This is a genomic window from Microlunatus sp. GCM10028923 (assembly GCF_042666975.1).
In the GTDB taxonomy this organism is placed as follows: domain Bacteria; phylum Actinomycetota; class Actinomycetes; order Propionibacteriales; family Propionibacteriaceae; genus Microlunatus.
Genome location: NZ_JBHTFF010000009.1, coordinates 170808 through 227805 on the forward strand (window position 1 = coordinate 170808; position 56998 = coordinate 227805).

55 protein-coding genes (2 of these 55 only partly in view) are annotated in these 56998 nt (G+C 69.2%); 29 read left to right on the plus strand and 26 right to left on the minus strand.

The features are described from left to right. The 5 genes from ACFQU4_RS22410 to ACFQU4_RS22430 form a co-directional block, all read right to left on the minus strand. Positions 1–1478 carry the 5' portion of a hypothetical protein gene (locus ACFQU4_RS22410; protein WP_377496111.1) on the minus strand. Its footprint begins 1015 nt before the window's first position, so 1478 of the gene's 2493 nt are visible here — the first part of the coding sequence; it begins with the start codon at positions 1476–1478; its stop codon lies off the left edge, out of view. After that, on the minus strand, positions 1475–3148 hold the full coding sequence (locus ACFQU4_RS22415) for an extracellular solute-binding protein (protein WP_377496114.1): 1674 nt from the start codon (positions 3146–3148) through the stop codon (positions 1475–1477). Before ACFQU4_RS22415 ends, ACFQU4_RS22410 begins: the two co-directional genes overlap by 4 nt. A gap of 20 nt (positions 3149–3168) precedes the next feature. Next, on the minus strand, positions 3169–4053 hold the full coding sequence (locus ACFQU4_RS22420; protein WP_377496116.1) for a carbohydrate ABC transporter permease: 885 nt from the start codon (positions 4051–4053) through the stop codon (positions 3169–3171). Between the two features lie 4 nt (positions 4054–4057). Continuing rightward, the gene (locus tag ACFQU4_RS22425) at positions 4058–4945 is read right to left on the minus strand and encodes an ABC transporter permease (RefSeq protein WP_377496118.1); all 888 of its coding nucleotides are present in this window, start codon (positions 4943–4945) and stop codon (positions 4058–4060) included. A gap of 195 nt (positions 4946–5140) precedes the next feature. After that, positions 5141–6175, minus strand: coding sequence for a LacI family DNA-binding transcriptional regulator (locus ACFQU4_RS22430; protein WP_377496120.1), 1035 nt, complete (start codon positions 6173–6175; stop codon positions 5141–5143). 89 nt (positions 6176–6264) lie between these two features. Here ACFQU4_RS22430 and ACFQU4_RS22435 point away from each other — a divergent pair, with 89 nt between their 5' ends. Further along, entirely contained in the window at positions 6265–7164 is a 900-nt protein-coding gene (locus ACFQU4_RS22435) for an aldo/keto reductase (RefSeq protein WP_377496123.1), read from the plus strand. 23 nt (positions 7165–7187) lie between these two features. Then, positions 7188–8222, plus strand: a complete 1035-nt coding sequence (locus ACFQU4_RS22440; RefSeq protein WP_377496125.1) for a glycerophosphodiester phosphodiesterase — start codon at positions 7188–7190, stop codon at positions 8220–8222. Here the strand turns inward: ACFQU4_RS22440 and ACFQU4_RS22445 are convergent, their stop codons facing one another. From ACFQU4_RS22445 to ACFQU4_RS22460, 4 genes are read right to left on the minus strand one after another with little or no spacing between them, the layout of a single operon-like run. Beyond that, positions 8223–9461 (minus strand): MFS transporter, encoded by a 1239-nt coding sequence (locus ACFQU4_RS22445; RefSeq protein ID WP_377496127.1) that lies wholly within the window; start codon positions 9459–9461, stop codon positions 8223–8225. Next, complete coding sequence (locus ACFQU4_RS22450) at positions 9458–10435, minus strand: ABC transporter substrate-binding protein (protein WP_377496129.1); 978 nt, start codon at positions 10433–10435, stop codon at positions 9458–9460. Before ACFQU4_RS22450 ends, ACFQU4_RS22445 begins: the two co-directional genes overlap by 4 nt. A gap of 2 nt (positions 10436–10437) precedes the next feature. Beyond that, the gene (locus tag ACFQU4_RS22455; RefSeq protein ID WP_377496131.1) at positions 10438–11244 is read right to left on the minus strand and encodes an ABC transporter ATP-binding protein; all 807 of its coding nucleotides are present in this window, start codon (positions 11242–11244) and stop codon (positions 10438–10440) included. 1 nt (position 11245) lies between these two features. Further along, complete coding sequence (locus ACFQU4_RS22460; RefSeq protein WP_377496133.1) at positions 11246–12328, minus strand: FecCD family ABC transporter permease; 1083 nt, start codon at positions 12326–12328, stop codon at positions 11246–11248. Positions 12329–12391: 63 nt separating this feature from the next. Between ACFQU4_RS22460 and ACFQU4_RS22465 the strand changes: the two genes are divergently transcribed. Further along, on the plus strand, positions 12392–12916 hold the full coding sequence (locus tag ACFQU4_RS22465) for an alpha/beta hydrolase (protein ID WP_377496135.1): 525 nt from the start codon (positions 12392–12394) through the stop codon (positions 12914–12916). Between the two features lie 17 nt (positions 12917–12933). On the opposite strand, the gene ACFQU4_RS22470 is transcribed toward ACFQU4_RS22465, so the two are convergent. Continuing rightward, a complete protein-coding gene (locus ACFQU4_RS22470; protein ID WP_377496137.1) occupies positions 12934–13575 on the minus strand; it encodes an HAD family hydrolase in 642 nt (213 codons plus the stop codon). A 65-nt stretch (positions 13576–13640) separates the two neighbouring features. Continuing rightward, positions 13641–13988 carry a nitroreductase/quinone reductase family protein gene (locus ACFQU4_RS22475; RefSeq protein WP_377496139.1) on the minus strand — a complete coding sequence of 116 codons (348 nt, stop codon included), beginning with the start codon at positions 13986–13988 and terminating at the stop codon, positions 13641–13643. 90 nt (positions 13989–14078) lie between these two features. Here ACFQU4_RS22475 and ACFQU4_RS22480 point away from each other — a divergent pair, with 90 nt between their 5' ends. Next, complete coding sequence (locus tag ACFQU4_RS22480; RefSeq protein ID WP_377496141.1) at positions 14079–14759, plus strand: TetR/AcrR family transcriptional regulator; 681 nt, start codon at positions 14079–14081, stop codon at positions 14757–14759. Between the two features lie 26 nt (positions 14760–14785). Here ACFQU4_RS22480 and galE read toward each other — a convergent pair whose 3' ends face one another. The 3 genes from galE to ACFQU4_RS22495 form a co-directional block, all read right to left on the minus strand. Then, on the minus strand, positions 14786–15796 hold the full coding sequence (gene galE / locus ACFQU4_RS22485; RefSeq protein WP_377496143.1) for a UDP-glucose 4-epimerase GalE: 1011 nt from the start codon (positions 15794–15796) through the stop codon (positions 14786–14788). Positions 15797–15842: 46 nt separating this feature from the next. Then, entirely contained in the window at positions 15843–16565 is a 723-nt protein-coding gene (locus ACFQU4_RS22490; RefSeq protein WP_377496145.1) for a hypothetical protein, read from the minus strand. Between the two features lie 83 nt (positions 16566–16648). After that, positions 16649–17302 (minus strand): DUF1707 domain-containing protein, encoded by a 654-nt coding sequence (locus ACFQU4_RS22495; RefSeq protein WP_377496147.1) that lies wholly within the window; start codon positions 17300–17302, stop codon positions 16649–16651. Positions 17303–17379: 77 nt separating this feature from the next. Here ACFQU4_RS22495 and ACFQU4_RS22500 point away from each other — a divergent pair, with 77 nt between their 5' ends. From ACFQU4_RS22500 to ACFQU4_RS22515, 4 genes are read left to right on the plus strand one after another with little or no spacing between them, the layout of a single operon-like run. Further along, positions 17380–18183: an ABC transporter ATP-binding protein gene (locus ACFQU4_RS22500; protein WP_377496149.1), complete on the plus strand. Its 804-nt coding sequence runs from the start codon at positions 17380–17382 to the stop codon at positions 18181–18183. Positions 18184–18185: 2 nt separating this feature from the next. After that, positions 18186–18650, plus strand: coding sequence for an NfeD family protein (locus tag ACFQU4_RS22505; RefSeq protein ID WP_377496354.1), 465 nt, complete (start codon positions 18186–18188; stop codon positions 18648–18650). A 33-nt stretch (positions 18651–18683) separates the two neighbouring features. Then, positions 18684–19910: an SPFH domain-containing protein gene (locus tag ACFQU4_RS22510; RefSeq protein WP_377496151.1), complete on the plus strand. Its 1227-nt coding sequence runs from the start codon at positions 18684–18686 to the stop codon at positions 19908–19910. A 29-nt stretch (positions 19911–19939) separates the two neighbouring features. Then, positions 19940–22948, plus strand: a complete 3009-nt coding sequence (locus tag ACFQU4_RS22515) for an alpha-mannosidase (protein ID WP_377496153.1) — start codon at positions 19940–19942, stop codon at positions 22946–22948. Between the two features lie 222 nt (positions 22949–23170). On the opposite strand, the gene ACFQU4_RS22520 is transcribed toward ACFQU4_RS22515, so the two are convergent. Next, positions 23171–24061 (minus strand): NAD(P)H-binding protein, encoded by an 891-nt coding sequence (locus tag ACFQU4_RS22520; RefSeq protein ID WP_377496155.1) that lies wholly within the window; start codon positions 24059–24061, stop codon positions 23171–23173. 69 nt (positions 24062–24130) lie between these two features. Here ACFQU4_RS22520 and ACFQU4_RS22525 point away from each other — a divergent pair, with 69 nt between their 5' ends. After that, complete coding sequence (locus ACFQU4_RS22525; protein ID WP_377496157.1) at positions 24131–25060, plus strand: LysR family transcriptional regulator; 930 nt, start codon at positions 24131–24133, stop codon at positions 25058–25060. Here ACFQU4_RS22525 and ACFQU4_RS22530 read toward each other — a convergent pair. Together ACFQU4_RS22530 and ACFQU4_RS22535 are read right to left on the minus strand one after the other, a co-directional pair. Beyond that, the gene (locus tag ACFQU4_RS22530; protein ID WP_377496159.1) at positions 25038–25589 is read right to left on the minus strand and encodes a YbaK/EbsC family protein; all 552 of its coding nucleotides are present in this window, start codon (positions 25587–25589) and stop codon (positions 25038–25040) included. The genes ACFQU4_RS22525 and ACFQU4_RS22530 overlap by 23 nt on opposite strands. A 6-nt stretch (positions 25590–25595) precedes the next feature. Continuing rightward, the gene (locus ACFQU4_RS22535; RefSeq protein WP_377496161.1) at positions 25596–26396 is read right to left on the minus strand and encodes an AraC family transcriptional regulator; all 801 of its coding nucleotides are present in this window, start codon (positions 26394–26396) and stop codon (positions 25596–25598) included. 49 nt (positions 26397–26445) lie between these two features. On the opposite strand from ACFQU4_RS22535, the gene ACFQU4_RS22540 reads away from it, so the two are divergent. After that, positions 26446–26856, plus strand: coding sequence for a DUF2000 family protein (locus ACFQU4_RS22540; RefSeq protein ID WP_377496163.1), 411 nt, complete (start codon positions 26446–26448; stop codon positions 26854–26856). Positions 26857–27386: 530 nt separating this feature from the next. On the opposite strand, the gene ACFQU4_RS22545 is transcribed toward ACFQU4_RS22540, so the two are convergent. After that, on the minus strand, positions 27387–28046 hold the full coding sequence (locus ACFQU4_RS22545; protein WP_377496165.1) for a winged helix-turn-helix transcriptional regulator: 660 nt from the start codon (positions 28044–28046) through the stop codon (positions 27387–27389). A 96-nt stretch (positions 28047–28142) separates the two neighbouring features. On the opposite strand from ACFQU4_RS22545, the gene ACFQU4_RS22550 reads away from it, so the two are divergent. Then, positions 28143–28571: a PPOX class F420-dependent oxidoreductase gene (locus ACFQU4_RS22550; RefSeq protein ID WP_377496167.1), complete on the plus strand. Its 429-nt coding sequence runs from the start codon at positions 28143–28145 to the stop codon at positions 28569–28571. Further along, on the plus strand, positions 28568–29356 hold the full coding sequence (locus ACFQU4_RS22555; RefSeq protein WP_377496169.1) for an alpha/beta fold hydrolase: 789 nt from the start codon (positions 28568–28570) through the stop codon (positions 29354–29356). The genes ACFQU4_RS22550 and ACFQU4_RS22555 overlap by 4 nt, the downstream gene beginning before the upstream one ends. 25 nt (positions 29357–29381) lie before the next feature. Here ACFQU4_RS22555 and ACFQU4_RS22560 read toward each other — a convergent pair whose 3' ends face one another. After that, on the minus strand, positions 29382–30956 hold the full coding sequence (locus tag ACFQU4_RS22560) for a response regulator transcription factor (protein ID WP_377496171.1): 1575 nt from the start codon (positions 30954–30956) through the stop codon (positions 29382–29384). A gap of 438 nt (positions 30957–31394) precedes the next feature. On the opposite strand from ACFQU4_RS22560, the gene ACFQU4_RS22565 reads away from it, so the two are divergent. Then, positions 31395–35228, plus strand: coding sequence for a DUF6923 family protein (locus tag ACFQU4_RS22565; RefSeq protein WP_377496173.1), 3834 nt, complete (start codon positions 31395–31397; stop codon positions 35226–35228). Between the two features lie 73 nt (positions 35229–35301). Here ACFQU4_RS22565 and ACFQU4_RS22570 read toward each other — a convergent pair whose 3' ends face one another. Continuing rightward, positions 35302–36243, minus strand: coding sequence for a helix-turn-helix transcriptional regulator (locus ACFQU4_RS22570; RefSeq protein ID WP_377496175.1), 942 nt, complete (start codon positions 36241–36243; stop codon positions 35302–35304). 64 nt (positions 36244–36307) lie between these two features. On the opposite strand from ACFQU4_RS22570, the gene ACFQU4_RS22575 reads away from it, so the two are divergent. The 8 genes from ACFQU4_RS22575 (at position 36308) to ACFQU4_RS22610 (ending at position 41360) form a co-directional block, all read left to right on the plus strand. Then, complete coding sequence (locus tag ACFQU4_RS22575) at positions 36308–37150, plus strand: DinB family protein (RefSeq protein ID WP_377496178.1); 843 nt, start codon at positions 36308–36310, stop codon at positions 37148–37150. Positions 37151–37326: 176 nt separating this feature from the next. Further along, complete coding sequence (locus tag ACFQU4_RS22580) at positions 37327–37659, plus strand: cyclic nucleotide-binding domain-containing protein (protein ID WP_377496180.1); 333 nt, start codon at positions 37327–37329, stop codon at positions 37657–37659. Continuing rightward, a complete protein-coding gene (locus ACFQU4_RS22585; protein ID WP_377496182.1) occupies positions 37596–37871 on the plus strand; it encodes a helix-turn-helix domain-containing protein in 276 nt (91 codons plus the stop codon). Before ACFQU4_RS22580 ends, ACFQU4_RS22585 begins: the two co-directional genes overlap by 64 nt. Positions 37872–37977: 106 nt before the next feature. Beyond that, entirely contained in the window at positions 37978–38241 is a 264-nt protein-coding gene (locus ACFQU4_RS22590) for a hypothetical protein (RefSeq protein WP_377496184.1), read from the plus strand. Between the two features lie 290 nt (positions 38242–38531). After that, positions 38532–39161: a hypothetical protein gene (locus tag ACFQU4_RS22595; RefSeq protein WP_377496186.1), complete on the plus strand. Its 630-nt coding sequence runs from the start codon at positions 38532–38534 to the stop codon at positions 39159–39161. Positions 39162–39193: 32 nt separating this feature from the next. Then, entirely contained in the window at positions 39194–39436 is a 243-nt protein-coding gene (locus ACFQU4_RS22600) for a hypothetical protein (protein WP_377496188.1), read from the plus strand. A 143-nt stretch (positions 39437–39579) separates the two neighbouring features. Then, positions 39580–40554, plus strand: a complete 975-nt coding sequence (locus ACFQU4_RS22605) for a DNA glycosylase AlkZ-like family protein (RefSeq protein ID WP_377496190.1) — start codon at positions 39580–39582, stop codon at positions 40552–40554. Beyond that, the gene (locus ACFQU4_RS22610) at positions 40551–41360 is read left to right on the plus strand and encodes a TrmH family RNA methyltransferase (protein ID WP_377496192.1); all 810 of its coding nucleotides are present in this window, start codon (positions 40551–40553) and stop codon (positions 41358–41360) included. The genes ACFQU4_RS22605 and ACFQU4_RS22610 overlap by 4 nt, the downstream gene beginning before the upstream one ends. Here the strand turns inward: ACFQU4_RS22610 and ACFQU4_RS22615 are convergent. Further along, a complete protein-coding gene (locus ACFQU4_RS22615; protein WP_377496194.1) occupies positions 41335–41949 on the minus strand; it encodes a TetR/AcrR family transcriptional regulator in 615 nt (204 codons plus the stop codon). The genes ACFQU4_RS22610 and ACFQU4_RS22615 overlap by 26 nt on opposite strands. 77 nt (positions 41950–42026) lie before the next feature. On the opposite strand from ACFQU4_RS22615, the gene ACFQU4_RS22620 reads away from it, so the two are divergent. From ACFQU4_RS22620 to ACFQU4_RS22630, 3 genes are all read left to right on the plus strand, one after another. Beyond that, the gene (locus ACFQU4_RS22620; protein WP_377496196.1) at positions 42027–43196 is read left to right on the plus strand and encodes a DUF418 domain-containing protein; all 1170 of its coding nucleotides are present in this window, start codon (positions 42027–42029) and stop codon (positions 43194–43196) included. 103 nt (positions 43197–43299) lie between these two features. Next, a complete protein-coding gene (locus tag ACFQU4_RS22625) occupies positions 43300–45576 on the plus strand; it encodes a carbon starvation CstA family protein (RefSeq protein ID WP_377496199.1) in 2277 nt (758 codons plus the stop codon). After that, entirely contained in the window at positions 45576–45779 is a 204-nt protein-coding gene (locus tag ACFQU4_RS22630; protein WP_377496201.1) for a YbdD/YjiX family protein, read from the plus strand. The genes ACFQU4_RS22625 and ACFQU4_RS22630 overlap by 1 nt, the downstream gene beginning before the upstream one ends. Positions 45780–45791: 12 nt before the next feature. Here the strand turns inward: ACFQU4_RS22630 and ACFQU4_RS22635 are convergent, their stop codons facing one another. From ACFQU4_RS22635 to ACFQU4_RS22655, 5 genes are all read right to left on the minus strand, one after another. Beyond that, on the minus strand, positions 45792–47057 hold the full coding sequence (locus ACFQU4_RS22635) for an ATP-binding protein (protein WP_377496203.1): 1266 nt from the start codon (positions 47055–47057) through the stop codon (positions 45792–45794). Positions 47058–47323: 266 nt separating this feature from the next. Next, a complete protein-coding gene (locus ACFQU4_RS22640) occupies positions 47324–48514 on the minus strand; it encodes a hypothetical protein (protein ID WP_377496205.1) in 1191 nt (396 codons plus the stop codon). Between the two features lie 37 nt (positions 48515–48551). Beyond that, complete coding sequence (gene def / locus ACFQU4_RS22645) at positions 48552–49136, minus strand: peptide deformylase (protein WP_377496207.1); 585 nt, start codon at positions 49134–49136, stop codon at positions 48552–48554. Positions 49137–49151: 15 nt separating this feature from the next. Further along, positions 49152–50399 (minus strand): amidohydrolase, encoded by a 1248-nt coding sequence (locus tag ACFQU4_RS22650; protein WP_377496209.1) that lies wholly within the window; start codon positions 50397–50399, stop codon positions 49152–49154. Continuing rightward, positions 50399–51421, minus strand: coding sequence for a lactonase family protein (locus ACFQU4_RS22655; protein WP_377496211.1), 1023 nt, complete (start codon positions 51419–51421; stop codon positions 50399–50401). Before ACFQU4_RS22655 ends, ACFQU4_RS22650 begins: the two co-directional genes overlap by 1 nt. Positions 51422–51490: 69 nt before the next feature. Between ACFQU4_RS22655 and ACFQU4_RS22660 the strand changes: the two genes are divergently transcribed. The 5 genes from ACFQU4_RS22660 to ACFQU4_RS22680 all read left to right on the plus strand — a co-directional run. Beyond that, the gene (locus ACFQU4_RS22660) at positions 51491–52438 is read left to right on the plus strand and encodes a tyrosine recombinase XerC (protein WP_377496213.1); all 948 of its coding nucleotides are present in this window, start codon (positions 51491–51493) and stop codon (positions 52436–52438) included. A 107-nt stretch (positions 52439–52545) separates the two neighbouring features. Next, the gene (locus ACFQU4_RS22665) at positions 52546–54135 is read left to right on the plus strand and encodes an ABC transporter substrate-binding protein (RefSeq protein WP_377496215.1); all 1590 of its coding nucleotides are present in this window, start codon (positions 52546–52548) and stop codon (positions 54133–54135) included. Between the two features lie 19 nt (positions 54136–54154). Next, on the plus strand, positions 54155–55081 hold the full coding sequence (locus ACFQU4_RS22670; RefSeq protein ID WP_377496217.1) for an ABC transporter permease: 927 nt from the start codon (positions 54155–54157) through the stop codon (positions 55079–55081). Next, positions 55074–55967 (plus strand): ABC transporter permease, encoded by an 894-nt coding sequence (locus ACFQU4_RS22675; protein WP_377496219.1) that lies wholly within the window; start codon positions 55074–55076, stop codon positions 55965–55967. The genes ACFQU4_RS22670 and ACFQU4_RS22675 overlap by 8 nt, the downstream gene beginning before the upstream one ends. A gap of 47 nt (positions 55968–56014) precedes the next feature. Next, positions 56015–56998: the 5' portion of a serine hydrolase domain-containing protein gene (locus ACFQU4_RS22680; RefSeq protein WP_377496222.1), read on the plus strand. It continues 441 nt past the right edge of the window; only the first 984 of its 1425 coding nucleotides appear in the window; the start codon lies at positions 56015–56017; its stop codon lies beyond the right edge, outside the window.

Genomic DNA, 56998 nt, shown 5'->3' on the forward strand with positions numbered 1-56998 from the left:
TTGATCAACTCGGGATCGCGGTGCCAGCGGTAGTCGTCGTGCAGCATCGCGACCCACTGCACCGACCAGTCGTAGCGCGCCGACGGGATCGGGTAGTTGCTGGGATAGAAGGGATGCAGGTCGCCGTGCTCGTTCTGGCCCTCGGCCAGCGTCCTGATCATCAGCCGGCGCAGCGCCGTGTCGCCGAACCAGCGCTCGGCGAGCAGCGCCCGCGGCCGGGCGTCCTCGATCCACTGGCCGTCCTCCCGGCCCGGCGTGTCGACGTAGGTGTCGCTCATCGTGACCTCGGCGTGGATCAGGCACAGCTCGACGAGCTGTTCCAGCTGCCGGTCGCCGCAACGGAACGAACCGACCGGTTCCAGCGGGTGCTGCGAGGAGACCAGGCCGAGCTCGTGCACCGTGACCGTCCCGGTGCCGGTGAGGTGGGCGGTCAACCAGCGCGCGGTGCGTTCGTCCGGCACCTCGTACCGGCGCCGGCCGGGGGTGATCGTGATCAGGTCCGCGTAGCCGGTCGCCACCACGCCGTCCACGTCGACCCAGCCGTCCGGGCGCAGGTGGGTGCTGCCGTCGTACTCGGAAGTGACCAGTTCTCCGTAGCCGAGCCGCAGCTCGGCCGTTCCGTGATCAAGCTCCAGGTCGAGGTACGGGTAGCCGTGCACCGGCCGGTGGAAGTCGACGGTGACGTACCGGGTGCCGCCGCCGGTGATCATGAGCGGCGGCCGGCCGGCTCCGGGGACCAGTGAACCTGCCGCCCGGGTCAGGTCGGGATCCGGCGACAGCTCGGCGCTGGCCAGCAGGGACGGCCGGTCGGTCGGGTCGCCGGACCAGCTGCCGTGCCGGGCCGTCCCGGCCGCGACCACACCGCCCGGTCGGGTCGGGTACTCGCGCTGCGGCGGCGTCTCGACCGGCGGCGGGCGGTCCGGCCACGGCGGGTCGGCGACCACGACCGCGGCGGCCCAGTCATGATCATCGAAGTCCGGCTCGTGCAGGGCCGGCTCGGGCGACCGGCCGGCATCCAGGTGCACCGGGTAGCGGATCCGGGGCGTGTGATCATGAACGCCGAGGAACTGCGGGGTGTCGGCGAACTCGTCGGCCGTACGCCAGCGCCAGTCCGGCCCGGTGCTCAGCCACGGCGCCGCCGCATCGCCGCCCTCGAGCCAGAGTCCGGCGGTCCCGGCCGCGGTGCGCTGGAACGTGATGATCGGGCCCCAGCTGTGGTGCAGCACGGCGACGACGTTGCGGCCGGGCCGCAGGAACCGGCCGACGTCGATCACCTCGGCCCGGATCTCCGGCTGGTGGAACCGGGTCACCTTGCGCAGTACGACCACGCCGTTGATCATCACCCGGGCCGTGCTGTCGGCCGCGACCATGATCGTCGGCCGGTCCGGGATCCGGGCCAGGTCGACCACGGTCCGGAACCAGGTGAACCGCCCGGCCGGCGCCGGTTCGGCGGGATCGGACCAGATCCAGGAACTCACGCCGGCTGCACTCCCAACTGCTCGGCCGCCGCGTCCAGCAGCTCCTGGCCGCCGGACTTGCGCCAGGTCTCGACGTAGGCGTCCCACTCGTCGAACGAGCGCTGACCGAGCGCGAACTGGATCTCCGACTTCCGGCCCAGGGTGAGCAGGTCCTGCACCGGTTTGGGATCAAGATTCAACCGGACGTCGAAGTTCTCCCACCGCTTCAGCAGCGCGCTCTCCTGATTCCACTCGTAGCCGTACTTGGCCACCTTCTCCTCGTACGTCTGCCAGCGCAGCGTGTAGCCGAAGAACTGCCAGTCGGCGAGGCTGGCCAGCGACTGATCCTTGTGGTACGGGGCGTCCGGCGGGATGGTGAACACGTTCAGCCCCGTCTTCTCGTCGAACCTCACCTCGATCACGTCTTCGCCCCAGATGCTGGGGCCACCGCCTTGGGACACGTCCCAGTAGTTGACGTTCGGGTAGACGAAGGTGTCGATCATGTGGGCGATCCGGCGTAGCTTGGCCTCGTCGTCGGCGAGCTTGGCGTTGAACACGAACAGCGCGCCGGGCCCGCTCGGGGTCGGCAGCAGGCCCTCAGGATTGCCGGGCGAGCTGATCTGTCCCAGCGGCGCCCACGCCTCGACCTTGGAGAAGTCGTTGTCCCGAGCGACGTAGGTCTCGGTGGCCAGGTTGCCGCCCGGATACTGGACCAGGCCGAGTTGATCATTGAAGGTCCGCGACTTGAGTTGCTCCCAGGCCGTCGTGTACCAGTCCGGCGGCAGCAGATCGCTCGCCCGGAGTTCGTTGACGAACTGCAGGAACGCCTTCGTCGTACCGTCGATCATCGGATGGTTGATCTTGCCGTCCTTGACGTTCCAGCCGGGATGGCCGAAGGCCGCGAGCACCTGGGACATCATGCCCCAGCCGGCACCGTCGCCGCCGGTCGCCATGAACCAGGGGCCGTCCTTGCCGGGCACCGGGTCGTTGTCCTTGAGCGCCTTGGCGTAGGCCATCAGCTCGTCGACGTTGGTCGGCTTGTCCATGCCGATCTTGGCCAGGAAGTCCTGGCGGATGTACAGGTTGAAGACATCCGGGAAGGTCGAATAGGTCGGCACGCCGACCATCTCCTCGTCGATGGTGGCCCAGGCCTTGAACGCCTCGGTGACATACATCGAGGCCTGGGGCATCAGTCCGAGGACGTCGGCGGCGTTGAGCAACTGGCCCTGCTCGTACAGGGTGTTGGCGACGTCACGAAGGCCGGCCGGGATCACGATGAAGTCGGGAGCGTCCCCGGAGGTGAAGGTGAGGGCCAGCTTGTTGCGCATGTCCTCGGCGACCATCGAGGTGAACTCGATCGTTGCGTTGAACTTCTTCTCCAGGAAGTCCTTGATCGGGTCCTTGGGCCGGGGGCCGTTGAACGCGCCGGACAACATCAGTGACATGGTCACCGGGGCCGACAGATCGTCATAGGCGTACGAATCCTCGGGCACCCGGGTCGGCACCTCGGGGAACTCCGCGGGAAAGGTGTCCGGGCCGTTGGGGCGGCCGTTCGGGGCCTCGCCGCCACCGGGCCCACCGTCGTCTCCGGAGGAGGAACAGGCGGCGAGGGCAGTGCCGCTGAGAGCCGTTGCGCCGGTCAGTGCACCGAGCTCCAGCACGCGTCGTCGCGGGATCGGGGTCGGAGGCATGGTGGGGTCCTTTCGAGGAATTACTTGACTGCGCCCATGTAGACGCCGCGGATGAAGTGCTTCTGCAGGAACGGGTAGACCATCAGGATCGGGATGATCGCGACGACGACGGTGGCCATCTTCAGGCTCTCCGGCGACACCCGCTGGTTGGTCGCCAGCGACTGCGTCATCTGGTCGTTGACCACCTCGGTGTTGAGCATGTTGCGCAGCACCAGCTGGAGCGGATAGAGGTTCGGGTCCTGGATGTAGACCAGGGCGTCGAACCAGGAGACCCAGTGCATGACGATGTTGAACATGCCGATCGCGGCGATCGCCGGGGCGGCCAGCGGGATGATGATCCTGATCAACAGCTGGATCTCGCTGACCCCGTCCAGGTAGGCGGCCTCGGTCAGCTCGCGCGGGATGTTCTCGATGAACATCTTGATCACCAGCAGGCCGAACGCGTCCACCGCGGTCGGCAGGATCAACGACCAGACCGTGTTCAGCAGCTGCAGGTCGTGCATCACCAGATAGGAGGGGATCAGCCCGCCGCGGAACAGGATGGTGGCCACCACGAACAGCAGCAGTACGTTACGGCCGGGCAGATCCTTGCGGGACAGGACGAAGGCGCCGATCACGGTCAGCACGAGGGTGAGCAGCGGACCGACGACGGCGCGGAAGGCGGAGACGCCGATCGACCGCCACAGGATCTCCGAGGTGAGCAACCGCCGATACGCTTCCAGCGTCGGTTCCTGCGGAATGATCACGAAGAAGTTGCGGTCGATCAGTTCGTTCTGCGAGGTCAGCGACATCCCGATCACATAGACCAACGGCAGCAGCGCGGACAGCACGATCATCGCGACGACGAAGTGGATGACCACCTGATAGCTGGTCTCCGCGGCGGACTTGTAGCGTCTCATCGGCATGTGATCACCAGATCCCTCGGCCGGTCGACCGGCGCGCAATGTAGTTGGCGCCCAGGACCAGCACCAGCCCGACCAACGACTGCAGCAGCCCCATCGCGGTACCGACGCTGAACTGCAGCCGGCCCAGCCCCTCCCGGTAGACCCAGGTGTCGATCACGTCGGCCACGTTGTAGACGGCCGAGTTGTAGAAGGCGAGGATCTGCTCGCCGCCGGCGTAGAGGATGAATCCGAGGTTGATCGTCAGCACGAAGGTGATCACCGGCAGGATCGCCGGCACGGTGATGTAGCGGATCCGCTGCAGCGGCCCGGCGCCGTCGATCGCGGCCGCCTCGTACAACTCGTCGTCGACGGTGGCCAGCGCGGCGAGGTAGATGATCGTGCTCCAGCCGATCTCCTTCCAGATCCCGGAGCCGATCAGGATCGGCCGGAACCAGTCCTCGGAGAGCAGGAAGTCGATCCGTTGCTGGCCGACGGCGTCGAGCACGTTGTTGATCAGCCCGGAGCCGGTCGAGAACATCGCGAAGACGATCCCGTACACGATGATCCAGGAGAAGAAGTGCGGGATGTAGATGATCGTCTGGCTGATCTTGGTGAAGACGCGGGTACTCAGGTCGTGCAGCAGGACGGCGAGGATGATCGGCGGGAAGAAGCCGAAGACGAGCCGGAGCAGGCTGATCTCCACGGTGTTGGAGAACACCTGCAACAGCTGCGGATCGGTGAAGATCTCGACGAAGTTGTCGAACCCCACCCAGGGGCTGCGGGCGATGCCGCGACCGAGCTTGAGGTCCTTGAAGGCGACGATGAAGGACAGCACGATCGGCCAGTACTGGAAGATCACGAAGTAGGCCGCGACCGGCAGGAACAGCAGGTACAGCAGCCGGTACTTGATCATGCGTTGCCAAACCGTCAATCGCGGCCGGGACGCCACAGGGGCCAGCACCAGACTCTCCCTCTCGACGGTGAGCGAGTCGCATCTATTGAATGGATTCAATCTGTGAAGTCTTGCCAAGCCCGGCGGTGCTGTCAAGGGTGTCGAGTGATCCGGGTCACTGGCCGGACCGGAGCGGATCCGCCGCGGTCCGGCCGGTCAGACTCCCGGTGCCGAGGTGCGGATCACCAGGGACGGCGGGAAGACCGTCGCCTCGTGCCGGTGCTGGTCGCCCTCGGCCAGTTCGGCCAGCAGCCGCTCGACCGCGGTCCGGCCGATGGCGTACTTGGGCTGGACGACGGTGGTCAGCGGCACCGGCGCGTCGGGCGCGATCGCCAGGTCGCCGTAGCCGACGACCGCGACGTCGTCCGGCACCCGTACCCCCTCGGCGGCGAGGCCGCGGATCACGCCGATCGCCAGCTGGTCGTTGATGCAGAACACGCCGCGGGGCAGCGGACCGGAGCGGGCCAGCCGGTGCCCGGCCTCGACGCCGGCGGCGGTCGTCATCTCGGCCAGTTCGAACTCGACCAGCTCGGCCGGATCGACTCCGGCGCCGCGCAGCGCGTCGACGGCGCCGAGCCGGCGCTGACTGCACTGCGGGATGTCGTGCGGGCCGTTGATCAGCGTGATCGGCCGGGTCTCGTCCGTGGTGGTGGCGAGCAGGTGAGCGGTCGCGATCTCGCCGCCGCGCCGGTCGTCGACGACCACCGAGCAGCCCTGGGCCGGATCGGCCAGCCGGTCGATCAGGACCAGGTGGGCGCCCATCGAGCGGAGCCGTTCGAGCCGGCTCTCGTCGGCCGTCAGCGGTACGGCCAGCGCACCGGCGGCCCGGTGCTCGCCGAGGGTCTCCAGCTGGCGGCGCTCCCGGTCCGGGTCGTCCCGGCTCTCGCAGAGCACCACCGCGTAGCCGGCCGCGTCGGCGGCGTCGGAGATGCCGCGGGCGATCTCGGCGTAGAACGGGTTCGTGATGTCCGGCAGCACCAGCCCGAACAGCCGGTTGTGGCCGCGGCGCAGGGTCGCCGCCGCATGGTTGGGGACGAAATCGAGGCGCTGGATCGCGTCCAGCACCCGGCTCCGGGTCTGCGGCGAGACGATCTCGGGCCGGTTCAGCGTGTTCGAGACGGTCGCGGGTGAGACCCCGGCCTCGCGGGCGACCTCGATCAGGTTGACCCCGCGGCGACGCGACGCAGCCACTTCTCGCCCCTTTCTCAGCCCGGTCAGCGAAGTCTAGGAGGTCCGTCGGTCCTGAAACGCTTCAGCAGCGGCGTCGCTAGGCTGAGCCCATGACCCTGAACGATCCCGTCCAGCCGCGCGCCGTGCCCGGCACCGACCTCGTGCTCAGCCCGATCACGCTCGGTACGACGCCGCTGAACGACCCGGAGCTGGCCGAGGCGATGCTGACCGGACCGTACGGGGCGATCGACACCTCGAACGCGTACGGGGCGGGGCAGAGCGAGACCGCGCTCGGTGTCGCCCTGGGCCGGCTCGACTCCGACCGGCGCGCCGTGATCACCAAGACCGACGCCGAGCCGGGGACCGGCCGGTTCGACCGGGACCGCGTGCTGCGCTCGTACGAGGAGAGTCTGACGCGGCTCGGCCTGGACCGGGTGCAGCTGCTGCACCTGCACGATCCGTACTCGATCTCGATCGAGGAGGCGTTCGGCCCCGGCGGCGCGGTGCAGGGGATGCGCGAGCTCAAGGAGCAGGGCGCCGTCGACCTGATCGGCATCGCGGCCGGCCGGAACAGCCTGATGATCGAGTACGTGAGCAGCGGCGCGTTCGACGCCGTGCTGACCCACAACCGGCACACCCTGATCGATCGGTCCGCCGCGCCCTTGCTCGAGGAGGCGGCCCGGCGGAACATGATCATCTTCAACGCGGCGCCGTTCGGCGGCGGGCTGCTGGCCGGGCGGGGCACCCGGTACGCCTACCAGGAGAGCTCGGCGGAACTGCTGGACTGGGTGCGCCGGGCCGAGGCGGTCTGCACCGAGCACGGCGTCCCGCTGACCACCGCGGCCCTGCACTTCTCGCTGCGCTCGCCGCTGATCCACTCGACGGTCGTCGGCGTCGGCAGCGCGGAACGGCTGGAGCAGCTGGAACGGATGCGGGCGACGGAGGTCCCGGAGGCGCTCTGGACCGCCTTGGACGAGCTCGGCCCGGCCCCGAGCACCGTGACGGACTGACCGTCCGGCCGGGGCAATCGATCATGGAGTCGCTGCGCCGGCGCCACAAGATCACCTTCGCGCACCGCGGGCTGTGCGGCCGGCACCCGGAGAACACCCCGCCGTCGCTGGCCGCCGCGATCCCGTACGCCGACTACTGCGAGATCGACGTCCGGGTCACCGCGGATGATCAGCTGGTCCTGATGCACGACGCGACCCGGATCCCGACGCTGCGGGAGGCCCTGGAACTGCTGGCCGGCACGACCTGCGGCGCGCTGCTGGAGCTCAAGACGGACAGCATGGAGCTGGTCGCCGCCGAGCTGACCCGCCATCTCGCCGACCATCCGGACGCCCGGGTCGCGGCGGCGTCGGTGGTCCCGGCCCGGTCGGCCGAACTGCGCCGACTGCTGCCGGAGTCGATCATCGGCGTGCTCTTCCTGGACGCCGGGACGATCACCGACGCCGAGATCGCCGGGTACGCCGACTACGCGGACTTCCTGTGCTTCCGGACCGATCGGATCACCGCGGCCCTGGTCGACCGGGTGCACCGGGCCGGCCTGTTGATCATGCACAACACCAACACCCGGGCCTTCATGGACGAGGGTGCGCTGGCCGGCGCGGACGGCACCATGACCGACTGGCCGGACCGCCGGGAGGAGTCCCACCTCGGCGTCGCCGCGCCGATGATCGAGGCCGAGTCGCTGCTCGGCGTGGCCCGAACCTCCGGGCCGCTGCCTCGCCGGCGCGGTGATCACGGACTGGGTTTCAAGTTCTCCGGCCGGGCCGGCCTCGCCGTCGACCTCGCGGCCGGCGACTGGCTCGAAGTCCCGTTCGTCGCCGGCCCAGGCCGGACCGCCGTCCACTGCGCACTGGTCCGGCACCCGGCCGGCGGCGTGCTCGACGTGGCCCTGGACGGAGCTCCGCGGGCCAAGGGCGTCGATCTCCGCGGGCCATCGCCGTCGCAGCGGACGATCGAGATCAGCGAGGCCCTGGCAGCAGGGCCGCACCGGCTGCGCTTCACCGCGGTCGACGCGGCACCGGGCACCCTGCTCCTGGACGGCCTCGCGCTGCGCTCGTGATCATCCGGTGGCCGGGACCGAGGCCGTACGGGGAGCCAGGCAGGCGACGGCGACGACGGCACCGACCGCGGTGAGGGCGCCCAGGCCGATCAGCAGGCCCGGGTAGCCGCCGAGGGCGAGACCGGCGCCCCCGATGGTCGCACCGGCGAACACGCCGAGGCTCATCCCGGCGGCGTTCAGGGCCAGCGTCGGCGCCCGCCGGCTGGCCCGTTTGACCAGCTGGTCCACGACGGCGGCGGCGATCACGGCGTGGCAGATCGCGGTGGCGGCGGTGCCGGCGAGCGCGATGATCAACATCGGCGCCGTGAAGATCAGCGCCAGCGCGCCGGTGGCCGCGACCAGGCCGATGATCAGCAACGGCTTGGCGGCGTCGCCGGGCAGCCGGGCCAGGGCTCGCCCGGCGAGGAAGTTGCCGAGGAAGAAGCTGACCCCGCTGACGGTCCAGACCAGGGCGAACTGGGCCACGTCCAAGCCGAAACGATCATGGTAGAAGGCGGCCAGGAAGGCCAACTGGCCCATGAACGCCGCGGTCCGCAGGAACGCGATGATGATCAGTCCGGCGACGACCCGGTCACGCAGGACGGACCGCAGGGCGAGTCCGGTCAGCGCATCGCCGGGCCGCTTGCCGGAGGACTTCCAGGGGTTGCGGGCCAGCGATCCGGCCACCAGCAGCAGCGCGATCGCGGCGGTGAGCACCAGCGCGCCGCGCCAGCCGGGCCAGAGCGCCAGCAGCCCGACCAGGGGACCGGCCAGGATCGCCGCGATGGTCTGGCCCGCGGTGATCATGGTCGCGGCCCGGCCCGAGCTGGCGGCATCGGTGAACCGGTCGGCCGCGAGGGCCAGCAGGACGGGGGAGAGGGCGGCGGTGGCGGCGCCGATGCCGAGGCAGAAGATGATCAAGGTCGGGTAGCTGCCGACCGCCCCGACCAGGCAGGACAGGGCGAGCACCGCCAACGCGACGGTACGGACCCGGAGCCGGCTCCAGCGGTCGATCAGCGGCGCGAGCAGCACGCCGATCAGCAGCGCGGCGATCCCGCCGAGCCCGCGCAGGGTGCCGACCGTCGCGGCGTCGCTGCCGGCGTCCGCGGCGATCTGGACCAGGAACGTGGAGAAGACGGTGAACGGGACCAGACCGATCACGGCACACACCAGCAGCGGCCAGATCGTCGCCGCGATCCGCCGGTCCGGCAGGGGCTTCGGGCTGTCGACCCGCTCGGCGCCGGCCACGGGCTGGCTCATCGCTCCAGATCCTCGAGATACTGGGAGAACCGCTCCAATCCGTCGACGTTGCGCGGGCCGCTGATGCCCTCGTTGTAGTCGAGCACGAAGAACCGGTTCGCCTTCACCGCCGGCAGATCCTTCGTCTTCGGATCGTTCCGCAGGAAGTCGATCTTCTCCTGTGCCGGCTGGTCGTTGTAGTCCAGGATCATGATCACCTCGGGCTGAGCGTCGACGACGGCCTCCCAGGCCACCTGGGTCCAGCGCGCCTCGAGATCGGCGAAGACGTTGCGCCCGCCGGCGTATTCGATGATGTCGTTCGGTGGCACCTGCTGGCCCGCAGTGAAGGGCTGGTCGGTGCCGGAATCGTACAGGAAGACCCGGGGCCGGTCGTCGTCCGCGATCTCCCGGGTCGCGGCGGCGACCCGCTGCCGCAGCTCAGTGATCACCGAGGCCGCGCGGTCCTCGACCCCGAAGATCTGGCCGAGTCGTTCCAGGTCGACGTAGAGCCCGTCGAACGGCCGGTGCCGTTCCGGGAAGCCCGGGTAGTTGAAGCAACTCTCGGCGTGCATGAAGCTGCCAATGCCGAGCCCGTCCAGGATCTCCGGCGTGATCCCGCGCCGATCGCTGAAGCCGGAGTTCCAGCCGGCGACCACCAGGTCGCCCTTCGCATCGACCACGATCTCCTTGTTCAGCAGGTCGTCGCTGAGCAGCTCGACCTTGGCGTACTCGGCGGCCCACGGTGACTCACTGACCGGCGGGTTGGCCGGCGGCATGACGTAGCCGCGGACCCGGTCGGTCAGCCCGAGGCTGAACAGCTTGTCCGCGCTGCCGCCCTCGTAGGCGATCGCGCGCTCCGGCTTGGTGTACTGCACCTGTTCCCCGCAGCGCTGCACGGTCACCGTGTTCCCGGCCGCGGGCGGGGCGATCTGGGCTCCGCAGCCGGACGCGAGCAGGGTGCCGCAGACCAGGGCGATGCCGGCGCGTTTGATCATGATCAGGAGCCTTTCGGTACGGGATCGGGCGGTGTGGTCGAAGACGTCGAGAGGGTGTGCAACAGCTGCGGGCGGCCGCTGACCGGGTGCGGGATGATCACGGTGTCGATCCCGAACACGTCCCGGACCAGCGACTCGGTCAGCACCTCGGCCGGCGGGCCGTGCCGGACCAGCCGGCCGGACTCGAGCACCGCGAGCCGGTCACAGACCAGCGCGGCGAGATTGAGGTCGTGCAGGACGACGAGCACGGTCAGGCCGGTGCCGCGCAGGGCGGCCAGCGCGCCGACCTGGTGCCGCAGATCCAGGTGGTTGGTCGGTTCGTCCAAGATCAGGATCTTCGGCTCCTGGACCAGCACCCGGGCCAGCTGGACTCGCTGCCGCTCGCCGCCGGAGAGGCCGTGGATGCCGCGGTCGGCGAGCTGGGTCAGCTCCAGCCGCTCCATCGCGTCCGCGCAGAGCTGCCGTTCCCGCTCGCTCAGCGCGCGGTTGCCGGACTGGTGCGGGGCCCGGCCGAGCGCGATCAGTTCGGCCACGGTGAAGTCGAGGTCGGCACCGTTGTCCTGGGTCAGCGCGGCGACGCTGCGGGCGGTGGCCCGGGGCGGCAGCCCGGCGATCGGCCGGCCGTCGATCATGATCACGCCGCCGGTCGGGGCGAGGGCGCGGTAGATGCAGCGGAGCACGGTCGACTTGCCACTGCCGTTGGGGCCGATCAGCCCGACGATCTCACCGGTGGCCACGGTGAGGTCGAGTTCGCGGACCAGGTCGGCTCCGTCGATCGAGACCGAGAGCGCGCTGAGTTCGAGTTCCATCTCAGCGACCGCCGAAGTGGTAGCCGCGGCGCCGGATCAGGCCGACGAAGACCGGTACCCCGACCAGGGCGGTGATCACCCCGAGCGGCAGCTCCCGGGGCGCGACGACGACCCGGGAGAGCAGGTCAACCCAGACCATGAAGATCGCCGCCGCCGGGGGCGTGATCATGATCACCCGGGCGTGCCCGGGCCCGGCCAGCAGCCGGACCAGGTGCGGCAGCACCAGCCCGACGAAGCCGATCGCGCCGCTCACCGCGACCATCGCCCCGGTCAGCACCGCGGTGATCACGAACAGTCGCCGGCGGACCTGGTCGGACCGGATGCCGAGGCTGGCCGCGGTCTCGTCGCCGAGCGACATCAGGTCGAGGGTCCGGCTGTGCCGGTGCATGATCACCAGACCTGCGGCCACCACGAAGGCGACCACCGGCAGCGAGGACCAGGTCGCGGCGCCGAAGCTGCCCATCGTCCAGTACAGGACGGTGGCCGTGGACTCGCTGTTCGGCACCAGGTAGATGATCACGCTCATCAGCGCCTGGAACCCGAACGAGAGGCAGACACCGGTCAGCACCAGCCGCAGCGGCTGCAGGCCGACCCTGGTCCGGGCAGCCAGGAAGACCAGCACGGACGCCGCGGCCGCGCCGAGGAACGCTCCCACGGACAGCGCGTGGACCCCGAGCACCGCGAGCAGGCCGAGGCTGCCGACGGCGACCGCCCCGGCCGCCGCGCCGGACGACACCCCGAGCACGTACGGGTCGGCGAGCGGGTTGCGGACCAGGGTCTGGACGACCACGCCGACGCAGCCCAGCCCGGCGCCGACCACCGCGGCCAGCAGCACCCGCGGGGTCCGGATCTGCCAGATGATCTGGTACGCCGACGCCTCCTCGGCCGGCAAGGTATCGCCGAAGATCGCCGCGGACAGATAGCGGCTGGTGTCCAGCGGACCGATCGCGGCCGGGCCGAGCCCGATCGCGATGATCACCGAGATCAGCAGCAGCACGCAGAGCAGCACGGCGACGAGTCCGGCCGGGACGGTGCGTCCGGCAGCGGGACGCGGGCGGGTCCGGGACGCGGGCGAGTCGAGCACCGCCCGATCCTAAACGAAAACGACAGTCAGTTGCGATTCGACGGACTGTGCAAGGATCCGGTCATGAATCGCAGCGCCATCATCTTCCACGGCACCGGGGCGAATCCGGACGTCTGCTGGCTGCCCTGGCTGCGCGAGCGGCTGACCGAGCGTGGCTTCGCCGTCGAGGCGCCACACTATCCGGGCCTGAACGTCGAGCCGATCGACGCGTTTCTGCCCGAGGTGCTGGCGAACCACACCTTCGACGACGGCACGGTCCTGGTCGGCCATTCCGGCGGCGCGGCCCTGCTGCTCGCCCTGCTCCAGCACCTGGACGTCACGGTGGCCCAGGCGATTCTCGTCGCGGGCTACGCGACGGAACCCAACGACAGCGAGGAACCCGTGCTGCAGCGGGACTACGACTGGGCGGCGATCAAGGAACACGTTCGCGATCTGGTCTTCATCAACTCGCCGGCGGACCCGTACGGCTGCGACGATCGGCAGGGCCGGGCCATGTTCGACCGGCTCGGTGGCACCTTGATCATCAGGAACGGCGGGCACTACGACGACCTCGACTCGTTCGAGCTGCTGGACCGTCTGATCGACTGAGGCCCTGCGCCCGCGGGTCAGGTCGCGGCGAGGATGAGGTCCTTCAGTTCGCTCAGCGTGGCGAGGCGATAGCGGGCCCCGGAGAAGTCCTGCGAGCGGGTGAAGGCGTTGTCGACGACGGCGCAGTCGATCCCGGCGGCCAGGGCCGAGGTCAGGCCCCGCTCGGAATCCTCGACCACCAGGGTCTCGTCCCGGGTGGCGCCGAAGCGCTTCAGGCCGGTCAGGTAGGGCTCCGGGTGCGGCTTGGAGAACTCGTAGTCCTCGAGCGTGAGCACGAACTCCATGGACGACGTGATCTTCCGCTTCTCGTGGATGATCTCGAAGTCGGCCCGCTTCGCCGTCGTCACGATGGCCATCCGGACCTGCCGGGAGAGTTCGGCGAGGGTGTCGAGGACGCCTTCGATCTCGATGGCCTCCGTGCTCAGGTACTCCCGGTAGTAGGCGTCGCGGACGGCGCGCTGCCTGGCGATCGTCCGGTCGTCGATACCCGCGGCCCTGGCCTGGTTCCAGGTCGCGGCACCCCGGGTCATGTCGCGGAGGTACTGCTCCCGGTCCAGGGTGAAGCCGATGTCGGCCAGGGCGCGCTGCCCGGCCTTGAAGTACCAGGGCTCGGTGTCGACCAGCACGCCGTCATGATCGAAAAGGACGAACTTCTTCAATCCGGGGACCTTCCGGTGGCCGCTTCAGCCGGAGAAGGCGGGCCCCGGCCTCGAGTCGCCCATGATCATAGCCGTACGGTGACGCTGACCCGGCCCTGACTGTCACGCTCGGCGATGGCGTGTCCGGTGCGGGTGGTCCCGTCGAGTTCGATCATGATCGGCCCGCCCTCGCCGAGGAAGTTGCGCCACCACTTCTTCCGCTCCGGCATCATCACGCCGATGATCACCGTGTCCCCGTCGCGCCGGAACCCGACCGGGGTGGAGAAGGTCCGCCCCGAGCGCCGGCCGGTGTAGGTCACGATGGTCAGGCTCCGCCGGAGCCAGGGGCCGAGCAGGGACGAGTCGCGCAGGCCGAGGATGAAGGCATTGAACCGGTCGACCGCCTGTCGGGGAAGGGTCTTCGCTGTCGGCACTGCTGCTCCGTTCGCTTGTTGATCATGAACCTTCGTTCACCGTACCCGGAATAAGTGGAGAACCCCATCCACTTAGGTAAAGTGAGAAACATGGCCGATCAGCACTCTCGGATCGCCGTCGTCGACGGCGATCCGGCCGAGCCGCCGGCGCTGCGCGCCGACGCGCAGCACAACCGCGACCGGATCCTCGAGGTCGCCCGCGACCTGTTCTCCGAGCGCGGCCTGGACGTGCCGATGGCCGCCATCGCCCGCCGGGCCGGCGTCGGGGTGGCGACGCTCTACCGCCGGTTCCCGACCAAGGAGGAACTGATCGGCGCGGTGTTCGCCGAACGGTTCGAGCACTGCCTGACCCTGTTCGCCGCGGCCAAGGTCGATCCGGATCCCTGGCGGGCCTTCTGCACGGTGGTCGAGCAGGTGTGCGCGATGCAGTCGGGCGATCGCGGGTTCCGGGCCCTGCTCAGTGCGACGCTGTCCGGCGCCTTCGACCTGGAGCAGGCCCGTGATCATTTCCTGGACGGCTTCGCCGTCGTGGTCCGCCGGGCCCAGCGGGCCGGCCGGCTCCGGCGTGACTTCGCCGAGGCGGACCTGTCGCTGATCCTGCTGGCCAATGGCGGCATCGTCGCCGGCACGGCCGAGGCGAGCGTTGCGGCGTCGCGGCGGCTGCTCGGTTACCTGCTCGACTCGTTCCGGGCGGACCGGAGCGAGCCGCCGGGGCCGCTGCCGCCGCCGGTCCGGCTGGACCTGATCGAGGCGGTCCGCAGCGGCGCCTGACCAAGATCAGGAACCCTGCCGCAGGGTCAGTCGGTCGCCAGATCAGGCAGTACGGAAGCGCGCCGGCGCCCCCACTCCAGGGCGCTGGCGATGCCGTCGGCCAGGGACTGCTCGGCCCGCCAGTCGAGCAGCCGGTGCGCCTTGTCCACGTTCGCGTACGCGCCGATCGCGTCACCCGGCCGCGGCGGCTTCTCCCGCGTCGGCACCGGCCGGCCGTAGACCTCCTCGAAGGTGGCCAGCAGCTCCCGGACCGTGACGCCGGACCCGGTGCCGAGGTTGATCACCGAGCTCGGTGCGTCCTCGGCGGCGAGCACGTCGTCGAACCGTTCCACCGCGGCCACGTGCGCGCGGGCGAGGTCCCAGGCGCCGACGTAGTCGCGCAGCCCGGTGCCGTCCCGGGTCGGCAGGTCGGTGCCGGTGATCTCGAAGGCGTCGATCCGGCCCTCGGCGGCCGCGACCAGCCGGCCGAGCACGTGCGACGGCACCGGGTCGTAGATGCCGGAGCGGAACTCGGGATCGGAGCCGATCGGGTTGAAGTAGCGCAGCATGATCGTCCGCAGGTCGGTCGCCGCGGCCAGGTCGCGCAGCGCCAGCTCCATGATCATCTTGGTCCGCGCGTACGGCGACGTCGGCGCCAGCGGGGCCGACTCGTCCACCTCGAACTGGTCGCTGAACGCGTAGATCGAGGCCGACGACGAGAACACCACCCGGGGGCGGCCGAGGTCCGTCAGGTGCTGGCACAGCTCCAGCGACTTGGCGACATTGTTGACGTAGTAGCGGTACGGCTCCTGGACGCTCTCCGGAACCACGATCAGGGCGGCGCAATGAATCGTGCGGTCGATCTCGTGGTCGGCGACGATCTTCTCCAGCAGCGGCCGGTCGGCGATGTCGCCTTCGTAGAAGACGCGGTTCGCGACGAACTCGCGACGGCCCCTGACCAGGCTGTCCAAGATCACCGGCTGGTGGCCCGCCTGCTCCAGGGCGGTGGCGATGATACTGCCGAGATAGCCGGCTCCGCCGGTCACGAGAACTCTCACAGGCCCGAGTGTAAACAGGTCCGGCCGGGCGCGGCCCGGAAGTCGATCAAGAAGGCTTGATCCAGCTGACCGCGGACACCAGCGCGTCGCTGGCCGCGTCCCGGACCCTTCGCAGCTCGCGGGAGCGCAGGTCGGATTCCCAGGACGAGATCGAGCCGCCGTCGTCGCTCAGCGCGAGATCGGCGGCGGCCAGCATCCGCAGCGCCTTGGCGATCGCATTGCGTTGCAGCGGGGGATAGCCGGGCGCCCAGATGGAGATGTCGGGCGGGCGCCAGCCGGCCATAGCGCCGCCGGCCAGCTCCAGCGTCTCCAGCGTCCGGGCCGCCTCCAGGACCGCCTCCCGGAGCATCCGTTCGCTCTCGTACGGACTCGGCGGCGGAGCCGGCAGGGTCGCGTTGAAGACCCGCCACTGCAGGGCCCGGCCGACCCGGATCGGGACCAGCCCCAGCTCACCGCCGCTGGCCAGCACGGCGGCCCCGGCGGACAGCGCAGCGGTGTTGAGGTCGACCGGCCCGCGCAGCCCGCCCAGCACGCCGGGCCGGGGCAGCGCCAGTTGCCACTGGGTCCGTTCGATCACCAGGCAGCGCGGCAGCGCTCGCTCCCAGGTGATCGCGCGGGTGCTGTCGACGTCCAGCAGGTCGTCCGGGTCGACGACATGGTGGGCCACGTCATCGGCCACGATCTGGGTCGCCGCCACCTCAACGCTGACCCGGTTCGCCAACAGCGCGTTCAGGTGCGTCGTCAGCCGGACCGACGCATCAACCTCCATCCGGTTGAGCTTAGTGGTGCGTGTCGGCCGTGCGCCCGCGAGCCCCGATCTTTCATGATCTTGGTCGGCTCGGGGCGGGGGGATCAGCGCTCCAGTTCCCGTCGCCGGGTCGACTGCAGGGCCTTCTGCAGTTTCCGCAGATCGCGCCGGGAGGGATGCCGTACCCGGAGCGTGCCCATGCCGACCGAGCCGCGCAGCAGCAGGACCGGCTTGCCGTCCGACGGTGTCGAGGCGATCTTGGACCGCGCCGTACCCCAGGAGGAGGAGAGCCGGTCGGTGTTGGCCGCCCAGCCCTCCGGCACCACGATCACCACGGTGCCCATCGACGCGATCACCTCGATGTCGATCACCCGGGCGCGGGTGGTGGCCTGCAGACAGTTCAGCCGGACGGTCCCGGCGCCGCCGTTGATCCGGACGAACGGCGGCAGTTCCCACTCGCCGGTACGGACCACCGAGGACCAGCCGCCGTCGAGGATCAGCGGATCGTGCTCGGAGAAGCCGGGCAACTGGGGCAGCGGCGCCTCGTTCACCGGCGCCGGCTCGGGGTCGGGCCCGCCGAGGTCCTCGAACAGGACATCGAGGTCGGCGAAGGTCCGGGCGGTCAGCGCGCGTTCCAGTCGCTCGTCCAGTTCCTCGAGGGTGATCCGCCCGTCGGCGGCCGCATCGCGGAGCGCTTCCGCGGCGGCGTCGCGTTCGCCGTGGCCCACCCTGATCCGCTCCCGGCCGCTCTCGGTCATGACGACAGGGTAGACAGCGACGATGCCGTCATTCAGGTCGGCGCTCGCGAAGCGGACCGGCCCGGTAGGTTTGACGCATGGTGGCAGTGGCGGACCTGGCCGGGGTGAGCATCGTGCGAGGAGGCACGAAGCTGCTCGATGATGTCGACTGGGCCGTCGACGAAACGGATCGCTGGGTCGTGATCGGCCCGAACGGCGCCGGAAAGACCACGCTGTTGCAGATCCTGGCTGCTCAGCTGCACCCGACCTCGGGCGTCGCCGGCCTGCTCGGCGAGGTGCTCGGCACGGTCGACGTGTTCGATCTGCGGCCCCGGATCGGTCTGGCCTCGGCGGCGCTGGCCGACCGGATCCCGAAGGGCGAGCGGGTCCACGACGTCGTCGTCTCGGCTTCGTACGCGGTGCTCGGCCGGTGGCGCGAGGACTACCACGCTCTTGATCATGACCGGGCCGCCGGGCTGCTCCGGCAGCTCCGGGTCGATCACCTGGCCGACCGGACCTTCGGCACCCTGAGCGAGGGTGAGCGGAAGCGGGTCCAGATCGCCCGGGCGCTGATGACCGACCCCGAACTGCTGTTGCTCGACGAGCCGGCGGCCGGGCTCGACCTGGCCGGCCGGGAGTCGCTGGTCCGGACCCTCGGCGACCTCGCCCAGGATCCGGCGGCACCCGCCTCGGTGCTGGTCACCCACCATGTCGAGGAGATCCCGGCCGGGATCACCCACGCTCTGCTGTTGCGCGAGGGCAGGATCGTCGCGGCCGGCCCGCTGCGGGAGACCCTGACAGCGGAGACACTGAGCGAGACGTTCCGGCTGCCACTCGCACTGGCCGAGATCGACGGCCGCTGGACGGCACGTTCGGCGAACGGCCGAGGAGGTGTCGGATGAATCTGCTGGACTGGCTCGGTGATCACGTCTGGGCGATCTGGCTGGCGCTCGCGTTGTTGTTGGGGATCGCGGAGATCCTCTCGCTCGACCTGGTGTTGATCATGCTCGCGGTCGGCGCCCTGGCCGGTGCCGGCGTGGCCGTGGTGGCACCGGACCTGTGGTGGCTGCAGATCGGCGTGGCCACCGCGGTTTCCTTGATCACGTTGCTGTTGCTGCGCCCGACGCTGCTGGACAAGGTGCGCAACATGCCTGGCTACCGTTCGTCGACGGACAAGCTGCTCGGTGCTTCCGGGGTGGCGATGTCGGCGATCGACAAGTCGGGCGGCGAGGTCAAGCTGGACGGGATCAGTTGGTCCGCCCGTCCGTACGATAGCTCGATGGTGATCGATGCGGGCACCGAGATCGAGGTGTACGAGATCGACGGTGCGATCGCCGTTGTCTATCCCAAGCATGATCAACTCCCGTAACGGGAGACTGCGTTCTCCAAGAGAGAGGTAACCATGGATCCGATCTCAGTCATTCTCGGGATCATCGTCATCGGCCTGGTGGTCGTCCTGCTGGGCAGTGCGATCAAGGTGATCAGACAGCAGCGCGTCGGCGTCGTGGAGCGGCTCGGCAAGTTCCGCCGCACCCTCGATCCCGGGCCGCACCTGCTGATCCCGGCGCTGGACAAGGTCCGGTACAACATCGACATGCGGGAGACCGTGGTCCCGTTCCCGCCGCAGGGCGTGATCACCGAGGACAACCTGATGGTGAGCATCGACTCGGTGATCTACTTCCAGGTGATCGATCCGGTCCGGGCGGCGTACGAGGCGCAGAACTACATCCAGGCGATCGAGCAGCTGACCCAGACCACGCTGCGCAACATCATCGGCGGCATGGATCTGGAACGGACCCTGGTCAGCCGCGACGAGATCAACGGCCGGCTCCGGGTGGTGCTCGACGAGGCGACCGGCAAGTGGGGCATCAAGGTCAACCGGGTCGAGCTGCGCTCGATCGAGCCGCCGCCGACGATCCGGGACGCGATGGAGAAGCAGACCCGGGCCGAGCGGGACAAGCGGGCCGCGATCCTGACCGCGGAGGGCCAGCGTCAGTCGCAGATCCTCTCCGCCGGCGGTGAGAAGGAGTCCGCGATCCTCCGCGCTCAGGGCGATCGCGAGGCCGCGATCCTGCGGGCCCAGGCCGAGCGTCAGTCCCAGATGCTGAAGGCCGAGGGCGAGGCGCAGGCGATCACCACGGTGTTCAACGCGATCCATGCCGGCCAGCCCGATCAGGCGCTGCTGTCGTACCAGTATCTGCAGATGCTGCCGAACATCGCCAAGGGCGACGCCAACAAGGTCTGGGTGATCCCGGCCGAGATCGGCAAGGCCCTGGAGGGTCTCGGCGGCGCGGTGAGCTCGGCCACCTCCGCCATCCCGAGCACGGTGAAGGGCGAGTTCCAGCCGCCCGAGAAGGTCGACGTCCAGGCGGAGATCGAGCACCAGAACGCGATCGAGGCGGAGAAGGCCGCGGCGACGGTGCAGAAGGCGATCGACGAGGCCCAGCAGTTGGAGAAGCCGGTCTATCGTCCGGCCACGCCGAGCGTCGGTCAGTCGCCCGGGACGCCGGCCATCGGTACCGAGCCCGCAGCGCCCGCGGCCGAGCCGCCGCCGGCCGGGTCCGCGCCGCAGTTCGCCCCGCCGGCGGGGCAGCCGGAAGCCGAGACGGGAAATCCGCCCGGGAAATAAATCAATCGAAGTTATGAAAAGCTGGGTCCATGCATTTCGATCCAGTCCTCGTCCGGCGTCGCCTCGGACGACTGCTGCCGGAGCGCCTACGCCCGGCCGTCCACCCGCACACCCATGCGCTCACCGTCGAGCGGTACGACGTCGACGGTGAGCCGATCCCCGTCGCCGACGGGCTCGCGGCCGGCTATCAGCCGACCGAGGTGGGTGCCGCCTGGGGTTCGCCCTGGGCCACCACCTGGTTCAAGTTGACCGCCGAGGTCCCGGCCGACTGGTCGGGCCAGGAGTTGGAGATCCTGGTCGACCTCGGTTCCGAAGGCGGGCCCGGCTTCGCCGCCGAGGGCCTCGGATACCGGCCGGACGGGACGCCGATCAAGGGCCTGCACCCGTACAACCAGTGGCTGCCGGTCGATCCGGGCAGCACCAACATCGAGGTGTACGTCGAGGCGGCCTCGAACCCGCAGATCACGATGCGGGTGCCGACCCTGCTCGGTGACGTGGAGACCGCGCCGGACGAGCCGATCTACCGGCTGGGCCGGGCCGACCTGGCCGTGGTCGACGCCGAGGTCCGCGAGCTGGTGGCCGACTTCGACGTGCTCGGCCAGCTGGCCGAGGAACTCCCGGCCGACGACGTCCGCGGCGCCCAGCTCTGGGCGACGATCTCCGACGCGCTGGACGCGATCGACCTGCACGACATCTCCGGTACGGCGACGAAGGCCCGCGAGATCCTGGCCGTCGCGCTGGCCAAGCCGGCCAACGCGAGCGCGCACCGGCTGACCGCCGTCGGCCACGCGCACATCGACTCGGCCTGGCTATGGCCGCTCCGGGAGACCGTCCGCAAGGTCGCCCGGACCGCCTCCAACGTGGTCCAGTTGATGGATGATCACCCGGAGATGATCTTCGCGATGTCCCAGGCCCAGCAGCTGGCCTGGATCGAGGAGCACCGGCCCGAGGTGTTCGCCCGGGTCAAGGAGAAGATCGAGGCTGGGCAGTTCGTGCCGGTCGGCGGCATGTGGGTCGAGTCCGACACCAACATGCCGGGCAGCGAGGCGATGGCCCGCCAGTTCATCCACGGGAAGCGTTATTTCCAGGAGAAGTTCGGCATCGACACCCAGGAGGTGTGGCTGCCCGACTCGTTCGGCTACTCGGCCGCGCTGCCGCAGTTGATCAAGCTCAGCGGCTCCCGGTGGTTCCTCACCCAGAAGATCTCCTGGAACAAGACCAACCTGTTCCCGCACCACACGTTCTGGTGGGAGGGCATCGACGGCTCCCGGATCTTCACCCACTTCCCGCCGGTCGACACCTACAACTCCGACCTGTCCGCCGGCGATCTCGCCCGGTCCGCCCGCCAGTTCGCCGACAAGGCTCGGGCCAACCACGCCCTGGCCCCGTTCGGGTACGGCGACGGCGGCGGCGGCCCGACCCGGGAGATGCTGGCCCGGGCCGTCCGGACCGCCGACCTCGAGGGGTCGTCCCGGGTGGCGATCGAGAAGCCGGAGGCCTTCTTCCAGAAGGCCCACGACGACTACCCGGACGCCCCGGTCTGGTGGGGCGAGCTCTACCTGGAGATCCACCGCGGCACCTACACCTCGCACGCCAAGATCAAGCAGGGCAACCGGCGCAGCGAGCACCTGCTCCGCGAGGCCGAGCTGTGGGCGACCACAGCTGCCGTGCAGCATGGCGCCGAGTACCCGTACGACGCGCTGGACCGGCTCTGGAAGGTCGTGCTGCTGAACCAGTTCCACGACATCCTGCCGGGCTCCTCGATCGCCTGGGTGAACCGGGAGGCGCGCGCCACGTACCAGCAGGTCGGCGAGGAACTCGAGCAGTTGATCACCACCTCGCTCGGTGCCCTGGGCTCCGGCGAGGGCCAGTCGACGGTGAACGCCGCACCGCACGGCCGCAACGGCGTGCCTGCGCTGGGCGCATCGGCGACCGGCGAGGCGGCCCCGGCGACCGTGACCCTTCGACAGGCTCAGGGCACAGCCGATGGGTCGGAATTCCTGCTGGACAACGGAATCGTCACCGCGACGATCGGCGCCGACGGCCTGATCACCAGCGTTGTCGATCATGAAACCGGCCGCAACGCGATCGCGCCGAACGGGGTCGGCAACCTGCTCCAGCTGCACCCGGACGTGCCGAACGACTGGGACGCCTGGGACGTCGACTCGTTCTACCGCAACACCGTTGTCGATCTTCGCGGCGCCGAGTCGGTGACCGTCGCGGAGGACGTGCCGGCCGGGGTGCGGGTGGTCCGCAAGCACGGCGACTCGACCTTCACCCAGTTGATCAGCCTGGCCCCCAGCGCCCGGGCGCTGGAGATCACCACGGACGTGGACTGGCAGGAGCGCGAGACGTTCCTCAAGGCGGGCTTCGAGCTCGACCTGCGCGCCGAGGCCTCCAGCTCGGAGACCCAGTTCGGCCATGTGAAGCGGCCGACGCACGAGAACACCAGCTGGGACGCGGCGAAGTTCGAGATCTGTGCGCACCGGTTCCTGCACGTGGCCGAGCCCGGCTACGGCGTGGCGCTGGTCAACGACTCGACGTACGGCCACGACGTCACCCGGACCGTCCGCGAGGACGGCGGCACGTCGACCACGGTCCGGCTCTCCCTGCTCCGCGCCCCGCGTTGGCCGGACCCGGAGACCGACCTCGGCCAGCACCGGCTCCGGTACGCGATCGTGCCCGGCGCCGAGATCGCCGACGCGGTCCGTGAGGGCTACGCGATCAACCTGCCCGAGCGGACCGTCGCCGGTGCCGGCATCGAGCCGCTGATCACGGTCGACAACCCGTCCGTCGTGGTGGAGTCGATCAAGCTCGCCGAGGATCGCAGCGGCGACGTCGTGGTGCGGCTCTACGCGGCAGACGGCGGCCGAGCGACGGCGGGGGTCCACGCGGCCTTCGACGCCACCGCGGTCACTACGGTCGACCTGCTGGAGCGCCCGCTGATCGACGCGGACGCGTTGTCCAGCAACACCCCGGCCGACCTGTCCCTCTCCTTCCGCCCCTTCCAGATCCTCACCCTCCGCTACACCCGCTAAGAACCCCGCTGACCGGGCACAAAAGCAGCCGTTTTGACGGCGTGTCGCTGCACTTGTGCCCGGTCGGCGCGAGGGGTGGATCGGTGGTCAGGTTGGTGATCATGGCCGGCGGATCACCACGAGGCTTGGCCGGCGAGACAGCGGCGAGATGCCGCCGGCCATCGAACACCTCAGCCGGGCCGCGGCCTCATGGGTGCGAAACCTCGCACTCGACGAGGTCGATCAGCCTGCCTGGATGAGAACCGCCGGCTTCAGGACCTCCTCGCACCATTGCCGGAACGTCGTGGGCGAACTCGTCTCCGGGGTCCGCACGACGCCGCGGTCGAGTCCGGTCCGCTTGGCCTGCGCCATCTCCACCATCCCGTCGGCCATCGCCGGCGTCCAGCCGGATTTGATCATGACCTCCCGGTACGCGTCGTCCGACACCTGCTGGTACCGGACCGGGCGGCCGAGCACGTCGGAGATGATCATGGCCTGCTCGTCCGCGGACAGGTCCTCGGGCCCGAGCACCGGCACCTCGGCGACGCCGTCCCAGGTCCGGTCGAGCAAGAGCCGGGCCGCGGCGTCGGCGATGTCCCGGGTGGCACAGGCCGGGTCGCGGCGGTCGCCCGGCAGCGGACCGGTGAACACCCCGCGGTCCCGGATCGACGCCGCCTGCCGGGCCACGTTGTCCATGAAGGACGGCAGGGCGAGGGCGCGATAGCCGGTTCCGCCGGCCCCGAACAGGTCGTCCGCGGCGAGTGTCGCGGTGACCAGCCCGGCGCGTCCGGCCACGGCCGTGCCCCGGCCGAGGGCCGAGACGCCGACCACCCGCGGCACCCCATGATCACGGAGCGCCTCGACGGCCGGCCGGGTGAAGTCGGCGTACGCGGCCTGGAGGCTGTCGGCGCGCGGATTCGGCGGGATCAACCAGAAGACGGCGTCGGCGCCCTCGAAGGCGTGCTGCACGGTGGCTCGGTCGCCGTGCGATCCGGTGATCACCTCGACCCGGTCGCGGAGTTCGGCGGGCAGCTTGCCGGGATCGCGGGCGATCACCCGGACCGGCTCGTGGTCGACGACTCGCTGCAGGACTTGCCGGCCGATCTGGCCGGTCGGTGTCGTGATGATGATCATGGACTCAGTCAACGTCCGGGACGGCCGGTGCTGAAGGATCACCTTGATCACGATTGATACCTTGACGGTATGAGTGACCTCGAGGTACGTGAGCTGAGGTACTTCGTGGCCGTCGCGGAGGAACTGCACTTCGGCCGGGCGGCCGAGCGGCTCGGCATGGCGCAACCGCCGCTGTCCCGCGCGATCGGCCGGCTGGAGCGCCGGCTGGAGGTGTCGCTGTTCCGGCGGACGACCCGGGAGGTCAGCCTGACGCCGGCGGGGGAGTCGCTGCTTGCCGACGCCCGGATCGCGCTCGACGCGGTGGCCGCCGCCGAGCGGAGGACCCGGAACCTCGGCCGCCCGACGCCGTCACTGCGGGTCGCCTTCAAGGCGGACTTCGACGCCGGCCTGCTGCCCGCGATCCTGGAGGCGTTCGAACGCGAGCCGGCCGCCCGGCCGGTGGAGTTGATCATGGGCGGCCGCGGTGATCAGGTCCGGGCGCTGCGCACCGGGACGGCCGACGTGGCGATCCTGCCGACGCCGTTCGACGAGAACGGCCTGGACTGGGAGCCGCTGCTGACCGAACCCCGGCTGCTCGCGGTCGCAGCCACGGATCCGCTGGCCGGCCGCGGCGAACTCCGGCTGGCCGACCTCGCCGGGCGGGTCCTGCCGGACGGCTGGCCGGCCGACCGCGGTGATCAACCGGTGACCGGTACGACCCCGCCGCCGAGCACCGTTCCCGGGCTCAGCGGCCCGCTCGACCTGGCCCAGATCTTCAACCTGGTCGCGCTCGGTCGGGTCGTCTGGTTCGTACCGCGATCGATCGTCCAGCGCAGCCCGCGGCCGGACATCGCCTACCGCGTCGTGGCCGATCTGCCGCCGACCACCCTGACCGTCAGTTGGCCCCGGGTGACCCGCGACCAGGCGGTGGCCGCCTTCGTCCGGACCGCCGCCGAGGTCGCCGCGGCGGCCCACGATCCGGCCGCCCCGACCGGGCTCAGCCGCCGAGGGCGAGCTTGATCACTTCGGCGCCGGGCAGCCGGGCGGCGTCCGGTCCGGGCAGCGCGAGTTTGCTGCCGCGGATGCCGCTGCCGACGACGATCCACGGCTGTTCGGTGACGGCGGCGTCGACCAGGACGGGCCAGTCGGCGGGCAGCCCGATCGGCGTGATGCCGCCGTACTCCATCCCGGTCCGGCTGACCGCGTCGTCCATCGGTGCGAAGGAGATCTTGCGGACGTCGAGGTGCTTGCGGACGACCCGGTTCACGTCGGCTCGGTCGGTGGCGAGCACCAGGCAGGCCGCGGTCCGCTCGGTCTCGGCACGCCGGCCGGAGACCACGACGCAGTTGGCGGAGACCTCGAGCGGAACCGCGTACGCCTCACAGAAGGCGGCGGTGTCGGCGAGGGCGGCGTCGATCGGGGCGACCCAGGCCGGCAGGTCGAGGCCGGCCAGCGCGGCGACGACGGGCGGAGCGAGCAGTTCCGGGTGATCGGCGGCGGGCGCCCAGTCCAGGGTGCCGACCTCGGGCGCACTGGGGTTCTCGGTCATCGATGATCAGGGTAGCCGGACGGCCTGCCCCGCGGCGTACCGGCCCGGGGTGACGCCGAGCACCCGCCGGAAGTGCCGGGTCAGGTGGGATTGATCATGGAATCCGACCTCGGCGGCGACGTCGGCCGGCCGTTGCCCGGCGAGCAGCAGGTGCCGGGCCAGGTCGACCCGCCGCCCGGTCAGGTACTGATGCGGCGGCAGGCCGTACTCGGCGGCGAAGCTGCGGACCAGGTGTTCCGGGCTGGCCTGGAGCAGCCCGGCGGCCTCGGCGAGGCCGAGCCCGGTCCGGACCCGGTCGTCGAGCAGGCCGCGCAGCCGGACGGCCAGCGGTCGGTCCCGGACCGGCCTCGGGATCCCGTCGGCGCGGTCGAGATGGGCCTGGACCCGTTCCCGGATCAGCACCCACCGGCTCTCCGCTTCGAGCCGCTCCGGCGCGGCCAGCACGTCGTGCAGCCGGTGGATCCGGTCCCGCAGTGCCGAGTCGCGCAGCGTCGGCCGGTCCACGCCGGCGCCGACGCCGTGCAACTGGTCCGGCTCGAGATAGAGCACCCGCTTGACGAACCCGGACCGGGTCGCCGGATGCCCGTCGTGCGGTACGCCGGGCGGCAGCAGGGTCACCAGATCGGTCGTGCTGCCGTGATCCTGGCCCTCCAGCCGGTAGCCGATCGCGCCCTGGTCGACGATCAGCAGGGTCCAGTCGGCATGGGTGTGCCGCGGGTAGGCGTGATCGGTGAACCGGGCGTGGAACACCTCGGCGATTCCCGTGGCCTGCGGGCGCCAGGCCGTGATCTCGGTTTCGGGCGCCATATCAAGAACGTACAAGATCGATCCTGAGCGACCGGGGCACTCTGGCCGGGTGCGCTTCGACACCAAGATCGCCGTCCTGCTCGCCGACGACCTCGCGGCCTGGCAACGGCTGAACGTGACCGCCTTCCTGGCCAGCGGGATCGCCGCGGCCGACCCGACCCTGATCGGCGAACCGTACGCGGACGCCGACGGCACCGGCTATCTGTCCCTGTTCCGGCAGCCGGTGATGATCTTCGCCGCCGACCGCGAGACGGTACGGGCAGCGCACGGCAGGGCCCTGGCCCGGGAGGTCGCCCTGGCGATCTACACCCAGGAGATGTTCGCCACCGGCCACGACGCGGACAACCGGGCCGCCGTCGCCGCCGTACCCACGGAGAAGCTCGACCTGGTCGGCATCGCCGTCCACGGTGGCCGGTCGGCGGTCGACAAGATCATGAAGGGTGCCCGGATGCATCCCTGAGGTCAGTGATCTTTTTACTTCGAATGGGAAGGAACCATCAATATTTCACCGAAGTCCCTGGTGGGTTCACGGCCTGGCAGAATCCAAAGTTAGTGCGGGATCAAGGAGGAGTCCGGCGGTTGCCTGTCAGGCCTTAACTCGACTGCGGTCACTCCTGAGTCTCCGTCATCATCTGTGTGTTCGATCTGTGGGCCTCGAGGAGTGCGCGATGTTCAGGAAACTCAGTCTCGTCCTTGCCGGATTCGTCTGTGTGGCGGGTGTCGCGGTGTCGGCTACACCTGCACAGGCGGCTAGCACCTACATCACGGCGGACGGAAGCACGCCTGCAACCGCCAGGATCAGCGGAAGCACTGTGCGTATCGCCAATGGGACAACCTTCAGCATGAGTTGCTGGTGGGATTCCTCTGCCGGGCGGATGTTCTACGGCAGGATTACTTCTGGTACGTACAGCGGCAGGTCTGGCGATGTGAATTCCAGGTTTGTGCGTAATCAGACCAGCGTTTCGCACTGCTGAGTCTGGTCCGTGCTCGTCACTCCGTGGTCGGCGGCCGGCGGAATGAGGTGATCAGGCGGCGGACCGCGGAGCGGTCGCCGACGATCGTGATCTCCCCGCGGTCGAGGGACAGGGGGAGTGATCGCCCGGCGTAGACCAGATCGCGCAGGACGTCGGGCGCGGTGGCGATCACCGCGTCCGGGTCGGTTGCCGGACCGCGGGCCACCTGGATGTCCGTGCCGGTGATCACCCGGTACTGATCCAGCTCGAACCGGATCTCGTACTCGCGGAGTCGCGTCGACCGGCCCGGCGGTTCATAGGTCGCGCGCAGGGCGAACATGAGTGCGTCGGTGCTCAACTCGTTGGCGGTCCGGATCGGCAGGTCGCTGCCCCAGCGGGCCAGCGCGAGCAGGACGGGCTCGAGTTCGCGGCCGAGGCGGGTTAGTCGATAGGCCGGGACCCTTGCCGGCGGCCCCAGCCGCATCCGCTCCACGACGCCGTGCCGCTCCAGCTCCCGGAGCCGCTGCGCGATCACGTTCTGGCTCGCGCCGGCCAGCCCGTGCCGCAGGTCGGTGAACCGCTTCGGCCCGAAGATCAACTCCCGGACCAGGAGTAACGCCCAGCGCTCGCCGACGAGGTCCAGCGCCCGCGCGATTCCGCACGGATCGTCGTAGCTGCGCTCCCCGCGTTCCGGCACTGGTGGTTCCTCTCGCCAGCCTGGTCTATAGTCGGCACTAACTAGTCCTAAATTAGCACTAGACCACGCGGCAATCATCTGTGGGAGCGAGGGGGAGTGGTGACGTTCACGGAGCAGGAACTGGAGTATCTGCGGTCGCAGCCGTTGGCGCGGCTGGCGACGCTGGGGGAGGGCGAGCAGCCCGATGTCATGCCGGTTGCGTTCGAGGTCGACGGTGATCGGATCTGGATCGGTGGTGGCGGGGCGAGCGTGTTGGCCACCCGGAAGATGCGCAATGTCGCGGCCGGGCGGGTGCGGGTGGCCTTGGTGGTCGACGACCTGGTCTCGTTCGACCCGTTCGTAGCGCGCGGGATCCGGATCTACGGGATCGCCGAGCCGGCGGTGGAGCGGGTCGGGATGGTCGGGGCCGGCCACTACGTCAAGATCACGCCGACGGTCTCCTGGAGTTGGAACCTCGACGGCGAACCGGTCGGCGAGAGCTGGTACGAGGCACACCGCACCGAACACACGGCGGAACAGTCATGATCAAGACCACGGAGCAGGTCGCCTCGGCGGACGGGACGTTGATCGCCTACCAGCGGCAGGGTGACGGGCCGGTGTTGATCATGGTCGGCGGCGGGCTGGACGACGGGTCGGAGAACGGGCCGCTGGCCGCCGAGCTGGCCGACACGTTCACGGTGATCAACTACAGCCGGCGCGGCCGCGGCGACAGTACGGACACGGCGCCGTACGCGGTGGAGCGGGAACTGGAGGACCTGGCTGCGCTCGCCGCGGAAGCGGGATCCGATCCGGTGCGGCTGTTCGGTGCGTCGTCCGGCGGTGCGCTGGCGCTGGAGGCCGCGGCGGCCGGCCTGGCCGTGGACCGGGTCGCGGTGTACGAGGTCCCGTACCTGATCGGTGACGAGGCGGTCCGGAGCTGGCGCGAGTACGTGTCCGAGGTGACCGCGATCGTTGCGGACGGGCGACCGGACGACGCCCTGGCCCGGTTCATGAAGCTGGCCGGGATGGGCGAGGCGGACATCGACGGGGCTCGTACGTCGCCGGAGTGGGCCGCGTCGAGCGCGCTGGCGCACACACTGCCGTACGACGCCGCCTGCCTGGGGGACGGCTCTCCGCCGCAGCGATTCGAGGGACTCGGGGTGCCGGTGCTGGTGATCATCGGCGACCAGGGCCGTGAACTCTTCGAGCCGGCAGCCGTCGCGCTGACCGAAACCCTGCCGAACGCGACCCGGCGGGATCTCGCCGGACAGGGGCATGTCGCGGATCCGGCGACGCTGGCGGACGAGCTGCGCGGGTTCCTGGCCGGCTGAGCAGGCGTCAGCGGCTGACCGGTGCCTAGGGCCGGTCAGCCGTCGGCAGGAGACCGCTCCTGGTCGCGATGTCGATCGCGTGCCGGCGCGAGGTCGCCCGCAGTTTGCGGTAGATCCGCTGAGTCTGGTTGCGCACCGTGTGCACCGAGACGAACAGGTTCTCGGCGATCTCGGCCGCGGTGCCGCCGTCGGCGAGCAAGCCGAGCACGATCTGCTCCCGCGGGGTCAGGGTGACCCGGTCCGCGTCGACGTCCGGGGTCGGCTCGACGAAGAGCACCAGTTGGAGCGCGGCCAGGACCGCCTTCACCGACGGCTCATGATCACTGGCGGAGATCAGGGTGCGCCGGTCCATGGTGACCAGGCTGTGCCGGATCGTCCCCGGGTCACCGGACTGGGTGAGGGCCCGGCGGACGAGGTGTGCCGACCGCCGGTGATCACCGGTCTGGTTCAGGGCGGTGGCCTGGGCGAGCCCCAACTCGATCGCTTCCCGCCGCGGTGCCTGCTCGAGCCAGGGCCCTTCGGAGATCAACTCGGCCGCTTCACGGGGCCGCCCGGTGGCCAGCAGCCAGTGTGCGGCCTGCAGGATCTGGTGGTGGTTCCGCGGCTCGGTGGGCACCAGCGGCTTGGCCCGGGAGAAGTCCCCGACGCTCAACGCGAGTTGGAGCTCGATCCCGCCGAGCAACGTCTGCGGGAGGGATTCGGCCGGCAGCCGGCGCGGCCAGGTCCGGCGCAGGTGGTCGATCTGATCAAGGAGCAGCCGTTGTTGGCCGCGGACCAGCCCGGCCCGCGCCTGGGCGTACTGCGCGAGGTAGAGGTGCTCGTCGTGGACGAACCGGCCGGTGTGCAGGCGCCCCAGCACCTCCTCGTAGGTCACCCAGTCCAGCCGGTCGGTGGCCAAGATCAACTGCGCGCTGAGCAGGGCGACGTGCGGGCCCGGATTCAGCCAGTCCGCCGCCCAGCCGTCCGGTACGGAATCGGCCTGCTCGGCCCACCGCTGTGCCGTCGTGTGCTCGCCGTAGACCGCGTGCAGCAAGGCGAGTTCGCCGGCCGCGCCGGCAAGATCATCGGGATGCGCGTTCGGCAGGTAGATCACCGCATGAAGATCACCACCGGCCTCCATCAGGTCGCCGGCCAGCAGGTTCAGCACGCCGTTGTACAGCGACAGCGTGCCCAGCGTCTGGTGGTCCGCGTCGCGGCGCAGGATCAGCCGTTCGCCGACGGACCGGATCGCCGCTGCGTGTTGCCGGGCGAGATCGTACTGACCAAGATCACGAAGCGCCCGCAGCGCGGCGTGCTCGACGCTGACCCTCACCTCGTCGTCCGGATAGGCGGCGGAGGCCAGTCCCGTCCGCACGGCCTGGATCGGCTCCGGAATGGGTCCCGGGCTGCGTGGGTACGGAGCCAGGGTCCGGTCCATGATCAACTCCAGCGCCGGACGGCGCTCGAACTGAGTTCGATCGAGCCGGCCGAGCAACTCGGTGAGCAGGCCGGGCACGCGGATCAGCTGGATCCACTCCGCTTCGACCAGCTCCGCCAGGGTGTCGAGATCATCGTCTGCGGCAGCCTGCCGGGCGGCCCGTTCCGCAGCAATGATCTCCATGAGAACTCAGTGGGTCCGCGGCGCCTGGGCCAGTTCAAGGCGTGCGGCAGCGGCACACAACGCGTGCGGTGCGGCGCGCAGCAAGTGAATCAGCGGTGACATCCCGGCTACCCATCCGGTTAGGACCCGGCCGGGCGGCCGGGTGGTACAACCCACGACTGAAGTCGGCATGGTACCGCCAAGTTCCTCGGTGTGAACAGTGGGCGTTTCATGGTCGCGCGGCCATGCCGTCGATTGATCACGGACACAACCGCAGTTGACTATTTCGTTGATCATGTCGCGGCGCCGCGCCCCGCTCGGCTGGCCAGCCGCGGTGATTCCCCGGTAGCAATGGCGTGCGTCTGGGCGGGGGACCGGCGTTCCCCTCATTCATTCCCGCCGGCCGGCGACCCTTCTCCACGTCGCGCCAGCACGTGCACCGTTGTGGAGGATCGAGACTTGTCCAACAAGCGCCCCCGCTTCCGGCTTGTGGCCGCGGCTCTGTCGCTGGCCCTGCTGACCGGACTGATCGCGTTCGGCAGTCCGCCGACGCCGGCCGCCGCCGCACCGGGCAACCCCGGTAAGCCCGGCGCGCCAACCGTCCTCTTCGAGGAGGACTTCGAGAACGCCGGAGACGGCACCAATACGCTGCTCGGCGAATACACCGGCAGTGACGAGACGACGTACACCGCGGACGAGTTCTGGCATGACCGTGCCCTCTGTAACGGCATCATCGTCGACCGGACCAGTACCCGGGTGCCCCCCGACTGCGCGGGCGACCCGGCCGTCGAGGCGAACGGCATCCGCTACTTCCAGTGGGTGACCGAATACGCCGAGGCGCTCGGGGAGCACGGCGGAGCCGCGAACCCGACGCTGAACGGCGCGGCCTCGGCCTCCACCACCGGACATGGCGCCGACAACCAGGTGCAGTTCCGGACCGCCGAACCGATCACCTTGGACGCCGCGAACCGGTTCGTCACCTTCTCGGTCGACGCTCTCTCCGTCGACTGTGCGGCCCCTTCTCAGTCGAGGCTCCGGTTCTACCTTGAGGACGCCGACGGCGAACAACCCATGTCCGCCCAGGCCATCGATCTCTGCAACGATCCGCGGGCGACCAGCATCGTCGTCAACACTGAAAGCGGGGACAACCTCTCGGCCAAGGTCGGAACCTTCCCCGGTGACCAGTCCGTGCTGCTTTCCGGTGACCAGTTCGGCATCGTGCTGCGCAATGAGGAGGGTGACGGCACCGGCAACGACGGCGCGTTCGACAACATTCGAGTGATGGACGTGACGCCGCAGCTGGACAAGTCGTTCGGCCCGGCGACGGCGATGGTTGGCGGCACCTCCACGCTGACGTTCACGGTGACCAACACCAGCGAGCTCGGCGCCAAGGACGGCTGGTCCTTCACGGACAACCTGCCCGAGGGCCTGGTCGCGGTTCAGCCGGCTGAGGTCGGCGGCAACTGCACGGCCGAGACCACGGTCAGCGACGACGGCGCGTCGATCTCGGTGGCCGACGGCCAGCTGGCCAAGGATGCCACGTCCTGCACGATCACCGTGCCGGTCACGTCGGACTCCGCGGGCACGTACGAGAACTGCGCCGAGAACGTCTCCGATCCGGTCGGCGTCGACCTGCCGGACTGCGCGTCGGTGACGTTCGAGCCGCAGGAGGACTTCGGGTGCACGCCGCAGGGCATTCTGTTCCAGTCCCCGACCGGCGTCCCGCCCACCCAAGTGATCGGGATCGACATGGTCGACGGAACGCCCACGGGCCTTGGCACGCTGGAGGGCCGGCGGGTCAACGCGATCGCCTACAACGGCCTGGACGACTACATCTATGGCCTCGACCTGCAGAATGACCAGATGGTCCGGGTCGGCAGCGGCCCGAGCGTCGTCGAACTCGGCTGGCCGGAAGGCCTGCCGGACCTCGTCGTCGGCGACATCGACGAGGACGGCCGCTACTGGGTCACGGACGGCCTCGGCTGGTGGGTGATCGACCTCGTCCCGGGCTCCGACAGCTACGGAACGATCGTCGAAGAGGGCGAAGCACCGACGCCTGCCGGCCTCTCCACCATGGGCGCCGACTGGGCGCACGTCCCCGGCACCGAAGCACTCTGGAGCATCGGCGTCCAGGACACGGACTCCGTCCTGGTCAAGTTCGATCTGAAGACCCATGAACGGACCGTGGCCGCCAATCTCGGTGTCCTCGGCGGCAACACCTTCGGCGCCGTCTACGCGGACCCGGACGGCTTCTTGTACGGCTCCGACAACAAGACCGGGGATATCTTCCGGGTCGACGTCGCGGCCGGCACGGTGCGGAAGTTCTCCGACGGTCCGGCGTCCTCGGTCAACGACGGGGCTCGCTGCGCTGCTGCGCCGATCCCGATCGACTTCGGTGACGCGCCGGACAGCTACGGCACCACGCTGGCCGACAACGGTCCGCGGCACTTCATCCGCGGGATCGACGTCCAGTCCGACACCGCTCCGCTGATGCTCGGCTCCAAGATCGACAGCGAGACCGACGGTGCTCCGTCGGACGCCGCCGATGGCGACGACGCAGCGGGGGTCGGCGACGAGGACGGGGTGACCCAGCCATTGCGGCTGTCCCAGACCGGCCCGACCACGGTGTCGGTGACTGCGACCAACAACCGTGATCAGGCGGCAACGTTGGCCGGCTGGATCGACCTCGACGGGAACGGCACGTTCGATGAGGACGAGCTGGTCACCACGACCGTGCCGGCCGGCAGCGGCACCGCCGCATACCCGCTGGAGTTCGGTGAGTTCACCGGCGAGGGCACCACATATGCGCGGTTCCGCTTGTTCGGAGAAAGCGAGGGCGTCACGGCGTCCCCGACGGGACCGGCCGGTCACGGTGAGGTCGAGGACTACGTCGTGGAGGATCGCGACCTGTCGATCGAGAAGACCTCGGACGCCACCGAGGCGACCCGGATCGGCGACACCGTGAAGTACACGGTCACGGTGACGAACACCGGGGCGTCCGACTTCACCGACGACGCTCCGGCGATCATCGCGGACGACCTGTCCGGCGTGGTGGACGACGCGACCTACAACAAGGACGCGGAAGCGTCCTCCGGTGAGGTAACCGTCGACGGGGACCTGCTCTCCTGGAGCGGCGCCCTCGCGTCGGGCGACAAGATCACGATCACGTACTCGGTGACGATCACCGGGGCCGGTGATGGCGAGTTGATCAACTCCGCGTTCCAGCCGAACTGCGATCCGGCGGACGAGGACTGCAAGCCGGTCACCCCGAAGTGTGAGGACGGCAAGGACCCGAAGACCGGGCTGCCCTGCGACGACAACACGGTGAAGCTGCCGGAGCTGACGGTCGAGAAGACCGCCGACACCACGGCGATCCCCACGGTCGGCGACACCGTGACCTACACGGTCAAGGCGACCAACACGGGCAAGGGTGCGTACTCTGCGGACGCTCCGGCGGTCGTGATCGACGACCTGTCCGGTGTGCTGGACGACGCGACCGTCGATCCGAAGTCGGTCGAAGCCGACCAGGATCCGGCGGCCGAGTACACCGAGCCGCAGATCAGTTGGACCGGTGCCCTGGCGCCGGGCGAGACGGTGACGATCACCTACCAGGTGACCTACACCGGCGCCGGTGATCACAAGTTGATCAACGTCGCGTTCACGCCGGACAACCCGGACAACCCGGAGCCGCCGGTCTGCGACCCGGCCGACAAGAATGGCCGGGATCCGGAGACCGGGGAGCCCTGTGCCAAGCACGAGATCCCGGCCGCCGGGCTGTCGGTCGAGAAGTCGGCCGACCCGTCCTCGGGTGGCAAGGTCGAGGAGGGTCAGCGGATCACGTACACGCTGACCTTCGAGAACGACGGCAATTCCGACGCGGAGGTCGACTACACCGACCACCTGGCCGAGGTGCTCGACGACGCCGACGTGATCAAGTCGGCGAAGGCCTCGGACCCGTCGCTGACCGTACTCGACGCCGATGATCAGTACACGGTCCAGGGCACCCTGGCGGCCGGGAAGACGGTCACCGTCTCCTACGTCGTCGAGGTGCGGGCCGCCGATGATCAAGGTGACGGTCTGCTGGTGAACTTCCTGACCGAGACCGGTGAGGAGCCGCCCGCCGAGTGCACCGACGGCGATCCGTCCTGCACCACGCACGAGACCGACGTGCCTGACGGCCCGGAACTGCCGGACACGGGTGCCCCGAGCACCCTGGCCGCGCTGCTCTCCGGTCTGATCATGCTCGCCGTCGGCGGCGTGACCGTGGCCCGGTCGAGGAGGCGCAAGCGCTGATCTTGATCAGCTGAGTTGATCAACCCGGCCCGGTGCTGTTGCCAGCACCGGGCCGGGTTCTTCTTTGTCCGGTTCAGGAGCCGAGCAGGCGCCGGGCGTGATCATGGACGGCGGTACGGAGCCCGGGCGGGTCGAGGATCTCCAGGGTCCAGGGCAGCCGGACCACGACGTCGACGAGCGGTGCCAGCTCCTGGGCGGCGAACCGGACCAGGCAGCTGGCGCCGTCGAGGTCCTCGACCACTCCCTGACTCGGCGGGATGATCTTCACCACGGTCGCGGCCGTGGCCTGCACCCGGACCCGGGCGACGAGGTCCCAGGGTGCGATGCCGGTGCCCTCGGCGACCAGGGCCACCGGGTCCGGCGGGTCCTCGAACCGGTAGCGGGTGCCGGTCAGCGCGGGTTGCGTGATCCGGTCGACCCGGTACGTCCGCCACGCCTGGCGATCCCGGTCGCGGGCGACGAGGTACCAACGCCGGCCGGTGTGCACGATCTGCAGCGGCTCGACACTCCGCTCGGACTCGGTGCCGTCGTGGGTCCGGTACCGGAACCGGATCCCCTCGACATGCCGGCAGCCGGCGGCGAGGGTCACCAGCACCGCGCCGTCGACCACCGGCAGCTCGCCCTGGGGAAGCTGGGTGGTGTGGGCGCTGATCGCGTCGACCTGCTCCCGAAGCCGTACCGGCAGCACCTGGTGGAGTTTCGCCAGGGCCGAGACCGCCGCCTCCTCGACTCCGGACACGGTCGTCGTGGTCGCGACCCGCAGTCCGACGGCGATCGCCACCGCCTCGGCATCCTCGAGCAGCAGCGGCGGCAGCCGGCCGCCAGGCCCGAGCCGGTAGCCGCCGCCGATCCCGGCCTCGGCGTCGATCGGGTAGCCCAGCGAGCGCAGCCGCGCGACGTCGCGCCGGACCGTCCGCGGTGTGATCTCGAGCCTCGACGCCAGCTCGGCGCCGTCCCACTGCGGACGCGAGTGGAGCAGGGACAGCAGGCGGAGCAGCCGGGTCGCGGTATCCATCTCAGGAGCATCATCCCAGGAGCCGAGGACCGATCCTGTCCGCAGGTCGTCCTACCGTGAAGCCATGACGACGCTCTCGCAGAACCTTCTCGACCTGTCGGACTTCGCCTGGCAACGGCTGCAGCAACGGGTGGCGGGACTGACCGACGACGAGTACTTCTGGGAACCGTTCGACGGCTGCTGGACGATCCGCAGGACCGACGACGGCTACCTGGCCGACGCGAGCCGGATCCCGCCGGCGCCCGCCCCGTTCACCACCCTGGCCTGGCGGATCACCCATCTGGTCGACGTGCTGCAGGCCGAACGCACCGCCACCTGGTTCGGCCATCCGGCGACGGACGACCCGCCGCCGGTGCCCGGCTCCGCCGCGGCCGCGCTCGCCGCCCTGGACCACGCGTACGAGGTCTGGCGCGGACGGCTCGCCGCCCTCAGCCAGGAGGATCTCGACCGGCCGATGGGCGAGATCGCCGGACCGTACGCCGAGAGCGACGGCACGTCGTTCGCCCTGCACATCCTCGACGAGCTGATCCACCACGGCGCCGAGGTCGGCACGGTCCGCGACTTCTATCGCGGGACCCGGGCCGAGGACCCGTTCCCGGCCGCGCTGGCCGGCGAGCTCACGCCCGCCGACCGCCCGGCCCTGCTCGCCGAGGCCGCCGCGGCCCAGCGTTGGGAGCTGGTTCCCAAGCTGGCCGAGCTGGGCTTCGGGATCGATGAGCGGAGCGGCGGCATGACCGCGGCCCACCTCGCCGCCGGTACGGGCTCGCTGGACACGCTGCGGTTCCTGGTCGAACACGGTGCCGACCTGACGATCAAGGACACCCAGTTCGACGCCGACGTCCGCGGCTGGGCCGCCTGGTTCCAGCAGTCGGAGGTGACGGCCTACCTTGATTCGCGGAGTTCTTGATGAACGACCGGGAGTAGGTCGTTGGCCGACATGGGTGCTGAGCCGCACTGCTGTGCCAGGATTGGCGTGTGGAATCCGGCGGGAGGTCGCTGCGGAGCCTGCGGGAGCGCATTTCCGACGAGGCCTGGACGGCCTTGTCCGGATCTCGGCGACAGCGGCGCCGGGTCGGTGATGTCATGCTGCGCCAGGGCGACCCTGGCACGCATGTGCTCGTCCTCCTGAGCGGGGTCGTGAAGATCGTCCGCTTCGAGGCGGACGGGCGAGTACGGCTGCTGGCATTCCGTGGTCCGGGCGAGGTCGTTGGCGAACTTGCGGTCCAGGACGATGGGTCCCGGCTGGCCGATGTTGTCGCGATGACGACTGCGAGGTCGCGGTCGTTCCGGCCGACGAGTTCCTGCGCGTCGTCCGAGAGTTCGGCCTATCTGCCGAACTCTCCGCATCCGTCGTGGCGCGGCTGCGCGAACAGACCGAGATCGGAGAGGGCGAACTCGTCCGGGCGCTTGCGGTGACCCTGCTTCGGATCAGTGACCTCATGGCTTCCGACGTGCTGTCGCTCACTCGGGATGAATTGGCACAGCATCTCGGTGTCGGTCGCAACACGATCAGCAAGGCACTGGATCGCCTGGGACCGAGTTTGATCGAGGTCGGCCGAACCCGGATCAGGTTGACGGACATCGACTCACTCCGACGGTCCGCGCGCTCCAGCGATAACGAGATGTGACCCAGATCACCTGTTCTGCGCACTGTCGGTGCGGAGTGAGTGGCTCGGTTCCGCCATTCTCGAGTCGTTCCTGATCATGCGAATGAGATATCGCAAGGTGTGACGAATGGAGTCGATCATGGGAATCGCCTCACTGGTCGCGGGTCGGCCATTAATGACTTCTCAGTTGCTGACCGATTGGCGGCGGGTCAGGGTCTGGTTCGGGCCGCACCTGCTACGCGATTATCGAGCCGAGGCATCTGCCGCGGAGGGCTACGCCCAGGCGATGGGCAGTCGCTTCGGCGGGCTCGAGATCACTGTCGATTCCGAGGTCAATGATCAGCTTACGCCTCTCCCGTGTGAACAGCTGTGGAGCGTATTAACGCCTTGATCATCGGACCACCAGTGAGAGAAAAGTGATGAGACACGCAGCGGGGATGGTCTCTGAGATTTCTGCTGATCCTGGGGTTGGTCCCGGGTGCCTTGGTGGCTATCGGGTGGATGCAAGCCTGCTTGTGTGGCTGGCACGGGCACATTGCGGGCTGATGGCCCTGACTTTGGCGACCTGTTCAAGCAGTTCGGCGCCTCTTTTGTGCGTTCTACCCATCTGCACAGGTCTTGAGGGAATCCCGCTTGTTCTGTGTCCTGGAACGTTCGTCTTCTAGCGGAAGAAGGGAAGAGATGAAGCGAGTGGCGGGATGGGTTCTGCGGCTGTTGCTGGTGCTTGGGATGGTGCCTGTAGCACTGCTCACTGTGACGGCGTGCTGTCCAGCGGGCGGGGTGAAGGCTGACCTGAGGGCAGAGTTGCGAACCGACGACGGAGACATCGGGGACCTGCTGAAGCAGTCAGAGAAGGACAAGAATCGTGCCGATCCAGCGGGCAGGAAGGACCCTCAGAAGGCTGAGCCCAACGGAGGGGTCAACGCCAGAGGTAACGGTGGTCCACCGGCTGGCTGCCCTCCTCCGGTCGGCAAGCCCGGCAACAGCGGAGGCAAATTCAACATCAAGCTCTTCGGTGCGAAGGGAACGAAGCTCGACGGTTCACAGGGCCTCATTGATCGCAGGCCCATCGGGAAGGACACCACGTTTCGAATGGATGTGGAGAACCCTAAGCCAGGTTACGTCGAAGGCAACATCCACGTTCAGCTAGGCGGTCAAGGTACTACCCACTACTATTGGCGTGGTGGTACCAGGTTCACGGACAAAGATGGTGATCAGTTGCCAAAGGTGGCGCGGCAATTCATAGAGAACAACAAAAGCTACATCGAGAGTCGAATCAATCGCGGGCTGACGATACTGGGAGAGAAATAGTGAAGTACGACGGAGAGCTAGACACTTGGCGGGTGAAGCTGAAGAACGGAAGTAGCGTCCTGCTCCTGGCCGACACACATAGCGAGACAAGCACTCACCATCTGTTCAATGTGCTGGCTGACGCGGCCGAGGAAGAGCAGAAGAACCTTCATCTGGTAGGCACTACTCCGACTAACACTGAGAGGGTACTCGTATCAGTTGCCGCGTTCGCTCTTGAGGATGTAGAAGACGTCCAGTCAGGCGAGGATTGGAAAGAGATTCCGAAGTCTGAGTAGACAGAATTGTCGTGACGGTCGCAGCGCCCGCTACATGACGCGGCCGAAGTCGAAGCAGGAGACTGGAAAGAGATTCCGGCAGGTAACCACAGTTCCGCGGCCAGCCAGGCCGAGCTGTCCATGCTGGATTGAGGAAGGTGCCAGTGTCGGTCCTTGCGGTGACCCGGCGACGGGCGGTCGCGTACCGCCTCGCGGTGCAGCGGCTCTCGGTACGGCTGCGGGCGGGGGAGTACGTGCAGGCGGCGCGGTTCGGGCTGCAGGACTCGGCGCCGCGGGACGCCCTGGTCGCGCTGCACGCACGGGTCGAGGCGTGTGATCCCGAGGCCTGGCAGGCGCCCGGGCTGATCCAGACCTACAGCCCGCGGGCGGCGGTCTTCGTCCTGCCGGAGCAGGATTTCGGGATGTTCACGATCGGCCGGCTGCCGTTCGACCCCGACCACCGGGCCGCCATCGAGGCGGACGCCGAACAGGTCTGCCGCAACCTCGCCGGGTCCGAGTGCCGGGGCGGCCTGAATGGTCTCCGGTCGGCCTGCTGGACCGGCCGGATCGCGCTCCGCTGGACCACCAGTGCCCTGTACGCCAGGGAGGTCGACCGTCCGGAGGTCGACGAGAGCGAGGCCCGGGCGGAGCTGTGCCGCCGCCACCTGACCGGCTTCGGGCCGACCACCCCGGCCGCCTACGCCTGGTGGTCCGGGATGTCGCCGGCCGACGCTCGAACGGTCTGGCGGGTGCTGGAACCGGACCTGGTCGAGGTGGACCTGGACGGCCACCGGGCCTGGATCCTGGCCGCGGATGAGCCGGCTCTGCGGGAACCGCCGGATCCGCCGCCGGCCCGGTTCCTGCCTGCGCCGGACCTGCGTCTGCTCGGCCTGGACCGGACCGGCCTGTTCTGCGGGCCGGGGCAGCGCCGCTGGACCGACCTGCACGACACGTTCCACCCGAACGGTCTGCTGGTCGGCGACGAACTCGTCGGGGCCTGGGGCCGGCGCGGCGGCCGGATCGTGGTCCGGGTCGCGGGTCCGCTCCCGGACTCGGTGCGGGCCACGGTCGAGGTCGAGGCGCTGGCCATGCCGATCCCCGGCGCGACCATGTCGATCAGCTACACCGAGGTGAAATGACTGAGCCCATTCCGATCTTTGTCGCCGACGATCCGCGGCTGGCCGACTATGTCGCGCTGCGCGAGGTCAGCCTGCGCAAGTCCCTCGAGGCCGCGGAGGGCCTGTTCATCGCGGAAGGGGAGAAGGTGATCCGCCGCGCGGTCGAGGCCGGCTACCGGCCACGGTCCTTCCTGCTCGCCGAACGCTGGCTCGCCTCGCTGCGCGACGTGCTGGACCGCTGTCCCGACACCCCGGTCTACCTGGTCAGCGAGGAGCTCGCCGAACAGGTCACCGGCTTCCACGTCCACCGCGGCGCCCTGGCCTCGCTGCACCGCCGGCCGCCGCGTCCGGTCGAGGACCTGCTCACCTGCCGGCGGTTGGTGATCATGGAGGACATCGTCGACCACACCAACGTCGGCGCCATCCTCCGCAACGCGGCCGGACTGGGTTGGGACGGGGCGCTGCTGGCGCCGCGGGCGGCCGACCCGCTCTACCGGCGTTCGATCAAGGTCAGCATGGGCGCGGTGTTCTCGCTGCCCTGGGCCCGGCTGGCCGACTGGTCCGGCGCCCCTGCGCTGCTGGCCGACGCCGGCTTCACCACCGTCGCCCTGACGCTGGCCGACGATGCCGTACCGCTCGACGAGGTTCATGATCAACTCGCGCCGGAGGCCCGGGTCGCGATCATGCTCGGCACCGAGGGGGCCGGGCTCTCCGATCACTGGACCAGGTCCGCGTCGATCCGCGCGATCATTCCGATGCAGGCCGGCATCGACTCCCTGAATGTCGCCGCCGCGGCGGCGATCACGTGTTACGCGCTGCGGGCGTGAACAGCGTCGCCAGGTAGCCGTCCAGCATCGCCTGTGCGGCCTTCGGCGTGTGCACCTCGAGCAGGACGTAGTTGGTCAACCCCTCGGCGAGGCAGATCAGCAGGCTCGCCTCGGTCTCCGGATCGCGGTCCTCGGTCAGCTCGCCCTCGGCGGCGGCCTGCCGCAGCTGATCGGCGAACAGGGCCGCCAGCGGGGTGGTGGCGTCCTTGGTGACGGCCCGCAACTGGTCGTCGTGGACGGCGCGGGACAGATAGGCGAGGTGCACCAGCAGCCCGTCCCGGCTCGCCCGGTCGAGCGGGAGCATCTCCTGCAGTGAGGTCCGGATGATCCGGTAGGGCGTGGCCCGGCCGCCGAGCTTCTGCAGTCGCTGCCGGACCCGGGCGCCGGCCCGTTCCCCGTTCTGGGTCAGTGCGACCAGCAGCAGTTCTTCCTTGCTGGAGAAGTAGTGCTGCAGCTGACCCAGCGAGACGCCTGCCTCCTTGGCGATCTCGCGCATGCCGACGCCGTCCAGCCCACGGGTGCCGACGATGCGCCAGAGCGCGTCGACCAGCGTGCGCCGGCGCTGCTCATGATCGACCCGGTGCTGCACGGTGACCTCCTGGACGCAAGTCGAGTGTATTGCTACAGTAGCGTGTCAATACAGTTGACTTGCTAGAGGTGGTCGCGATGAGGGAAGACCTGAGCGCCGCCGAAGTGCCCGGACCACGGGTCGCCGCTTCGGACGGCCGGGCTCCGGCGCCCGATCTGGCGCGCGGCCTGATGTTGCTGGTCATCGCGCTGGCCCACGCTCCGCTGTTCACCGTCGTCGCGCGGGTTCCGCTGGGAACCGACACGATCACCGAGGTCCTGCACCTGCTGTTCGTCAACAACCATGCGCGCTCGATGTTCGCCTTCCTGTACGGCTACGCGCTGGTGCAGCTGACCGACCGGCGGCCGGCCGCCGAGGCCCCGGGACTGATCCGGCGCCGCGGTGGTTGGCTGATCATGATCGGCTTCCTGCACGTGGTGCTGCTGGCCGGCATCGACATCCTCGCCGCGTACGGCCTCGTCGCGGTGCTCTTCGCCGGCCTGCTCCGGGCGAAGGACGCCACCCTGCTCCGGCTGGCCGCCGGGACCACGATCCCGGCGGTCGGGCTGGCCGGCGTGATCATGTGGTACCCCTTGTCGCAAGGGGTTTCGTCGTATGCGCTGAACGGGTTCGACGCGGCCGCCCGGGATCCATGGGCCCTGCTGATCGACCGGGTGCTGGGCTGGCCGGCCGGGCTGGCCCTCGGGGTCGTGCTGGTGCTGCCCGCGGTGATCTTGGGGATCTGGGCCGCCCGGCGCCGGCTGCTGGAACAACCCGAGCAACACCGACGGATGCTGCTCGGCGTCGCCGTCGGCAGCACGCTGGTGGCGCTGGCCGGCGCCGTACCGGCGATCCTGATCCAGACCGGCACCTGGCCGGAACCGCCCGTCGCAGGCGTCGCCCTCGCGACCTTCCTGCAGCCGCTGACCGGCTTCATCGGCGGCATCGGCGTGATCGGCTTCATCGCCGCGGCCGCGCCGGCGGTCGAACGGCGACCCGGCCTCCTCTCCACCGCTCTGCAGGCGCTGGGCCGGCGCTCGCTCACCTTCTACCTGTTCCAGTCGGTGATCTTCGTCGCCGTCTGCTCCCCGTACGGCCTCGGGCTGGGGGACCGGCTCGGGATCACCGGAGCGTCCGTCCTGGCCGTGATCACCTGGGTCGTCTCCTTGCTGCTGGCCGAGCTGATGCGCCGCCGCGGCCACCGGGGGCCGGCCGAACTGCTGCTCCGGCGGCTGGTCCGGCTCGGCGGACGCCGGACCCCCGGGTAGCGATCATGTTCGGCGCCTTCACAGGTCAATAACGAAGCCGCTGGGCGCAGGCGCTGCGCTGTTACCATCGCCGGGAATGGCGTTCGGCGAGGAAGGTGTCGTCATGAGCAATGGTGCGGGCGGAGATCGTACGGATTCGACCTTGGTCGAGGACCCCGGGTTGCCGCCGGTCGCCGTCGATGATCAGGTACGGGAAGCGGAGGAGCGCCGCTGGACGCCGCGGCGGATCATCGTCTGGACCTTGATCGCGCTCCTCGGCGGCCTCGGCTGGACCATGATCGCGATCGTCCGCGGCGAGACCGTGAACGCGATCTGGTTCGTGTTCGCCGCCGTCTGCACGTACTTCATCGCGCACCGGTTCTACGCCAAGTTCATCGAGCGGAAGCTGCTCAAGCCGGACGACCGGCGGGCGACGCCGGCCGAGTACAAGGCCAACGGGCGCGACTTCATGCCGATGGACCGGCGCGTCCTGTACGGCCACCACTTCGCCGCCATCGCCGGTGCCGGACCGCTGGTCGGGCCGGTGCTCGCCGCGCAGATGGGCTATCTGCCGGGCACGCTCTGGATCGTCGTCGGGGTGATCCTGGCCGGCGCCGTCCAGGACTACCTGGTGCTGTTCTTCTCGATGCGGCGCGGCGGCCGCTCGCTCGGCCAGATGGCCCGCGACGAGCTGGGTGTGATCGGCGGCATCGCCGCCCTGGTCGGCACGCTGGTGATCATGGTGATCATCCTGGCCGTGCTGGCCCTGGTGGTGGTGAACGCGCTCGGCGAGAGCTCGTGGGGCGTCTTCAGCATCCTGATGACCATCCCGATCGCGTTGTTCATGGGTGTCTACCTGCGCTGGATCAGGCCGGGCAAGATCACCGAGATCTCGATCATCGGGTTCGTGCTGCTGCTGTTCGCGATCATCGCCGGCGGCTGGGTGTCCAACTCCGACTGGGGCCAGGCGATCTTCCACCTGGACCGGCCGACGATCGCCTGGGGCATCATCATCTACGGCTTCGTCGCCGCGGTCCTCCCGGTCTGGCTGCTGCTGGCGCCGCGGGACTACCTGTCGACCTTCATGAAGATCGGCACCATCGTCATGCTGGCGATCGCGATCATCCTGGTCCGCCCCGAGATCAGTGTGCCGGCGTTCAGCGAGTTCGCCGGGCGGGAGAACGGGCCGGTCTGGACCGGCGCACTGTTCCCGTTCCTGTTCATCACCATCGCCTGCGGAGCCTTGTCCGGCTTCCATGCCCTGATCTCCTCCGGGACCACGCCGAAGCTGATCGAGAAGGAACGGCAGACCCGGTTCATCGGCTACGGCGGCATGCTGATGGAGTCGTTCGTCGCGATCATGGCGCTGGTTGCCGCGATCTCGATCGACCGCGGCATCTACTTCGCGATGAACTCGTCGGCGGCCGTCACCCAGGGCACCGTCGAGGGCGCGGCGGCGTTCGTCAACTCGCTCGGCCTGACCGGCGTGAACGTCACCCCGGAGCTGCTCGCCGAGACCGCCCGGAACGTGGGCGAGGAGTCGATCGTCTCCCGGACCGGCGGCGCACCCACCCTGGCGCTCGGGCTGTCCCACATCATGCAGCAGTTCATCGGCGGCACCTCACTGATGGGCTTCTGGTACCACTTCGCGATCATGTTCGAGGCGTTGTTCATCCTGACCGCGGTGGACGCCGGCACCCGGGTGTCGCGGTTCATGCTGCAGGACGCGCTGGGCAACGTCTGGGGCAAGTTCAAGGACACTGACTGGCGGGTCGGCGCCTGGGTCTGTACCGCGATCATGGTCGCCGGCTGGGGCTCGATCCTGCTGATGGGCGTCACCGATCCACTCGGCGGCATCAACACCCTGTTCCCACTGTTCGGCATCGCCAACCAGCTACTGGCCGCGATCGCGCTGGCGGTCTGCCTGTCCATCGTGGCCCGGCAACGCGGCGCCGGTCGGTTCCTCTGGATCGTTGCCGTACCGCTGGCGTTCACGGCGGTGGTGACGATCACCGCCTCGATGCAGAAGATCTTCTCGCCGGTGCCGGCGGTCGGTTACTGGGCCCAGCACAACGCCTTCCGGGGCGCGCTGGAGCGGGGCGAGACCAGCTTCGGGACGGCCAAGACGCCCGAGGCGATGGAGGCCGTGGTCCGCAACACCTTCGTCCAGGGCACGCTGTCGATCCTCTTCGTCACGCTCGCGATCATCGTGATCGCCATCGCGATCGCCCGGACCATCCTGCTGCTCCGTAACGGCGGCGGCCCGAGCACCGAGCTGCCCGCCCAGCCGGCCGGCCGGTACGCCCCGGCCAGCCTGTTGGCCAGCAAGCCGGAACGCGAACTGATGAAGGAGTGGGCCGCCCTGCCGCCGGAGAAGCAGCCCACCGGGGTCGGCCACTGATGGCGCCGCCGATGATCATGGTCGGCCGCGTCTGGCGGGCGCTGCGCTGGTACGTCACCTCGGTGATGGGGGACAACGCGTACCAGGTCTACCTTGATCATCAGCGTCAGCACCACCCCGAGGCGCCGGCCCTCTCCGAACGCGAGTTCTGGCGAGCCCGTACCGATGATCAGGAGCGGAACCCGCAGGGCCGGTGCTGCTGAGGCGGTTCTCGATCAGTCCACGCCGAGTTCCCAGAGAGCGCTGATCGGCACGGCTCGCTTCTTGTGACCGAACGACAAGGTCTCCGAACCGGTGTAGAACACGATGCCGGCGATCAGATCGTCACCGAGGCGTGTCTCGAGATGGTTGATCCCCTTGAAGTCTTCTGCTCGCACCGTGGCTGAGGCTTTGACTTCGATGGCCACGGCCCGGCCGCGACGATCCTCCAGGACGAGATCCACTTCGACCTTGTCCTTGGTTCGGTAGTGGAACAACTCTGCCCGGGTCCGTGACCAGGTGAGCTGGCGGGCGATCTCCATGGCGACGAAGCCTTCGAGCAGGCCGCCGATCTGGCTGTCGGGTCGACGCAGCCCGAGTGCGTCCTGTCCCAACAGATTGGCGGCGATGCCCGAGTCGACCAGGGCGATCTTGGCGGTCGATACCGCTCGTGCGGAGAGATTCCGGGACCAGGCGGGGATTCGCTTGATCAGGAAAACCTCCTCGAGCAGAGCGAGATACCGGCTCACGGTTGACTGAGGCAGACCGAGCCGGCTGGCCAACGTGCCCGGCACCAGAAGTTGCCCGGACTGTGCGGCAAGCATGCTGATCAGGGTCCGCAGTTCTGGCACGCGCTCGATCTCGGAAATCTGGATGACGTCGCGGTTCACGAGATCGGCGATGTAATTGTCGAAGAACGCTTCCCGTCGGCGCCCGGTGCGGGCGATGGCTTCGGGAAACCCGCCGCGCACGATCCGGTCGATGTAGCTGTTTCGATCCAGCGCGGACTGGTGGCGGAGTTCTGGGCCGAGTTCGAAGACCGCGTCGACAAAGCCGTCCGGACGCTCGTCGATCTCGCCCTGGGACAAGGGCCAGAGCTCGATGGTCTCCATCCGTCCAGGCAGCGCGTCCGGAATGCTGCGGAGGCTCAACAGTCTCGCTGATCCGGTGAGGAGGAATCGACCGGGGCGTGTGTCGAGGTCGACGACTTCCTTGATCGCCAGCAGCAATTCCGGCACCCGTTGGACCTCGTCGATGACCAGCATGCCCTCTTCTCGAACGAAGGTGGTCGGGTCTGCTTCAGCCGCCCTCCGGATCGACGGCCGATCCAGGCTGCGCCACTCGCTGGTTCGGCCGCTGACCTGGATCACCAGTGTGCTCTTGCCGCTTTGTCTTGCACCGTTGACGAGCACGACCCTTGTGTCGGCAAGGGCTTCCTGCACGAGGGAACTAGCGTGCCGGGGAAGAATGCGACCGACGGGCGAGTGCAAGGCGGGAGTCATGTGGTCGATTATGGCACTGGTGTGAAAGTTTGGCCGCTACTCCTGCGCTAGTTTGGTCGCTACCTGTGTGCAAGTTTGGTCGCACAGTATCTGTAGCTTCGGCCGGTGTTCCGGGGTCGACTCCAGGAGTTCCTTCGCGGACCGCCCGGTCAAATCTCCGGGAACGCCGTCGAACCGTTCCTCGTGCTTACACAATCGTCCCAGCGGCGATCTGGGCCGCCCGGCGCATACTGGCGGCTGCCGGTATCGAGAGCTGTCCAGGGCGATCAACTGCCGGCCTCGCCGCGGTAGGCGGGTGGGCGTGGCTCCAGCCAGTTGATCAGCGCTGGCTTGGCGACGTTCATCGCGAAGAAGTGATTGCCCGCCGGGGTGTGGTGGCTGTGGTAGTAGCGATCGACGTAGTCGTTCGGGGTGAGGGCGAACGCCTCGAAGTCCTGCAGGTGCGCCGCCAGGCCGTCGACGTAGTCGATGCCGAGCGCGTCGAGCCGCCGGACGAAGGCCAGGTCCGCCCGCGGCTGTCCGGCGCAGGCGGCGGCCACCTCGCCGCCGGGATAGCTGAGCAGCACGAGCAGGCGCTGCTTGCGGCGGGCGAGCTCCTCGCGCACAGATTGGATGATCTCGATCGAGGACCGGAAGGCGCAGGCGGTGTAGAGGCGCCGGGCCGACGCGGCCCTGGCCTCGTCCGTGCTCGGGTCGAACTCGACTCCGAGGGCGTTCGCGAGTTCGGCCTGGTCCTGGATGAAGGAGAAGTCGCCGGTCTGGCCGGCGACGAGCAGCTGGACGATCGGGTCGGCACCGAAGGTCTCGATCAGGAAGTCCGTGTCGCAGAGGTCGTAGAGCGACTCCGGGGTCGGGCAGGGGTTGGGCCGTTCGACGAGCCGGCCCGACGCGTCGAGCCGGACATGGCGCCACGGGTTGGCGTGGAACATACCGACCGGCAGCTCGCGCTGCTCGCGCCACCAGGCCGATCCGACCCGGAGCAAGCGGTAGGAGTCGAGGTTCCGGTAGTGATCATCGAGGAAGATGTTCAAGATCACGTACTCGGTGCCGTCGGCCGTCGCCTGGACCTGCTGCAGCCGGAGCGCCGCCTGGTAGACGCCGAAGCCGCCGACGCCGAAGTTGCGGATCGGCTCGCCCAGGTTGGCGGCGAGATACTCCAGCCAGGTCTCGCCGTCGCTCACCTGATGGCACTGGGTGAAGCTGTCCCCGAAGCTGTGGAGCCGGCAGTGACGGTCCTGATAGTTGATCACGAGCCGTTCGCCCAGCGCGCCGTAGCGGTAGGTGCTGGTCGCGCCGCCGTGACCGTCGACGACCCTGGAATCGTGGGGCAGATAGCCGAGCTGGGCGTCGAACCTCGCCCAGTTCGGTTCGGCCGGGTCGAGGAACCGGTCGATGTCGCGCCGGTGCAGCGTCGCCGCCGCCAGGAATTCTCGGACTTGTCCGTCGTGATCGGTCATCTCACCCTCCACGCCCGGCGGCGGTCCGGACCCCGGTTCAGGAGTCCTGTCGCGGGCTGACCGGCCAGTCGGCCGGGTATTCGTCGGACAGTTCCTCGTGCCGGCGGTACAGCTTCTTCCGAAGCCGGCCGGACAGCCGGTCGCCGAACACGGTCCCGAACAGGTGGTCGGTCTCGTGCTGCAGGCAGCGGGACAGCAGGCCGGTGCCGACCAGTTCCTGATCTTGGCCGAAGGCGTCCTGGCCGTGGCAGGTGGCCTGGTCGGGGCGGGCGAGCTCGACGTACGCGCCGGGCAGCGAGAGGCAGCCCTCCTCCTCGGTCTCCAACACCCGGTCCTTGCCCTCGGGCAGGGTCACCTCCGGATTGCAGAAGACGCCGACCTGCCGCTGGTGATCGTCGTCGGGGCAGTCGTAGACGAAGACGCTGAGATCGATGCCGACCTGGGTCGCCGCCAGGCCGACGCCGTCAGCAGCACGCATGGTGGCGAACATGTCCCGGATCAGCCGATGCAGCTCGTCGCCGTACTCGGTCACCGGGCGGGTCTTGGCATGCATGACCGGGGTACCCCAACGGGTGATCGGCAGGATCGTGCCACCGCTGGTCAGGTCGGTCAGGGTCGCCACCGAAGCAGGTCCTTCCTAGGAGAGCCGGTACGGGTCCTCGGTGAACCCGGCGCCGGCTTCCGCATCGTAGTGGTAGACCTCGCGGCCCTCGATGATCACCCGCCTGGCCCGGCTCATGATCTCCAGCGGATCGCCGTCCCAGAGGACCAGGTCGGCGTCCTTGCCCGGCTCCAGGGAACCGACCCGGTCGGCCAGGCCGAGGATCTCGGCCGGGTTGATCGTGATCGATTCCAAGGCGGTACGGGGATCCAGGCCCTCCTTGACCGAGAGGATCGCCTGGTAGACCAGGAAGTTGATCGGTACCACCGGGTGATCGGTGGTGATCGCGATCTTGACGCCGGCGTTGGCCAGCAGGCCCGGGTTGCGCAGGTGGCGCTGGTTCACCTCGACCTTGCTGCGCGAGGTGAACAGCGGTCCGATGATCACCGGCACGCCCCGTTCGGCCAGCACGTCGGCCAGCAGGTGACCCTCGGTCCCGTGGTTGATCACCAGCCGGTAGCCGAACTCGTCGGCCAGCCGGAGTGCGGTCGCGATGTCGTCGGCGCGGTGGGTGTGCTGACACCAGGGCACGTCGCCGGTCAGCACCGAGACCAGGACCTCGGAGTTGGCGTCCCGGTCGAACGGCTTGCCGTCCTGCTCGGCCTGATCACGCTTGGCCTGGTAGTCCTGCGCCTTGCGCAGCGCCTCCCTGATCACGGCGGCGACGCCGAGCCGGGTGGCCGGGGTCTGCTTCTTCTCGCCGTACACCCGCTTCGGGTTCTCGCCCAGCGCGGACTTGATGCTGCACGGCTGGGCGAACACCATCTCGTCGACCATCCGGCCCCAGGACTTGATCGCGACGGTCTGGCCGCCGATCGGGTTGCCCGAACCGGGCTTCACGACGACCGACGTGATGCCGCCGGCCAGGGCGTCCCGGAAGCCCTCGTCGGCCGGGTTGATCGCGTCCAGGGCACGGAACCGGGCCCCGACCGGGTCGGTCATCTCGTTCGTGTCCTGGCCGGCCCAGCCGTTGCCCTCCTCGTGCACGCCGACGTGACCGTGCGCCTCGACGAACCCGGGCAGCACCCACTGACCGGTCGCGTCGATCACCTCGGCCTTCTTGCCGATCTTGACCCGGGCGCCGACCTCGGTGATCACGCCGTCCTTGATCAGCACGGTGCCGTTCTCGATCGGCTCGCCGACGATCGGAACGACCCGGCCGCCGACGACGGCGAGCTCGCCCGGGCGGCGCGGGAAGGTGGACGGGGGCGTCTGCTTCGGCATCAGGCGTCGACTCCTTCGGTGAGCGGGATCAGGCAGGACGGACTCGGCGTCTCGATCGTGCCGTCGATCCTCCCGGCGGCAAGATCATCGCGGCCGATCGCGACCACGGTGCCGTCGTTCTGGTTGGCCACCCACAGGTGCGAGTCGGTGGCGATCAGGTCGCGCGGCCAGGCGCCGCCGCAGGACACCTCGACCGCCGGCCGGACGGTGCCGTCGGTGAGCTGGAACGCGGCGATGGTGTCCGAGCCGCGGTTCGCGACGAAGATCGACGAGCCGTCGGCCACGATCGCGGACGGGTAGATCCGTTCCTGGGTTGAGCTTCCGGACGCCGGTACGCGCTGGCCGGTGTCACCGCCGGTGCCCGTACGCGGAGCCCACCACACCTCGGCCGACAGCTCGCAGGCGACCACCAGTTGATCATCGACCAGGACCAGATGGCGCGGCCCGGTGCCCGGCGGCAACAGCACCGGATCGCCGGCCCGGCCGAGCTTCCCGTCGCCGTCGATCCCGATCCGGTGCACCCGGTCGGTGCCGAGATCGGGGACCAGGATCACCTCGCCGTCGACGACCACCTGGTGCGGGTGCGGTTCCGACTGCCGGCTCGCGTCCGGACCGGTGCCGGTGAACTCGAGCAGGTCGGTCTGCCCGGTCAGGCTGCCGTCGTCCGCCAGGCCGAAGGCGGACACCGAACTGGACCCGTAGTTCGCCGTGATCACGAACCGCCGGTCCGGGCTGAGGCACAGATGGCAGGCCCCCGGCCCCGAGTTGGGCACGCTGTTGATCAACTCCGGGCCACGCTCGGTCAGCCGGAACGCCGCCACCATGGAGTTCGTACCCTCGGACACCCCGTACAGCAGGGGCAGGTCCGGGTGCTTGATCAGATAGCTCGGCGAGTCGATCTCGACCGTCCCGATCGGGGAGGCTCCGTCCGGCGCGACGCGGAAGGTCACGAGGCCGGATCCGTCCCCCAGGGTCGGGGTGTAGCCGCCGACGATGAGCTGGCTCAGGTGAGGTAGAGGCACGATGTCTTGCATATCACGGTTGCGGCGTGGCGACTTGTCCTCGGTGCACAGCCGACGGATGGTGAGAACGTGCCCACCGCCCCGGATCCCGCCGAACCCGAGCTGGCGGACGGCTACCGCGAGCTGCTGGACCGCTACCTGCGGCACCTCGGGTCCGAGCGGCAACTCTCCGATCACACGGTACGGGCCTACCGCGCCGACCTCACCTCGCTGCTGGAGCAGCTGACCCGCCTCGGCCGGACCCGGCTGGCCGAGACGACCCTGGGCGACCTGCGGAGCTGGCTGGCCCGGCAGCAGTCGGTCGGCCAGGCCCGGTCGAGCATCCAGCGCCGGGCGACCGCCGCGCGGGTCTTCTTCGCCTGGGCCCGCCGGGTCGGCGAGATCGAGACCGACCCGGCCGTGTCGCTGCGCTCCCCGAAGCTGCAACGACGGCTGCCGGACACACTCGACGCGGCCGATGCGCGGCAGATGCTCGAGCAGGCGATCACGTACGCGGCGGAGGAGGGCGGCCCGGTCGCCCTGCGCGATGTCGCCCTGCTCGAGGTCCTGTACGGCAGCGGCGTCCGGGTGGCCGAACTGTGCGGGCTCGACCTCACCGACGTCGACGCCGACCGGCGCACCCTCCGCGTCTTCGGCAAGGGCCGCAAGGAACGTACGGTGCCGCTCGGCGCGCCGGCCTTCCGGGCGCTGGACCGCTGGATCGCCGAGGGCCGGGAGGCGCTGCGCATCCCCGCGTCGCCGCCGGCGATCTTCCTCGGCGAACGCGGCGGGCGGATCGATCAACGGGTGGTGCGGCGGATCGTGCACCGCGCGCTCCGGCTCACCGACGGCGCTCCTGATCTTGGTCCGCACGGCCTCCGGCACGCGATGGCGACCCATCTGCTGGAGGGCGGCGCCGACCTGCGCAGCGTGCAGGAGATGCTGGGCCACGCCTCGCTGGCGACCACCCAGATCTACACCCATGTGACCACGGACCGGCTTCGGCGGGCGTACGAGCAGGCCCATCCACGCGCCTGACTCGCCGCTCGGGCCGATGTCACGCTCTCGTTAAGGTTTCATTTCATACTGAAACTTCTGAGATTTGCTATTGACTGCGTCTGGGCCGGGCTTCAAGATCACGTTGCATGAGTTCCCGCATCCCGGCGGTCCTGCTGGCCGCCCTCCTGATCCTCACCGGTTGCGCGGGCGGTGGCAGTGGATCGGGCACTGAGCAGCAGAGTCGTACCGTGTCCATGGCGGTCGGCGACCCGGTGACGTTGAACCCGGGCCGGCAGACGATCGCCTTCGCCCAGACCAGAGTGATCTTCTCCGGTCTGATGTTCGCCGAAGCGGACGGATCGATCACCGGCCTCAACGCGGAGTCGGTCACCTCCGACGACGCGGTGAACTGGACGATCAAGCTCCGCGACGGCTGGACCTTCCACAACGGCGAGCCGGTCACCGCCGAGAGCTACGTCAAGGCCTGGAACGCGACCGCGTACGGGCCGAACGCCTGGGAGAACAGCGGCCAGCTGGCCAACATCGTCGGTTACGAGGACCTGAACCCGGAGAAGGGTGACCCGAAGGTCAAGGAGTTGTCCGGGCTCAAGATCGTCGATGATCACACCTTCACGGTGAAGCTGAAGAGCGCGGACGGTCAGTTCCCGTTCCAGGTCTCGCAGTCGCAGACGGGCTTCTTCCCGTTGCCGGAGGCCGCCTACGATGATCTTGAGGGCTTCGCGAAGGCGCCGATCGGGAACGGTCCGTTCAAGATCGTCGGCAGCTACACCGAGAACGAGCCGGTCACCGTGCAGGCCTATCCGGAGTACGCCGGTCCGAAGCCGACCGTCGACGAGATCGTGTTCAAGCCGTACACGGACATGACCACCGCCTACACCGACGTCCAGGCCGGTAACACCGACGTCCTGTTCGTCCCGGCCAGCCGGATGAATCAGGTCAAGACCGACTTCGGTGATCGCGCGTACGTCTTCCAGGGGCTCGGGATGAACTATCTCGGCCTGCCCCTGTGGGAGGAGAAGTACTCCGACATCCGGGTCCGGCAGGCGATCTCGATGGCGATCGACCGGCAGGCCGTCAGCGACGCGATCTACGGCGGGATCTGGGAACCGGCGACCGCACTGACCCCGCCGGGGGAGCCGGGCACGCCCGTCGGCCTGTGCGGCGAGCTGTGCACCTTCAACCCGGAGAAGGCGAAGCAGCTGCTCGCCGAGGCCGGCGGCTGGACCGGCTCGATGGAGATCAGGTACCCGGGCGGTTCCGGGCTGGACGAGCTCTACCAGGCCTACGCCAACCAGCTCCGGCAGAACCTCGGCATCGAGGAGGTGACCGCGACCCCGACGACGGACTTCCCGGAGTTCCAGAAGCTGCGCAACGAGCGCAAGCTGACCGGGCCGTACTTCTCCCGCTGGGGTGCCCTGTACGCCAGCCAGCAGAACACGCTGCGCGAGTTCTACCTGAAGACCGGCGGCTGCGTGAACTGCATCCCCCATTACACCGACGAGGTCGAGCAGCTGATGGCCAAGGCCGACGCCGAGCTTGATCAGGAGCAAGCCATCGCCGGCTACGTCGCGGTGCAGAAGGCGATCATGAAGGACTTCCCGGCGCCGCCGATGTTCTTCGAGAAGTACACCTACGCCACGTCGGAGCGGGTGGCGAAGCTGGCTGAGGGTGTCGGCTCGATCAACATCGAGTTCACCGAGCTCGCCGGCCAGTGATCATGACCGGGATGACCACGTGATCAAGTTCCTGGTCCGCAGGTTCGCCGAGCTCGTCGTGGTGTTCTTCGGGGTCACGTTCGTGATCTACGCGGCGGTCTTCGCCCTGCCCGGTGACCCGGTCGCCGCGCTGGGCGGGGACCAGCCGCTGCCGCCACGAACGGTCGAACTGATCCGGGCGAAGTACCACCTGGACGACCCGCTGTGGAGCCAGTACCTCCGCTACCTGGGCACGCTGCTGACCGGCGATCTCGGGGTCGACCTGAACGGCCGGTCGGTCGCCGAGCGGCTGGCCGGCCGGTGGCCGGTGACGATCCAGCTGGCCCTGACAGCCTGGGTGATCCAGGTCGTGTTCGGGATCGGGCTCGGACTGCTGGCCGGCCTGCGGCAGAACTCCTGGCTCGACCGGAGCGTGTTGATCATGACGATCGTGGTCACCTCGATCCCGATCATCGTGATGGCCGTGGCCGCGCAGTTGATCTTCGGCGTCCGGCTGGCCGTGGTGCCGATCGCGGGGGTGTCGGAGGGCTGGCCGGTCTCGTACCTGCTGCCGGCCTGTGTGCTGGCGATCTACGGGCTGGCCGCCGTGTCCCGGCTGATGCGGGGCAGCGTGGCGGACACGATGCGGACCGACTTCGTCCGGGCGCTCTGGGCGAAGGGGCTGCCGGCGCATCAGGTGGTCGGCGTGCACGTGGTGCGGAACTCGGCGATCCCGGTGCTCACCTATCTCGCGGTGGACCTGGGCGCCCTGCTCGGCGGGGCGATCGTCACCGAGGGCATCTTCAATCTGCCCGGGGTCGGGCAGTTGATGTTCCAGGCGATCCGTACCCACGAAGGTCCCACGGTCGTCGGCATCGCCACCGCGCTGGTGCTGATCTTCCTGGTGACCAGCCTGATCGTCGACGTGCTGCACTCCCTGCTGGATCCGCGGGTGCGTCATGACTGATCAGGTACTGACCGCCGACATCGCGGTCGAGGGTCCCCAGGCGCGCGGCGTCTGGGCCACCGTGCGGCGCCGGGTGCTGTTCTGGCTGCCGCTCGGCGTGTTGACGATCATGATGTTGATCGCCGTCGTCCCGGAACCGTTCGCCGGGCTGTTCGGCCATCCGGACCCGCGGGTCTGCGACCTGTCCCGCAGCGTGAAGCCGCCGACCGCCGGGCATCCGTTCGGCTTCGACGTGCAGGGCTGTGACGTGTACGCGAACGTGATCCACGGCGCCCGGGCGTCCATGATCGTCGGCCTGGTCTGTACCGCGATCGCGCTCGGCATCGCGCTCGTCGTCGGCACCCTGGCCGGTTACGTCGGCGGGCTGCTCGACTCGATCCTGGCCCGGCTGACCGACATCTTCCTCGGCTTCCCGTTCCTGCTCGGGGCGATCGTGGTGCTCAACACGCTGGGCAGCCGCTCGGTGATCACCGTCGCGCTGGTGCTCGCGCTGTTCGCCTGGCCGACGCTGGCCCGGCTGGTCCGGACCAGCGTGCGGGGCATCCGGGGCGCCGAGTACGTCCAGGCGGCGACCGCGATGGGGCTGCCGACCGGTCGCATCCTCGGCCAGTACGTGCTGCCGAACGCGATCGGGCCGGTGCTCGCGGTCGCGACGCTGACCGTCGGCGGCGTGATCGTCGCCGAGTCGACCCTGACCTTCCTCGGCCTGGGCCTGCGGGCGCCGTCGATCTCCTGGGGTCTGCAGTTGGCCAGCGCGCAGGCCGTGTTCCAGCGGGCGCCGCACATGCTGATCTATCCGAGCATCTTCCTGGCCGCGACGGTGCTCAGCCTGATGACGATCGGCGACGTGCTGCGGGACGCGATCAACCCGAGGGCCCGTTCTTGAGTGCGCCGAGCGATGATCAAGACCGACGAACCACGGAGAGGGAGACGATGACGGGATACAGCGTCGAGACGGCGCGCGAGGCGGCACCGGCGATCGAGGCCTGGCTGGCGTACCAGCGGCGTTACCTGCGCACCCCGGGCGTGCAGGCCGCGGTCCGGGTCGGGGCCGAGTTGATCACCTCGCAGGCGTACGGGTTCGCCGACGAACCGGCCGGTACGCCGCTGCGGACCGATCACCTGTTCCGGATCGCGTCGCATTCCAAGACGTTCACGGCGACCGCCGTCCTGCAGCTGGTCGGGCAGGGGAGCCTGCGGCTGGACGACCGGATCGACGCGCACGTCCCCGAGCTGGCCGGGACCGGCGTCGGAGCGGTCACCCTGCGCGAGCTGCTGGGTCATCAGGGCGGCGTGATCAGGGACGGCGTGGACACCGACTTCTGGCAGTTGATGCGGCCGTTCCCGGACCGGGCCGAGCTGATCGACCTGTGCCGCGAGCACGGCGTCGTCTACCAGACCAACGAGCACTTCAAGTACTCCAACGTCGGCTACTCGCTGCTCGGCCTGGCCGTCGAGAGTGCGTCCGGCGTCTCCTACCACGAGTACGTCCAGACCAAGATCATCGAGCCGCTCGGCCTGGCCGACACCGGGCCGGAGTGGCGGCCCGAACTCGCCGACCGGTTCGCGGCCGGCCACTCCGGGCTGATCGACGGCGCCGAACCGCGGCAGGCGATCGGCCACATCGACACCCGCGGGATGGCCGCGGCGACCGGCTTCTACTCCACGGCCGAGGACCTGGTCCGCTACGCCGCCGCCCACTTCACCGGCGCCGGGGAGCTGATCGACGACCCGGCCAAGCGGCTGATCCAGCGGGACGAGAGCACCGTCGTGACGAACGGCGTCGAGCAGGGCACCTACGGGCTCGGCATGGACGTCACCACCATCGGTGAGCGCCGGGTGGTCGGGCACAGCGGCGGCTACCCGGGCCACATCACGCGGACCTACCTCGACCCGGCCGAGCAGGTCGCGGTGAGC

Coding starts and splice junctions, on each gene's coding strand:
- ACFQU4_RS22415 (WP_377496114.1), bottom strand. CDS start 3,148: ATGCCTCCGACCCCGATCCCGCGACGACGCGTGCTGGAGCTCGGTGCA.
- ACFQU4_RS22420 (WP_377496116.1), bottom strand. CDS start 4,053: ATGCCGATGAGACGCTACAAGTCCGCCGCGGAGACCAGCTATCAGGTG.
- ACFQU4_RS22425 (WP_377496118.1), bottom strand. CDS start 4,945: ATGATCAAGTACCGGCTGCTGTACCTGCTGTTCCTGCCGGTCGCGGCC.
- ACFQU4_RS22435 (WP_377496123.1), top strand. CDS start 6,265: ATGACCCTGAACGATCCCGTCCAGCCGCGCGCCGTGCCCGGCACCGAC.
- ACFQU4_RS22440 (WP_377496125.1), top strand. CDS start 7,188: ATGGAGTCGCTGCGCCGGCGCCACAAGATCACCTTCGCGCACCGCGGG.
- ACFQU4_RS22445 (WP_377496127.1), bottom strand. CDS start 9,461: ATGAGCCAGCCCGTGGCCGGCGCCGAGCGGGTCGACAGCCCGAAGCCC.
- ACFQU4_RS22450 (WP_377496129.1), bottom strand. CDS start 10,435: ATGATCAAACGCGCCGGCATCGCCCTGGTCTGCGGCACCCTGCTCGCG.
- ACFQU4_RS22455 (WP_377496131.1), bottom strand. CDS start 11,244: ATGGAACTCGAACTCAGCGCGCTCTCGGTCTCGATCGACGGAGCCGAC.
- ACFQU4_RS22465 (WP_377496135.1), top strand. CDS start 12,392: ATGAATCGCAGCGCCATCATCTTCCACGGCACCGGGGCGAATCCGGAC.
- ACFQU4_RS22480 (WP_377496141.1), top strand. CDS start 14,079: ATGGCCGATCAGCACTCTCGGATCGCCGTCGTCGACGGCGATCCGGCC.
- ACFQU4_RS22490 (WP_377496145.1), bottom strand. CDS start 16,565: ATGGAGGTTGATGCGTCGGTCCGGCTGACGACGCACCTGAACGCGCTG.
- ACFQU4_RS22495 (WP_377496147.1), bottom strand. CDS start 17,302: ATGACCGAGAGCGGCCGGGAGCGGATCAGGGTGGGCCACGGCGAACGC.
- ACFQU4_RS22500 (WP_377496149.1), top strand. CDS start 17,380: ATGGTGGCAGTGGCGGACCTGGCCGGGGTGAGCATCGTGCGAGGAGGC.
- ACFQU4_RS22510 (WP_377496151.1), top strand. CDS start 18,684: ATGGATCCGATCTCAGTCATTCTCGGGATCATCGTCATCGGCCTGGTG.
- ACFQU4_RS22515 (WP_377496153.1), top strand. CDS start 19,940: ATGCATTTCGATCCAGTCCTCGTCCGGCGTCGCCTCGGACGACTGCTG.
- ACFQU4_RS22520 (WP_377496155.1), bottom strand. CDS start 24,061: ATGATCATCATCACGACACCGACCGGCCAGATCGGCCGGCAAGTCCTG.
- ACFQU4_RS22525 (WP_377496157.1), top strand. CDS start 24,131: ATGAGTGACCTCGAGGTACGTGAGCTGAGGTACTTCGTGGCCGTCGCG.
- ACFQU4_RS22530 (WP_377496159.1), bottom strand. CDS start 25,589: ATGACCGAGAACCCCAGTGCGCCCGAGGTCGGCACCCTGGACTGGGCG.
- ACFQU4_RS22535 (WP_377496161.1), bottom strand. CDS start 26,396: ATGGCGCCCGAAACCGAGATCACGGCCTGGCGCCCGCAGGCCACGGGA.
- ACFQU4_RS22555 (WP_377496169.1), top strand. CDS start 28,568: ATGATCAAGACCACGGAGCAGGTCGCCTCGGCGGACGGGACGTTGATC.
- ACFQU4_RS22560 (WP_377496171.1), bottom strand. CDS start 30,956: ATGGAGATCATTGCTGCGGAACGGGCCGCCCGGCAGGCTGCCGCAGAC.
- ACFQU4_RS22570 (WP_377496175.1), bottom strand. CDS start 36,243: ATGGATACCGCGACCCGGCTGCTCCGCCTGCTGTCCCTGCTCCACTCG.
- ACFQU4_RS22575 (WP_377496178.1), top strand. CDS start 36,308: ATGACGACGCTCTCGCAGAACCTTCTCGACCTGTCGGACTTCGCCTGG.
- ACFQU4_RS22580 (WP_377496180.1), top strand. CDS start 37,327: ATGCTGCGCCAGGGCGACCCTGGCACGCATGTGCTCGTCCTCCTGAGC.
- ACFQU4_RS22590 (WP_377496184.1), top strand. CDS start 37,978: ATGGAGTCGATCATGGGAATCGCCTCACTGGTCGCGGGTCGGCCATTA.
- ACFQU4_RS22595 (WP_377496186.1), top strand. CDS start 38,532: ATGAAGCGAGTGGCGGGATGGGTTCTGCGGCTGTTGCTGGTGCTTGGG.
- ACFQU4_RS22610 (WP_377496192.1), top strand. CDS start 40,551: ATGACTGAGCCCATTCCGATCTTTGTCGCCGACGATCCGCGGCTGGCC.
- ACFQU4_RS22620 (WP_377496196.1), top strand. CDS start 42,027: ATGAGGGAAGACCTGAGCGCCGCCGAAGTGCCCGGACCACGGGTCGCC.
- ACFQU4_RS22625 (WP_377496199.1), top strand. CDS start 43,300: ATGAGCAATGGTGCGGGCGGAGATCGTACGGATTCGACCTTGGTCGAG.
- ACFQU4_RS22630 (WP_377496201.1), top strand. CDS start 45,576: ATGGCGCCGCCGATGATCATGGTCGGCCGCGTCTGGCGGGCGCTGCGC.
- ACFQU4_RS22635 (WP_377496203.1), bottom strand. CDS start 47,057: ATGACTCCCGCCTTGCACTCGCCCGTCGGTCGCATTCTTCCCCGGCAC.
- ACFQU4_RS22640 (WP_377496205.1), bottom strand. CDS start 48,514: ATGACCGATCACGACGGACAAGTCCGAGAATTCCTGGCGGCGGCGACG.
- ACFQU4_RS22650 (WP_377496209.1), bottom strand. CDS start 50,399: ATGCCGAAGCAGACGCCCCCGTCCACCTTCCCGCGCCGCCCGGGCGAG.
- ACFQU4_RS22665 (WP_377496215.1), top strand. CDS start 52,546: ATGAGTTCCCGCATCCCGGCGGTCCTGCTGGCCGCCCTCCTGATCCTC.
- ACFQU4_RS22675 (WP_377496219.1), top strand. CDS start 55,074: ATGACTGATCAGGTACTGACCGCCGACATCGCGGTCGAGGGTCCCCAG.